We start from the raw sequence: 57,671 nt of genomic DNA, 5'->3' as shown, positions 1-57,671 counted from the left end.
GCTGGACCGAGCGCTCGGCCGCGGATCTCGGCGTGATGCTCGTCGAGCTGCTCGCATACGCGGCCGACAACCTGTCGTACCGGCAGGACGCGATCGCGAACGAAGCGTATCTCGCCACGGCGCGGCGGCGCGTGTCGGTGCGCCGCCACGCGCGGCTCGTCGACTATCTGCTGCACGAGGGCTGCAATGCGCGCGCGTTCGTGCACGTCGGCGTCGTCGGCCGCGGCGTGCCGCTGCCGGCCGGCACGCCATTGCTCACGCGCGTGCCCGCGCTCGCGACCGAAGTCGCGCCCGACAGCCGCGCGCTCGCCGACGCGCTCGACGCCGGCGCGCTCGTGTTCGAGACCGCGCGCGACGCGACGCTCGACGACAGGCTGAACACGCTGCCGCTCTACACCTGGGGCGACGCCGCGTGCTGCATGACGCGCGGCGCGACGCGCGCGACGCTGCGCGGCCATCCGCCGCTGAAGGCGGGCGATTTCCTGATGTTCGAGGAAGTCGTGAGCCCGACCACGTTCGCCGCCGACGATGCGGACCGCACGCACCGCTGGATCGTGCGGCTCACGCAGGCGACGCAAACGACCGATCCGTCCGGGCGCCTGTTCGACGAGCCGCCCGTCGACGCGCCGCTCGACATCACCGAACTCGCGTGGGACGCGGCCGATGCGCTGCCGTTCCCGCTGTGCATCTCGGTGCATGAGCGGCCGGGGCTCGACGTGAGCGTCGCGCGCGGCAACGTCGTGCTCGCCGATCACGGCCGCACGATCGCCGGCGAGGCGATCGGCGCGGTGCCGGCCGACACTGCGCTCACGCTCGCGCCCGCCGCGCCCGCCGGCTGCTGCGATCGCGCGGCGCCGCAGCCCGTGCCGCCGCGCTTTCGCCCGGCGCTCGCGCAAGCGCCGCTCACGCACGGCTTCGATCTCGCCGCGATGCTCGACGTGACGATCGCGCCAAACGCCGCATGGTGGCCGGCAAGCGCGCTGCTGTCCGCGCGGCCGCGCGACGCGACGCCGCGCATCGCGCTCGTCGACGGCGCGTCGCAGCCGTGGACCGCCCAGCGCGACCTGCTCGACAGCGCGGCCACGGCGGCCGATTTCGTCGTCGAGATCGAGGACGACGCGCGCGCGCGCGTGCGCTTCGGCGACGGCGCGAACGGCAAGCGGCCCGATCCGGGCACGTCGTTGCGCGCGACGTACCGCGTCGGCAACGGCACGGCGGGCAACGTCGGCGCGGAAGCGATCGCGCACGTCGTCACGCACGCGAGCGGCGTGTTCGCCGCGCTGCGCAATCCGCTGCCGGCGGCGGGCGGCGTCGAGCCGGAGAGCATCGAGGCCGCGCGCCGCGACGCGCCGCAGGCGTTCCGCACGCAGCAGCGCGCGGTCACGCCGGCCGACTACGCGGCCGCCGCCGAGCTGCGCGCCGACGTGCCGCGCGCCGCCGCGACGCTGCGCTGGACCGGAAGCTGGCACACGGTGTTCGTCACCGCGGACCGCTCGGGCGGCAGCGACGTCGACGCGGCGTTCAGGACGCAGTTGCGCCGCCATCTGGAACGCTTCCGGATGGCCGGCTATGACCTCGACGTGAACGCGCCGATCTACGTGCCGCTCGACGTCGCGCTGCACGTCTGCGTGAATCCCGGCTATTTCCGCGCCGACGTGCTGCACGCGGTGCAGCGCGCGCTGTCGAGCGGCGTGCTCGCCGACGGCACGCTCGGCGTGTTCCATCCGGACAACTTCACGTTCGCGCAGGACGTGTACCTGAGCCGCATCGTCGCCGCCGCGCAGGCCGTCGAGGGCGTTGACGCGGTGCGGGCGGACACCTTCCAGCGCCTGATCCACCCCGATCCGACCACGCTCGACCAGGGCGTCGTCGCGATCGGCGCGCTGGAGATCGCGCAACTCGCCAACGATCCGAACTTCCCCGAGCGCGGGCGGCTCGCGATCTCTGCCGGAGGCGGCAAATGAACCCGCTCCCCCTACCCGAGCCGAAGCCGCGGGCGAGCCCGCAACCGCCCGGCAGCGAATGCTGCGGCTGTTGCGCGGGCACGGCGGCCGACACCCCGCAGGGGCTCGCGAACCGCGACGGATTGTCGGCGATCGCGTACCGGATCGGCGACCACGCGCAGTTCCGCGACAGCCTGCACGCGGCGCTGTCGCAGGCGGCGCTGCCGGCGCTGCATGCGCTGCGCACGCGCGACGACGACGACTTCACGATCGGCCTGATCGACGCGTTCGCCTGCGCGGCCGACGTGCTCACGTTCTACCAGGAGCGCATCGCGAACGAATCGTATCTGCGCACCGCGACCGAGCGCGTATCGCTGCAGGAGATGAGCAAGCTGATCGGCTACCGGCTGCGCCCCGGCGTGGCTGCCGAGACGTGGCTCGCGTTCGCGCTCGACACACCGCCCGCGCCGCCGCCGACGCTCGCGCCGGAGCCGGGCAGCTTCGTGACCGGCGTGCCGTCGCGCGTGACGCTCGACGCGGGCCTGAAGGTGCAGAGCGTGCCCGGCCCGAACGAGACGCCGCAGACGTTCGAGACGCTCGAGGCGGTCGACGCGCGCCCCGAATGGAACGCGATGCGGCCGTGGATGGCGCGGCCGAGACGGCCGAGGCGCGGCGACACGATCGCGTATCTGGCCGGCGTGCGCAACGACCTGAGGCCGGGCGACGCGGTGCTGTTCGTCGGCGACGAATTCGACCGCGATCCGGCGAGCCGCCATTGGGACTTCCGGATTCTCGACGACGTCGCGCTCGATGCGGACCACGACCGCACGCGGATCGGCTGGACGCACGGCCTGGGCGAGATGCCGGCCCACGCGCGGTTGTATGCGCTGCGCAAGCGCGCGGCGGTGTTCGGGCACAACGCGCCGATGTGGCGCAGCATGAGCGGCGACTTCCGCACCGGCTACCTGGGCGGCCGCAAGGATCGCGGCGACTGGCCGAACTTCGTGCTGTCGCCGGCGGGCGACGGGAGCGTCGATCTCGACGCCGTCGCCGCGCAGGCCGTGCCGGGCAGGACCGGCCGCTATGCGGTGCTCGCGCTCGGCGACTACCACCGCGCCGCGCCGTCGACGGGCGCGGCCGCCGGCTCCGGCGGGTGGCGCGTCACGGCCGGCGCCGCGCGCGACATCCTGCGCGCGGGCGGTGGCGGCCTCGCCGGCGCGGGTGCGATCGACCCCGCCGCCGCCGCCGCGACGGGCGCGCGCTTCTCGCGCACGGGCGCGCGGGCGCGCGGCTTCGTCGAACTGTTCGCGATCGACGCCGCCGACGACGTGTCGCGCGCCGAGTTCGCGCTGTCGGGCAAGGTCACGCGGCTCGCGCTGCGCGGCGCGAACTACGCGCGCTTCAAATGGCACGTGCGCGACACGGCCGTGTTCGTGCAGTCCGAGCCGCTCGATCCGGCCGACCATCCTGTGACGGGCGACGTCGGCGGCGCGCGCGTGCCGGTTGCCGCGAGCGCCGACGGCCTGCTGCCCGGCCGCCGGCTCGTCGTGCTCGGCACGCGCGTGCGCGACGGCGCGAAAGTCGTCGTGCACGCGACGCTCGTCGCCGCGCACCGGATCGACGGCGCGCGCTGCATCCTGGAAATCGCGCCGCCGCTCGCCGATGCGCTCGCGCGCGACAGCGTCGTCGTGCACGGCAACGTCGCGCTCGCGTCGCACGGCGAGACGGTCGCGCAGGTGCTGGGCGCGGGCGACGCGTCGCAGGCGTTCCAGCGGTTCGAGCTGAAGCAGGCCCCGCTCACCTATCGCGCGGCGGCCAACGAGATCGGCGCGGCGGCCGCGCTCGCCGTGCGGATCGGCGATGTCGCGTGGCACGAGCGCGCGACGCTGTTCGGCGCGGGCGCGGCCGAGCGCGCCTATGCGCTGAACACCGACGAGCAGGGCCGCACGTTCGTCGCGTTCGGCGACGGCCTGCGCGGCGCGCGGCTGCCGAGCGGCGTGAACAACGTGCGGGCGAGCTACCGCAAGGGCCTCGGCGCGGCGGGCAACGTCCGCGCCGACACGCTCACGCAACTGATGAGCCGCCCGCTCGGCGTGAGGAGCGTCGGCAATCCGCGCGCGGCCGAAGGCGGCACCGATCCCGAGAGCGCGGACGCCGCGCGGCGCAACATGCCGCTCGCGACGCGCACGCTCGGCCGCGCGGTGTCGCTCGTCGACTACGAGGATTACGCGCGCGCGTTCAGCGGCGTCGCGAAGGCGCAGGCGCGCGTGCTGCCGCTGCCGCACGGCGCGACGATCGCGATCACGATCGCGGGCCCCGACGGCGCGGCGCTGTCGCCGTCGAGCACCGTCTGGCGCCACCTGCTCGCGGCGCTCGTGGCGAGCGGCGATCCGCACGTGAGCGTGCGGCTGCTCGGCGCGGCGCTCGTCACGTTCAGGCTCGGCCTCGCGATCAAGCGCGATCCGGATTACGACGCGCCGCAAGTGCTCGCCGCCGTCGAAGCGGCGTTGCGCGCGGCGTGCTCGTTCGATGCGCGCGAGCTCGCGCAGCCGGTGCAGCTCTCCGGGCTGATCGCCGTCGCGCAACGCGTGCCCGGCGTCGTCGCGGTCGACGTCACGCGGCTCTATCGCGGCGCGGCGCCCGCGAAGCAGACGCGGCTGCTCGCCGCGACGGCGCGCGTGCAGGACGGCATCGCGCTGCCCGCCGAACTGCTGACGCTCGACCCCGCCCCGTTCGACCAACTGGAGGTGATGCCGTGAGTCTCACCGCCGAGCGCCTGTATGCGCTGCTGCCCGCCGTCTACCGGCTGCGCGACGAAACCCGCGGCAAGCCGCTGTACGCGCTGCTCGCCGCGTTCGCGCACGAATTCGCCGCGCTGGAGGAGAACCTCGACCAGCTCTACGACGACCAGTTCATCGAGACCTGCGCCGACTGGGTCGCGCCGTACATCGGCGACATCGTCGGCTATCGGCCGCTGCACGGCGTCGCGCCGCGCATCGCGTCGCCGCGCGCCGAGGTCGCGAACACGATCCGGATGCGCCGCCGCAAGGGCACGGCGCTCGCGCTCGAAACGCTCGCGCGCGACGTCACCGCTTGGCCCGCGCACGCGCTCGAATGCTTCGAGCGGCTCGCGACGTCGCAGTACATGAAGCACGTGCGGCTCGACGCGCCCGCGACGCCGCCCGTGCGCGACCCCGGCCGGATGCTGCGGCGGGACACCGCGTTCGACGCGGTCGCGCATCTCGCCGAGATGCGCCGCCCCGAGAGCGGCGCGGGCCGCTACAACATTCCGAACGTCGCGCTCTTCCTGTGGCGGCTGGAACCGCTGCCGCTCACCGCGGTGCCGCTGACGCCGCATCCGGGCGACGCGTCGAAGCGCAAGTTCCGCGTGAATCCGCTCGGCGCCGATCTGCGCCTGTTCCGTCAGGCGCGCACGGAAGCGGACACCGATCGTCTCGCCGGGCCGCTCGACGTGCCCGACGCGCTGCGCGTGCGCGCGCTCGCGCTCGCCGAGCGCGCGGGCCGGCTCGACGATTACGGCGCCGGCCGCAGCCTGCTGCTGTCGAAGCCGGACGGCACGCCGGTGCCGGTCGCCGCGATCCGCATCGCCGACCTGCGCGACATCGTCGACAGCGGCGGCAACGTGACCGGCTGGAACCACGAGGCATCGCTCGCCGCGGGCACGATCGGCATCGATCCGGAGCGCGGCCGCGTGCTGCTCGGCAGCGCGGGCGACGGGCCGCTCGCCGCGACGTTCCGCTACGCGCAGGCGCGCGAGATCGGCGGCGGCGAATACGCGCGCGCGCCCGACGGCGGCGATCTCGCGGCCCAGCGCACGGCCAGCGGCGGCGCGGCGCTGCAGCCGCGGCTCGACGCGATCTCGGCGGGCGGCAGGCTGCTCGTCGAAGACAGCCTCACTTACGCGCAAACGCCCGCGTTCAAGGTCGATCCGGCGCTCGCCGCGGGCGCGCCGGGCCATCAGGTCGTCGTCGCCGCGAAGAGCGGCGCGCGGCCGCTCTTGGCTGCGAGCGGCGACATCGCGCTCGCGATCGGCGCGCGCGGGCGGCTCGTGCTCGACGGGCTCGTGATCAGCGGCGGCGCGCTGCATCTCGCGGCCGCGCCCGACGACGAGCCGCGCGAGCTCGTGCTGCGCGACTGCACGCTCGTGCCGGGCCTCGCGCTCGCGCCCGACGGCCGCGCCGCGTCGCCGGGCGCGCCGAGCCTCGTCGTCGAGCATCCGTTCGCGACGGTGACGCTCGAGCGCTGCATCGTCGGCGCGCTGCGGATCGTGGCCGGCGCGCAGGCGACGATCACCGACAGCATCGTCGACGCGGGCGCCGCGACGCACGCCGCGTACGCGGCCGACGCCGCCGGCCAGCCGGGCGGCGAGCTGCGGATCACCGACAGCACCGTGCTCGGCACGCTGCACGCGCGGCTGCTGTCGCTCGCGTCGAACTGCCTGTTCGCGGGCCGCGTCGACGCCGAGCGCCGGCAGGAAGGCTGCGTGCGCTTCAGCTACGTGCCGCGCGGCTCGATCGCGCCGCGCCGCTACCGCTGCGTGCCCGACGACGCGCATCCGGACGCGCTGCCGCATTTCGCGTCGCTGCGCTACGGCGAGCCCGCCTACATGCAGTTGCGCCGCGCGACCGATCGCGCGATCCGCGAAGGCGCGGACGACGGCGGTGAAATGGGCGCGCTGCATGCGCTGTTCCAGCCGCAGCGCGAGACGAATCTGCGGCTCCGGCTCGACGAATACCTGCGTTTCGGGCTGCATGCAGGCCTCTTTTATGTGACTTGATGCGGAGAACACCATGGGAGCCGACTTCTCCAGAGTGCGTCAGAACCCGCTCTTCGACTACGCCGGCGTCGAGCTGAAGCAAGGCGGCGTGCTGCTCGACGCGGACGCGAACGAGCTCGTCGCGATCGTCGACCGCCGGCTGCGCGCGCTCGCGTCCGACACGCTCGGCCGCGCGAGCGTGTCGTCGACGACGCCGGACGCGTTCAGGATCACCGTGCTCGCCGGCGCGCTGCAGATCGGCCGGGGCCGGCTCTACGTCGACGGGCTGCTCGCCGAGAACCACGGCGCGGCGAGCGCCGATCCGGCGAAGCGCGCGTACGACGACCTGATGGCCGAGCCGGCGTTCGCCGATCCGCTCGCGTACGGCGCGCAGCCGTACCTGCCCGGCCCGCCCGCGCTGCCGGCGGCGGGCCGGCATCTCGTCTATCTCGACGTATGGAACCGCGAGCTCACGCATCTCGAGCAGCCGGACCTCGTCGAGCCCGCGGTCGGCGTCGAGAGCAGCTCGCGCGTGCAGACGGTGTGGCAGGTGCGCGTGCTCGCCGACGACGCGGGCGCGGCCACGACCTGCGGCACCGCCGACGCCGACGTGCCCGGCTGGGCCGCGACGATCGCGCCGTCGACGGGCGTGCTGAGCACGGACACCTTCGACGTCGCGCCGAGCGACGATCCGTGCGAGCTGCCGCCGACGGGCGGCTACCGCGGGCTCGAGAACCAGCTCTATCGCGTCGAGATCCACGCCCCCGGCCTGCCCGGCGCGGGCGCGACGTTCAAGTGGTCGCGCGAGAACGCGAGCGTCGGCAGCCGCGTCGCGAGCGTCGTGTCGGGCACCGAGCTGGAGCTCGCGACGCTCGGCCGCGACGACGTGCTGCGCGTGAACACCGGCGACTGGGTCGAGATCGTTGACGACGTGCGCGAGTTCTCGCAAGCGGCCGGCGAATTGCGGCGCGTCACGGTGGACGACGCGTCGCAGCGGATCACGTTCGCGCCCGCGCTGCCCGCCGCGATGCTGCCCGCGAACTTCCCGGACAGCGCGTTCCCCGCCGCACGCAACCTGCGCGTGCGCCGCTGGGACCAGAAAGGCCTCGTGTTCCGCACCGATCCGAGCGGCAAGCCGGTGCAGGTGCAGGACCTCGACGCGGCCGGCTCGACGGGCGCGATCAAGGTGCCGGCGGCCGGCACGTCGCTGCTGCTCGAAAACGGCGTCACCGTCGCGTTCGACTCCACCGGCGCGGCGGGCCTCAAGGCGGGCGACTACTGGGTGTTCGCCGCGCGCACGGCCGACGCGTCGGTCGAACGCCTCGATCGCGCGACGCCGCGCGGCGTCCATCATCATTTCGCGCGGCTCGGCATCTGGGATGCCGGCGCGGGCACCGTCACCGACTGCCGCCATCCGTGGCCGCCGCAAGGCGGCGGACAGGGCTGCGGCTGCACGCAGTGCGTGAGCCCGGAATCGCACGCGAGCGGCCAGTTGACGATCCAGGCCGCCGTCGACAAGGTGCGCGACACGGGCGGCACCGTCTGCCTGCACGCGGGCCAGTACGCGCTGAAGGAGCCCGTGCGGATCAGCGGCGCGCGCTCGATCCGCATCGCGGGACAGGGGCCGGCGACGACGATCGCCGCGCCCGGCACCGCGTTCGTCATCGAGCGCAGCGCAGCGATCGCGCTCAGCGCGCTCACGGTGTTCTCGCTCGGCCGCGCGTCGGCGATCAGCGTGCGCACGGCGTTCGGCCTCGCGCTGCGCGAGCTCGCGGTGGCCGTGTTCGGCAACAGCGACTTCCACGGCGCGGCCGTCGCGCTGAGCGGCGCGGTGCTCGACGCGAGCATCGAGAACAGCCTGCTGCTCGCGACCGACGGCGTGCGCGCGCTCGACGACGCCGACGAGCAGGCTCCGAAAATGCTGCTCGCGGCCGCGCTGCGCATCTGCGATAACGTGTTCCTGTGCAGCGGCGCGGCGGTCCGGCTCGACGGCGCCGTCGCGCATGCGTATGACACCTGCGTCGCGGGCAACCACGTGATCGGCACGCGCGACGCCGGGCTCTCCACGCTCGGCTCCGCGCTTCCGGGCGCGAGCGTGCGGATGACCGGCAACCACGTCGACGCGCGCGGCCCCGGCATCCGCTGCGCGCTCGGCGGCGCGTGGATCGCCGACAACCGGCTGCACGCGACGCCCGACGCGAACCGCGCGCTCGCGGGCGCGGGCATCGCGCTGACGGCGGGCGCCGACGAGAGCGGGCTCGATGCCGCGCACGTGCTCGCCAACCAGATCGACGGCTTCCCGGACGCGGGCGTATCCGTCGACGCGCCGGTGCGAAACCTGCTCGTCAAGCTCAACGTCGTCGAGCAATGCGGCAACGGCATCGTGATGACGGGCGCCGCCAGCGCCGCCGCGGTGTCGATCGAGAACAACCAGTTGCGCGACATCGGCGGGCGCGCCGATGCGACCGCCGCCGCCGGCGCCGCGGCCGCCACGGTTGCTGCGGGCGCCGCGACGACGATCGGCATCGGCGTCACGCGCGCCGCAGCCGCGACGGTGGCCGGCAACACGCTGCGCAGGATCGGGCTCGACGCGACGGCCGCGCCGCTGATCGCCGGCATCGTCACGTACTCGGTGCAGCGGCCGCGCATCGGCGGCAACGAAATCGTCGAAGTCGGGCCGCTCGAGAACTTCGGCGGCACGGCGGCGGGCATCTCGATTCGCGCGCCGTACAGCCAGGCCGAGGTGCACCACAACCACGTCGAGCGCGACGCGCAGTTCAACGACACACGCAGCGACACCGCGTGGTTCGCGCTCAGCATCGACGAACCGCAGCTCGACGGCAACGACGCGCTGTCGCGCCTCGCGCGCTTCACCGCGCTGCGCGTGGACGCGCGGCGCACGCTGGTGCTCTCGGGCGACCAGGCGTTCGTGAGCGCGGTGAACGCGGGCACGGCCGTCGATCCGGCCACGGGCGCGGCCGTGGCGGCGCCGGGCGCGAGCGCGTCGGTGCTCGGCAACGTGTTCGTCGCGCGCGGGCGCACGCCCGCCGTCGACGTGACCGCGAGCGGCGACGTGCTGTTCGGCGAGAACCGCTGCGAGCTGCGCGCGAGCGCCGGCAGCGCGGTGCGGCTGAGCGCGCCGGCGGCGATCGTCAACGCGAACCGCGTAAGCGGCGGACAGGAGTCGATCAGCGTGCCGAACCCGAAGGCGCTCGTCACCGCGATCGGCAACATCACGACGCGGAACATCGCCGCGCCGCTGCGGCCCGAGATGGGGCCGCTCAATCTCATCGGCTGACGGCCACGGGAGCCCGACATCATGCGCGTCATCGTCATCCAGCAGGACACTGACCTGAAGGCCGTCGCCGCGCAGCTCGGCGGCGCGCAGACCGCGAGCGCGTCGGCGCTCGAGCGCCTGAAGGCGCTCAATCCGCACGTGGACGTCGGCAGCATTCGGCCCGGCACCGCGCTGCTCGTGCCGGATGCGCCCGGCTTGGCCGGCGCGGCGGGGGCAGCCGGCGCGGTGGGCGGCGCGGCCGGCCCGAGCGCGGATGCGCAGCCGATTTCCGGCAACACGTTCGAGACGTTCGCGGCCGGAATCGACGCGGGGTTTCGGGCCGTCGCGCAGCGCGTGCGCGGCGCGTCCGACACGCTCGCGGCCGATCAGGCCGCGATCGCCGACGCGCTCGGCACGAACGTCGCGAAACGAATGCTCGACGGCGATCCGCTGCTGAAGAAACAGGTCGATGAAACGAACGCAGCGGCCGCCGCGCGGCAGAAGACGCTTCAGGAGGCGCTCGCGCAGGTGGAAGCGATGCAGAAGCTGGCGAGCGACGAGATTGCGGCGTTGGGGAAGATCGTGCGGTAGCGGGGGGCTTGAAGCAGATCGGGTGCGCTAAAAGGGTTGGCGACTTCTCTTACGAGACCGGGTCGATCGGATTTCCGGTGCCCCTCTGAGCCTGTCAGATTTAACGAGATGGTCACGCTGCTCCCCCCTCCAAATCCACATACCCTTCCATCTCCCCCGCCACGAAAAGCCGCTTCCCGAGCCGCGGATACTCACAGACATCATGCTCCAACCGCTGCCCCGCGGCGATGAACACGAGCGGCACATCCCCCGAGTTCTTCAACACATGCGCCGGCCCGCGCCGCGCAAACCCCAGAAAATCCCCCGGCCCGACCGGATAAGTCCGCTCCCCGAGCGTCGCCTCCCCATACCCGGACAGGATGTACAAGCATTCCTCTTCATAAAGATGCCGATGGCACTCGGACGACTCATGCCCCGGCATCAGCGTGATGATAAGAAACCCGAACTGCGTGATTCCGGTCTTGTCGCTGAGCGGCTTCTTCAGGCGGACCGCATTCCCGTTCAGCACGTGAACCGAGCGCACCTCTTCCATCGCCTCGATATCGGCTGCCTTCAGCAATTCCGGAGGGATGTTCGACATGATTGATCTCGCTCCAATGGGAATAAATATGATTTGAGTTTAAACAATCCAAAAACCATCTAAATCAGCCGCCGCCGCGCCAACTCGTCGGCCAATGCGTCCGCGCCCACGAACTTGCACCCCAGCAGCCCCGCTCTCACCGCGCCCTCGACGTTCGCATCGGCGTCATCGATGAAGAGCGTCTCGTCCGCCGCCGCGCCGAGCCACCCGACGCAGCCGAGATAAGCCTGCGCATCCGGCTTCGCCGCGCCGAACGTCGCCGACGGATAAACGTCCGCGCCGAACACGCGCGCAACAGGCGGATTCAGATAATCGATGTAATCGGTGACAAGCCTGCAGTTGTTCGTCAGCACCGCGATCCGGCTGTGCTGCGCAACGCGCTCGGCCAGCGCGACGACGTCCAGGTTCGGCGTGATCGACGCCCTGCGCGCGATCAGCCAGTCGTCGCGGCTCACCGGCGCGCCGAGCAGTTCGGCCAGCTCGCTCAGGTATTGGTCGACGCCGATGAGCCCCGCGTCGGCGCGCGCTTCGAGGCCCGATTCCCAGATCGCGTGGCGCACCGCGCCGGGCGGCCGCCCCGTCAGGTCGGCGAGGCGCGCGGTGCGGGCGGCGCGGTCGTAAGTCGACAGCACGCCCTCCATGTCGAACAGCACCAGCTTGATCGGCGGCGTCATGCAGTCGGCCTCGCGTGAAGCGCCCGGCAAGCGCCGGACCGCCAGCGGGCGGCCCGTTCCGGGCGGCGGAAAACTTCTATTCTGGCTGCCCTCAAGCCGTTTCGCCAAAGCCCGCCCTCAAGGGTTATCCCGGATGCTCACCTCGAATCCAAGTTGTATGATGACCACATCACATGACAAAACTTCCGCCATGTTCGAAAAAATCCCGACCCGGGCGATGAGCGACACGGTCGCCCAGCAGCTTCTGAAGCAGATCGAGATCGGCAGCTTCGCCGCCACCGGCAAGCTGCCGACCGAAGCGGTGCTCGCGCAGGAGTTCGGCGTGAGCCGCACGGTGATCCGCGAGGCGATCTCGCGCCTGAAGAACGAGGGCGTCGTCGAGCCGCGCCAGGGCAGCGGCGTCTACATCGCGCGGCACGCGGCGATCCGGCCGCTGCGGATCGATTACGCGGAGGCGGTCGAGGCGAGCTCGCTGCCGCATCTGCTCGCGGTGCGCCGCGCGATCGAGGCCGAAGTGGCCGCCGAAGCCGCGCTCTGCCATACCGACGAGGACATGGAGGACATCGACGCCGCGCTCGCGAAAATCGACGGCGCGGTGGCCGAAGGCCGCGACGGCGTCGCGGAGGACGTCGCGTTCCACCGGACGATCGCGAGCGTCACCGGCAATCCGTATTTCCTGAAGACGCTGAGCTTCCTGAACCAGTACCTCGAAGCGGGCGTGAAGGTCACGCGCGGCAACGAGGCGACCCGCGAGGACTTCTCGCGGCAGGTGCGCGAGGAGCACGCGGCGATCGCCGACGCGATCCGCGCGCGCGACCCGTCCGCGGCCCGCAACGCGGCCCGCGCGCACATGTACAACGCGGCGCGCCGTCTCGAGCAAGCCGGCATTTGCTGATCCGCGATCCGCGCGCGCCCGCACGGCGCGCGCGGATCGCCTCCCGAACGAATCGACGAGAAGGTTTGACCATGTCACGAAAGGTTGGAGTCATCGGGCTGGGCGCGATGGGCCTGGGTGTCGCGCGCTCGCTGCTGCGCGCGGGCTTTCGCGTGCACGCATGCGACGTGCGCGAGAACGTGCTCGCCGCATTCGCCGCCGAAGGCGGCGTGCGCTGCGCGACGCCCGCCGGGCTCGGCGCGCAGTGCGACGTCGTGATCACGCTCGTCGTCAACGCGGAGCAGACCGATGCGGTGCTGTTCGGCGAGCAAGGCGCCGCGGCCGCGATGCCGCGCGGCGGCGTCGTGATCTCGAGCGCGACGGTCGCGCCGGAGTTCGCGGCCCGGCTCGGCGCGCGGCTCGCGGCGGCCGGCCTGCTGATGCTCGATGCGCCCGTGTCGGGCGGCGCCGCGCGCGCGGCGTCGGGCGAGATGACGATGATGACGTCGGGCCCCGCCGCCGCATACGCGGCGTGCGACGACGTGCTCGCCGCGATCGCGGGCAAGGTCTACCGGCTCGGCGACGCGCACGGCGCGGGCTCGAAGGTGAAGATCATCAATCAGTTGCTGGCCGGCGTGCACATCGCGGCCGCCGCCGAGGCGATGGCGCTCGGCCTGCGCGAAGGCGTCGATCCCGACGCGCTGTACGACGTGATCACGCACAGCGCCGGCAATTCGTGGATGTTCGAGAACCGCGTGCCGCACATCCTGAACGGCGACTACACGCCGCTGTCGGCCGTCGACATCTTCGTGAAGGATCTCGGCCTCGTGCTCGACACCGCGCGCCGCAGCAAATTCCCGCTGCCGCTGTCGGCGGCCGCGCACCAGATGTTCATGAGCGCGTCGAGCGCGGGCCACGGCGGCGAGGACGACTCGGCCGTCATCCGGACCTTCCCCGGCATCACGCTGCCGGCGCGCCGCTGATTCACCGGAGTTGCCCGCCATGAGCCCCGATCAAGCCTTTCGCCCCCTGCTCGGCTGCATCGCCGACGATTTCACCGGCGCGACCGATCTCGCGAACATGCTCGTCAAGAGCGGCATGCGCACCGTGCAGATGATCGGCGTGCCGGCCGCCGGCGCGCCCGTCGAGGCCGATGCGATCGTCGTCGCGCTGAAGTCTCGCACGATCCCCGCCGCCGACGCGGTCGCGCAATCGCTCGCCGCACTCGCCTGGCTGCGCGCGCAGGGCTGCCGCCAGTTCTTCTTCAAATACTGCTCGACGTTCGATTCGACCGACGCGGGCAACATCGGCCCCGTCGCCGATGCGCTGCTCGACGCGCTCGGCGGCGAGCGCGCGTTCACGATCGCGTGCCCCGCGTTCCCCGAGAACGGCCGCACCGTCTATCGCGGCCACCTGTTCGTCGGCGACGCGCTGCTCAACGAATCCGGGATGGAGCGCCATCCGCTCACGCCGATGAAGGACGCGAACCTCGTGCGCGTGCTGCAGCGGCAGACGGCGTCGAAGGTCGGGCTGATTCGCCATGACGCGATCGCGCTCGGCACGTCCGCCGTGCGCGAGACGATCGACACGCTGCGTCGCGACGGTGTCCGGATCGCGATCGCGGACGCGCTGACCGATCACGACCTGTACGTGCTTGGCGAGGCGTGCGCGGACCTGCCCCTCATCACGGGCGGCTCGGGCGTCGCGCTCGGCCTGCCGTCGAACTTCCGGCTCGGCGAGCTGTTGCCCGAGCGCAGCGACGCGGCCGTGCTGCCGAAGATCGACGGCGCTGCGGCAGTGCTCGCCGGCAGCGCGTCGAAGGCGACCAACGCGCAGGTCGACGCGTGGCGCGTCGAGCGCCCCGCGTTCCGGATCGATCCGCTCGCGGCCGCGCGCGGCGAGCCCGTCGTCGAGCAGGCGCTCGCGTTCGCACGCGCGCATCTGCCGCAGCCGGTGCTGATCTACGCAACCGCCGCGCCCGACGAAGTGAAGCAGGTGCAGCAGGCGCTCGGCGCCGAAGCCGCCGGCCACCTGGTCGAGGCGACGCTCGCCGCGATCGCGCGCGGGCTGCGCGAGATGGGCGTGCGCAAGTTCGTCGTTGCGGGCGGCGAAACGTCCGGCGCCGTCGTGCAGGCGCTCGACGTGAAGGCGCTGCGGATCGGCGAGCAGATCGATCCCGGCGTGCCCGCCACCGCGACGCCCGAAGGAAGTCCCTGTGGGGCGACCGAAGGAAGTCCCTGTGGGACGACCGGCGCGCAACCGCTCGGCCTCGCGCTCAAATCCGGCAACTTCGGCGCGACCGACTTCTTCGAGAAGGCGCTGCGCGCGCTGGAGGGCGCCGCATGAGCCCCGCCGAAGCGAAGCTGCGCGACGAGATCTGCGAGATCGGCGCGAGCCTTTACGCGCGCGGCCATGCGGTCGGCAGCGCGGGCAACATCAGCGCGAGGCTCGACGACGGCTGGCTGATCACGCCGACCGACGCGTGCCTCGGCCGCCTCGACCCGGCCGGCATCGCGAAGGTCGATCGCGCGGGCAACGCCGTGTCGGGCGGCAAGCCGTCGAAGACGCTCGCGCTGCATCGCGGCATCTACGCGCACAACGCGCAAGCGCGCGGCGTCGTCCATACGCATTCGACGCACCTCGTCGCGCTCACGCTCGCGGGCGTCTGGCGCGACGCCGACGTGCTGCCGCCGATCACGCCGTACTACGTGATGAAGGTCGGCCACATTCCGCTCATTCGTTATCGCCGGCCGGGCGACCCCGCAGTGGCCGCCGAAGTCGCGGCGCTCGCCGATCGCGTGCGCGGCGTGCTGCTCGAGCGGCTCGGCCCAGTCGTCTGGGGCCCGTCGGTCGCGCACGCGTCGTACACGCTCGAGGAGCTCGAGGAGACCGCGCGCCTCTGGCTGATGACGAATCCGAAACCCGAGCCGCTCGGCGAGCCCGCGCTGGCCGAATTGCGCGACGCGTTCGGCGCGCGCTGGTAACGCAGTCCTGCCCGCCGTGTGCGCGGGCCATTCACCAGCACACGACACAGCGCACGGCCGCGCCACAGGCGGCCGGCGTCGACAACCAAGGAGACAGCGGAAATGATTCCCAGCCAAGCAGCCGCGGCCCGGCCGCTCGAGGCGGCCGGACAGGCCGAGCTCGACCTCACGTACAAGAAAGTGTTCTGGCGCATCGTGCCGTTCCTGATGCTCTGCTATGTGGTCGCGTACCTGGACCGCGTGAACGTCGGCTTCGCGAAGCTGCAGATGTCGCAGGATCTCGCCTTCAGCGAGACCGTGTTCGGCCTCGGCGCGGGGATCTTCTTTCTCGGCTACTTCCTGTTCGAGCTGCCGAGCAACATGCTGATGCACCGGCTCGGCGCGCGCATCTGGATCGCGCGGATCATGATCACATGGGGGCTGCTGTCCGCGGTCTTCGCGTTCGTGAAGACGCCGACGCAGTTCTACGTGCTGCGCTTCCTGCTCGGCCTCGCGGAAGCGGGCTTCTATCCGGGCGTGATCCTGTACCTCACGTACTGGTTCCCGACGCATCGCCGCGCGAAGATCATCGCGGTGTTCATGTCGGCGATTCCGGTGTCGGGCATCTTCGGCAATCCGCTGTCCGGCTGGATCATGCAGCGGTTCCACGGCGGCTCGGGCTTTCACGGCTGGCAGTGGATGTTCGTGATCGAGGCGGCGCCCGCAATCGCGATCGGCATCGCGACGATCCTCTATCTCGACAACAACATCCGCGGCGCGAAGTGGCTCACGGAGCGCGAGAAAAAGCTGCTGACCGACGAGATCGAAGCGCAGCCGCACGAGCGCGACAAGCACGCGCACTCGCTCGCCGCCGTGCTGCGCGATCCGCGGATGTGGTGGATGTCGCTGATCTATTTCACGTTCGTCACCGGCCAGTACGGGCTCACGTTCTGGATGCCGACGCTCGTCAAATCGACGGGCATCACCGATGCGCTGCAGATCGGCCTGCTGAGCGCGATTCCGTTCGCCTTCGCGATCATTGCGATGAACCTGTTCGGCCACAGCGCGGACCGTCGCCGCGAGCGCCGCTGGCACCTGATCGTGCCCGCGGCGATGGGCGCCGTCGGCTTCTCGGTGGCCGCCGCGTACTCGCACAACACCGCCGTGTCGATCCTGTTCCTGTCGATCGCCGCGGGCGGCGTGCTGACCTGCGCGCCGCTCTTCTGGTCGCTGCCCACCGCATTCCTCGCGGGCACGGGCGCGGCCGCCGGCATCGCGATCATCAACTCGATCGGCAACCTCGCCGGCTTCGCGAGCCCCTACCTGATCGGCTATCTGAAGGACGCGACGAGCAGCACGTCGACCGGCATGTACGTGCTCGCCGCGATGCTCGTGATCGGTGCGATCGCCGTGTGGCTCACACCGGCGAAGCTCGTCAACCGATAATCGATTGTCGGCGGGGCGGCTCGCCGCCCCTCTCTCAACCTCCGGACCTGGAACCGACGCCATGCCACGCTTCGCCGCCAACCTCACGATGATGTACAACGAGCACGCGTTCCTCGACCGCTTCGCCGCCGCGGCACGCGACGGCTTCAAGGCGGTCGAGTACCTGTTCCCGTATGACTTCCCTGCCGCCGAGCTGAAGTCGCGCCTCGACGCGAACGGCCTCGTGCAGGCGCTCTTCAACGCGCCGCCCGGCGACTGGGCGGCGGGCGAGCGCGGCATCGCGTCGCTGCCGGGCCGCGAGGACGAGTTCAGGCGCGCGATCGACACCGCGCTCGGCTACGCGCGCGTAATCGGCAACGACAAGATCCACGTGATGGCGGGCCTGATCGCGCCGACGCAGGATCGCGCGCGGCACCGCGACGTGTATCTGCGCAACCTCGCGCACGCGGCCCAGGCGGCGAGTGCGCAGAACGTGACGATCGTCATCGAGCCGATCAACCCGCGCGACATGCCGGGGTTCTTCCTCACCCGCCAGGACGACGCGCAGGCGATCTGCCGCGAAGTCGGCGCGCCGAACCTGTTGGTGCAGTTCGACTGCTATCACTGCCAGATCGTCGAAGGCGATCTGGCGACGAAGCTCGAGCGCGACATCGCGGGCATCGGCCACATCCAGATCGCCGGCGTGCCGCAGCGGCACGAGCCTGATATCGGCGAAATCCACTATCCGTATCTGTTCGGGCTGATCGACTCACTCGGCTACGACGGCTGGATCGGCTGCGAGTACCGGCCAAAGGCTGGCACGTCCGAGGGTCTCGGCTGGCTCGCGCCGTATCTGTAATCCCGCATTCTCACGAGGCACATTGCGATGAAGGTTCTCATCACTGGCGGCGCAGGCTTTCTCGGCCAGCGTCTCGCGAAACGGCTGCTCGCGCGCGGCGAGCTGGCCGGCCCGAACGGCGCGCCGGCGCGCATCGGCGAGATCGTGCTGCTCGACGTCGTCAAGGCCCATGACTTCGGCGATCCGCGCGTGACGACGATCGTCGGCGACATCGCCGAGCGCGCCGTGCTCGATGCCGCGATCGACGCGCGCACGCACGCGATCTTCCATCTCGCGGCGATCGTCAGCGGCCAGGCGGAAGCCGATTTCGACCTCGGGATGCGGATCAACCTCGACGCGTCGCGCCTGCTGCTCGACGTGTGCCGCGCGCGCGGCCACCAGCCGCGCGTCGTGTTCACGAGCTCCGTCGCGGTGTACGGCGGCGCGCTGCCCGACGTCGTACAGGACGACACCGCGCTCGATCCGCAATCGTCGTACGGCGCGCAGAAGGCGATCGCCGAGCGGCTGCTGTCGGACTACGCGCGCCGCGGCTTCGTCGACGGCCGCGTGCTGCGGCTGCCGACGATCAGCGTGCGGCCGGGCCGGCCGAACGCGGCGGCTTCGTCGTTCGCGAGCGGCATCATCCGCGAGCCGCTGAACGGCGAGGAAGCCGTGTGCCCGGTGCCGGGCGACACGCGGCTGTGGCTGCTGTCGCCGCGCCGCGCGATCGACGCGCTCGTCGCCGGCTGCGAGCTCGACGGCGCGACGCTCGGCAACCGGCGCGTGATCAACCTGCCGGGAATCTCCGTGACGGTCGACGAGATGATCGACGCGCTGCGCGAAGTCGCGGGCGCCGACGCGGTCGCGCGGATACGCCGCGAGCCGGACGAGCGGATCGCGCGGATCGTCGGAAGCTGGCCTGGCCGGTGGGACACGTCGCGCGCGCAATCGCTCGGCCTTGAAGGCGACGCGAGCTTCGCCGACGTGATCCGCGGCTACATTGAGGACGACCGGCGATAAGCCGCCACCCGACGACGGTCGACGGTAAGCCGCGCTGCCCGCCCGCGTTGCGGCGCGGACGGGCGCGCCGAACCGGTTCCACGCGGGCCCGCGGCGCCCCGTCCTGCGGCATCCGCGCGACACGCGCCGCCGACGGACGCGCATCCTGCCGCGTTTGCGACTATCGTTATAAGAATCCGGTCCTCGATTTCGCGCCCGCGTGCCGCCGGGCGCGCGAACGAGCGACCGAACGACCGGCCGCGCACGACGCATCGGCCACGAACGCTCGGATATGGCTGCCCTCTATGATTTCGGCGCGCGCAAGCTGCGCGCCCTCTACGATCGACGGCTGCGCTGCGACGCCGTGCTGGACACGGCCGCGCTGTTCCCGGACGCCGCGCGCTTCACGCGCGCATGGCGCGCGATCCGCGACGAGGCGCTCGCGGTGTCGCGCGACCTGAGCCGGATTCCGCGCTTCCACGAGATCATGCGCGAGCAGGCGGCGATCTCCGCAAACGACGCGCGCGACTGGCGGATGTTCATCATGCAGGCATACGGCGTGCGCTTCCCGCAAAACATCGAGCGCTGCCCGACGGTCGCGTCGATCCTCGCGGCGTCGCCCGACGTGCTGTCCGCATCGTTCTCGTTCCTCGCGCCCGGCAAGCACATCCCGCCGCATCGCGGGCCGTTTCGCGGCATCCTGCGCGGCTATCTGGTGCTGTCGATGCCGATGCGCGCGAACGGCACGCCCGCCGCCGTGCTGAAGATCGACGGCCGCGACTACCGGCTGCACGACGGCCAGTTCCTGCTCTGGGACGACACGTTCGAGCACGAAGTCTGGAACGAGAGCGACGACGTGCGGATCGTGCTGCTGCTCGACATCCGCCGCCGCGATCTGCCGCTCGCGCTCGCGCTGCTGTCGGGCGCGCTGATCCGGCTCGTGCGCGTCGCGATCCGGCTGCGCGGCGGCGCGATTCCGGTCTAGGGTCGTTCACGCTGGCAACGGGCTTGCGCCGGCCACCCGCACGAACGCGTCGATAACGCGCGCCGCCCCGCTTCGTCGCAACCCGCTTCGCTTTTCGCGCGCGCGCTTCGCATCGCACGGATGCATCGCGCCGCCTCGTTCGTAACATCATGGCATCGCCCGCTGCCGGCCACTTCCCTGCGCCTTGTCATGATCCAACTCTCCAGCGACATCGTCGTCACCCCGTTCGCGACAAACCTTTCGGCCTCGTTCGACAACGAGCGTCTGCCCTTCGCAGTCGACGCCGACATCCGGCAACAATTGCACGCACTGCTTCGCCAAGCGACGCACGGCGGCAGCGAGCCCGATTTGCGGCCATTGCAGCCGCAATGGCCGCAGCAGCCGCTGCAGTTCGCGACGACACAGCCGGACGATGCCGGCGATCCGCTGTCGTTCGTCGATGCACCGGACGACGCGCCGCCCGCGCGCTGCGTCGCGTCGCCGGATGCGTCGATGGCGCGCTTCGCGACGCAGATGCCCGATGCATCGACGCGCCGCCCGCCCGGCGACAACCGCACCGCGCAGCAGATCATCGACGACAATCCGCTCCTCAAGAATCTCGGCAACCAGAGCGGGATTCGCGACAAGCTGAACCAGTTCGTCGGCGGCAACATGTCCAACGATCCCGATCAGGCGTACAAGGCGGCGGCGCTGCTCACGTACGTGAAGAGCTCGAAGAACCGCGAAGGCGGCGAGCGGCCGGACGGCGTCGTCGGCGACGGCAAGATCGACGGCTTCACGAAGGACGGCGACGCGCGGCACGGCACCGAAGCGGGCCTGTTGCAGGACGTCGTGGGCGGCGGCGGCTGGCAGCATCTGCGCGAAACCGGGCACCAGCTCGACCAGACGAGCGACACGCACGTGCGGCTCGACGGCACCAACAAGGACAATCTCCAATGGGGCTTCGAGCAGGCCGGCAAGTACATCGTCGCCGTGTTCAAGGGCATCGGCAAGGCGGTCGTCGACATCGTCACGAAGGGCCGCTTCAATCCGGTGTCGGCCGTGCTGAGCGTCGTCAAGGAAGTCGGCACGTCGGTCGCGAAGCAGGCGGTCGAGGACAGCAACCTGTCGAGCGACGCGAAGCAGAAGGCGAACAAGGTATTCGGCGCGCTCGATTTCTTCTGATCCGGCGGCGGCCGCTCGACGCCTGCCCCGCGAAGCCGGCGGCCGAGTGCTCACCACCACGGAATCGCGACGAGCATCCCGCCGACCGCGCCGTTCACCGCCTGCGCCCAGCGGTATTTCATCGGCCGCTCGATGTCGCAGAACAGAATGCTCCGGTCGCGGCCGGTGCGGTTCTCGGCTCAGCGCAGACAGGTCTCGTCGAACCTCGCCGCCTTCACCGGCGGCAGCTTCGACAGGATCGCGAGCGAGCGCGGGCAATGCGCGAGCGCCTCGTCGCGAAACGCGCGCGGCGTTACTGAATCCCGAGGTAGTGCCTGACGGCGGGCAGCCCCGGCTTGCCGTCGAACGTCGTCACCCCGGCGAGCCACTTGTCGAGCGACTGCGGATTCGCCTTCAGCCACGCGGCCGCCGCCTTGTTCGGATCTTCCTTGTTCATGATCGGCAGCATCACATGGTTCTCGATCGACGTCGAGAACTGCAGGTTCGACACGAACTTCGCGACGTTCGGGCAGCGCGCCGCGTAATCGGGCGGCGTCGCGGTCAGCACCTTCGCCTCGCCGTAGTTCGGGCCGAACACGTCGTCGCCGCCGCTCAGATAGTCGATCTTCATCTGCACGTTCATCGGATGCGGCTCCCAGCCGAGGAACACGATCCACTGCTTGTCGCGGATCGCGCGGTTCACCTCGACGAGCATCCCCGCCTCGCTCGATTCGACGAGCTTGAACTTGCCGAGGCCGAACTGGTTGCCATCGATCATCTTCTTGATGAGCGCGTTGCCGTCGTTGCCGGGCTCGATCCCGTAGATCCTGCCGTTCAGCTTGTCCGCGTACTTCTGGATGTCGGCGAACGACTTCAGGCCGCCCTGATACACGTAATCGGGCACGGCGAGCGTGTACTTCGCGCCCGTCAGGTTCGGCGTGGCGAGCACCTTGATCGTGCCCGCCTTCGTGAACGGCGCGATCATCGGGTCCATCGTCGGCGACCAGTAGCCGAGAAACACGTCGATCTGCTTGCTCTTGATCCCCGCAAACGTGATCGGCACCGAAGCGATCGTCTTCGTCGGCGCGTAGCCGAGCCCGGCGAGCATCGTCGACGCGAGCCCCGTCGTCGCGGCGATGTCGGTCCAGCCGACGTCCGCAAAGCGCACCGCCTTGCAGGTCGGCGGATCACCCGCCCGGGCGCTCGCGAACGGCGCGGCCGCGATGGCGAGCCCACAGGCCGCCGCGATCAGATTTCGCTTCATCGTGCTTCTCCTCATCACAAAGATGTCGTCAACATGGGATCGGTTCGTGGCTCACGCGCGCCGCGACCCCGACGGCCACGCGCTTGTTTCGATACGGTTTCGATGCGGCCCCGATGCGCTCAGCGCGCCGACACGCGCCGCTCGTGGCTCGGCGCATGACCGAACTGCGCGCGGTACGCCTTGCTGAAATGGCATGGCGAGTGAAAGCCGCAGATCGTCGTCACGCGCGCGATCGATGCGTCGGTCGTGCGCAGCAGGTCGCGCGCGCGCTTCAGGCGCAGCGTCAGGTAATAGTGCGTCGGCGACACGTTCAGATAGATCCTGAACATCCGCTGCAGATGCCGCTGCGAGAGCCGCACGAGCCGCGCGAGCTCTTCGAGCGACAGCGGCTCCTCGATGTTCGCCTCCATCAGCCGCACGACCTCGATCAGCTCCGCGCGCGAGAAGCCGACGCGTGCGTCGACCGGAATCGGCTGCGGATCGGTCGCGCTGCGGATGCGCTCGAGAATGAACTGCTCGGAGACTTGCGCGGCGAGCGGCTGCCCGAGCCGCGCGCCGACGAGGTTCAGCATCAGGTCGAGCGGCGCGGTGCCGCCCGTGCAGGTGAGCCGGTCGCGATCGACGACAAACAGCTCGTCGGCGAAGCGCACCTGCGGAAACTCCGCGTGCAGCGCGGACAGGTTCTCCCAGTGCACCGCGCACCGGTAGCCGTCGAGCAGCCCGCACGCCATCAGCACGTACGCGCCCGTGCAGATGCCGCCGAGCGGCACCGCGCGCGCGGCGAGCGCGCCGAGCGCGCCGCGCACCGCCTCGTCCATCGCCTCACGAATCCGGATGCCGCCGCAGACGATCACCACGTCGGGCGGATCGTCGACGTCGAGCGGCTGCGTCGGCCGCACCGCGATCCCGTTGCTCGCATGCACGGGCGCGCCGTCGAGCGAGAGGATCGACCAGCGGTAATGGTCCGCGCGCGCGACGTAGTTCGCCATGCGCAGCACCTCGACCGCGCTCGTGAACGCGATCATCGAGAAGTTCGGCAACGTCAGGAACCCGAAATGCGCAGCCGAGGAAACCGGCTCGGCGCAGGCGGCGGGTGCGGCAGCGGCGGCGGACGTCACATCGCTCTCCAGCGAACGGGTTGCACGAAGCCGCTCCGGCGGCGGGCGGGCCCGCCGGAGACGACCGGATCGGCGAAACGAAGAAACCGGGGAAACGAACGAAAGCGGAAAACGTCAGGCCTGCGCGACCGACGATCGCGAGCGCGGGCCGAACAGTTGCCGGAAGCCCGAGAAGAGCGGCGCCTTCGCCGTGCCCGGCGCGCGGCCGAAGCTCTCGGTGATGCGGTCGAGGATGATCGCGAGCAGCACGACCGACAGGCCGCTCTCGAAGCCCAAGCCGATGTCGAGGCGCTGGATGCTCGCGAGCACGTCGTTGCCGAGGCCGCCCGCGCCGACCATCGACGCGATGATCACCATCGACAGCGCCATCATGATCGTCTGGTTCACGCCCTGCATGATCGACGGCAGCGCATTCGGGAACTGCACCTTGTACAGCAGTTGCCACGGCGTGCAGCCAAACGCCTGCCCCGCCTCGACGATCTCGCGGTTCACGTGGCGGATGCCGAGGCTCGTCAGGCGCACAGCGGGCGGCATCGCGAAGATCACCGTCGACAGAATCCCCGGCACGCGGCCGAGGCCGAACAGCATCGCGGCCGGAATCAGGTAGACGAACGCGGGCATCGTCTGCATCAGATCGAGGATCGGCCGCACGATCGCCGCGACCCACTTGCTCTTCGCGGCCCAGATGCCGAGCGGAATGCCGAGCACGAGGCTCACGATCGTCGACGACAGCGTGAGGCCGAGCGTGACGACCGTCTGATCCCAGAAGCCCGTGGCGAAGATCAGGAACAGCGACGCCGCCGTGAAGATCGCGAAGCGCCAGCCGACGCGCCAGAGGCCGACGCCGACGAAGCACGCCATCATCAGCCCCATCGGCACGGCTTGCAGCCCGTGCTCGACGAGCGCGGCGAGCCCCTCGATCGCGCGGCCGATCGCGTCGAACGTCTTCGCATCGTGGTCGAGCAGATAGTGAACCGACTGGTCGACCCAGCTACCGAGGGGAATGAGTTCAGACATGGGAACCTCGCGAACGCGTAATGGCTTTCAGAAGCACGGCCCGGTCGACCGAGCCGCAGTAACAGCCGTCGTCGTCGACGACGGGCAGCGCGTGCGGATGCGCGACGCATCGCTCGACGACGTGATCGAGCGATGCGTCGCGCGGAATGCTCTCGACCTGGCGCACGTTCGGCGTCGCGCCGTTCAGCGCGTCGCGCGTGACGAAGCCGCGGATCTTGCGCGCCTCGTCGAGCACGAACGCGTATTCGGCGCTGCCGTTCAGCGACGCGGCGACATGCGTCGCATCGAGCTTCGACACGGTCGGCACGGCGCCCGTGAGCATCAGGTCGCCCGCCGTCAGGTAGCGGCTCGTGTCGATGCCTTCGAAGAACGCGCGCACGTAGTCGTCGGCGGGGTTCGCGATGATCTCCTGCGGCGTGCCGACCTGCACGAGCCGGCCGCCTGCCATGATCGCGATCCGGCTGCCGATGCGCAGCGCCTCCTCGAGATCGTGCGACACGAACATGATCGTGCGGCGCTGCTCCTTCTGCAGTTGCAGCAGCACGTTCTGCATTTCCTTGCGCTTCAACGGATCGAGCGCGGAGAACGCCTCGTCCATGATCATCAGCGACGGGTTCACCGCGAGCGCGCGCGCGAGGCCGACGCGCTGCTGCATGCCGCCCGACAGCTCGGCGGGCAGCTTGTGCGCGAACTGCGCGAGGCCCACCTGCTCGAGCACGCCCATCGCGCGGCGCTCGCGGTCCTTGCGGCCCATGCCGGCCACTTCGAGGCCGAACGCGGCGTTCGACAGCACCGTGCGCTGCGGCATCAGCGCGAACGACTGGAACACCATGCTCATGTCGGTGCGGCGCAGCGCGGTCAGCTCCGCGCGGCGCACCCCCGCGACGTCGCGCCCGTCGATCAGCACCTTGCCGGCGCTCGGCTCGACGAGCCGGTTGACGAGCCGGATCAACGTCGACTTGCCGGAGCCGGACAGGCCCATCAGCACGAAAATCTCGCCTTCCCGCACGTCGAACGACACGTTGTGCACGCCGACCACCTGGCCCGTGCGCGCGAACACTTCATCCTTCGTCGCGCCTGCGGCGAGCATGTCCAGCGCTTGCCGCGGATTGCTTCCAAACACCTTGCACAGACCATCGACTACGACCTTCGGGGCATCCATTGCAACGTCTCCTCGTTGAGCGGGGAAATACGCCGTCACAGCGTGCCTACATGGTTGCCAGAAAAAACCCCGTGCAGCCGACGAATTGCGACAAACGCTTGCGCAAATACGACACGTCGGTACAAGTGCTGCGAACGACCGTTTCGGACCACCGACGAAAGGCGCCGGAGAGCGGCATGACGCGCCGCAGCGCGCGTCACGCGGCCGCGCCGGGCGGGCCGCCCGGCGACGCGCGCCCGTGCTACGCGCGGGAGGCTCCACGCGGCGTTTGCGCGGCGCCGCATCGCGCGCCGGATTTCCGCAGACTTATTCGCTGCGATGCGCGCTTTGCGCGCTTGAATCGGCGACGCGGCCGGGATATAGGCTCGATTCAATCTCTCCACAGCAACCGATAAGCATGGTCGATATCAGAACGCTCGACTTCAATCTGCTCAAAGCGTTCGACGCGCTGCTCGACGAGCGCGACGTGACGCGCGCGGGCTTGCCGTCGACGGGCGGCGCGATGTCAGACGCATCGATTCGAACGTTCGCTTCGCTGCCGATTCGATCCCGCGATGGCTCGTCGCTCGCCCGCGCCATCGCGCGACGCCCGCCTGCGCCGCGCACGAACGAAAAAAAGCCCCGCCGACATTCCAACCGGCGGGGCCAACCCATGTCAGAGAAGTTTCATGGAGGAGACGGAGCCGATCATATCGGCCGGCCGGGCGCATCCCAACCAAGCATTTCTGCTATCCAATTGCGTCGCGCGCGAAGCCGCGCAAGCGGCCGCCGGGTATATCGATAGAACGAAAAGTCGTTTCCCGCGCACCGATTGGCTCGCTAACATGCAACTCTCGGCCTGCCCCAGCCAGGCGCCGCACCCTCATGGAGCGCACTTTGACCGCATTTGACCAACACCGCCGGCCGTTCATCGTCGGCATCGGCGGCACGACCCGCGCGGCTTCGTCGACCGAGCGCGCGCTCGGCTTCGCGCTGCGCGGCGCGCAAGCCGCGGGTGCCCGCACCCGCCTGTTCGACGGCCCGTTCCTGCACACGCTGCCGCACTACGCGCCGGAGCGCCGCGCGCTCACCGACGCGCAACGCGAGCTGATCGACGCCGTGCGCGCGGCCGACGCGATCGTCATCGCCACGCCCGGCTACCACGGCGGCGTGTCCGGCCTCGTGAAGAACGCGCTCGACACGCTCGAGGAACTGCGCGCCGACGAGCGCCCGTATCTCGACGGACGCGCGGTCGGCTGCATCGTCACCGCGTACGGCTGGCAGGCGGCGGGCACCGTGCTGACGTCGCTGCGCGCGATCGTCCACGCGCTGCGCGGCTGGCCGACGCCGTTCGGCGCCGCGGTCAACACGCTCGAAACGCGCTTCGAAACGGTCGATCGCTGCTCGGATTCGAAGGTCGCCGCGCAGCTCGAGACCGTCGGCACGCAGGCCGCCGAATTCGCGCTCGCGTTCGCGTCGCACCGCGCGGCAACCCGTGTCGCGAGCGACAACGCGCTCGCGACGGTGCTGGAAGCCGCGACGCACTGAACGCACGCGCATCGCGCGCTCGCTGCGTGCGGCGGCGCGCGTGCGCTTCGACGGGCGGCCTGCTCCTCCCGCGCGTTGCCCCGCGCTGATGACCATTCGTTCGCGCCGGGTGATTTGCTTAAGCATAAAGATTGGTTCACGCGCACGCGTCGATTGCTTACGCTGCAACCTCGTCCCCCCTTCGCGAAAGCCATGAATCGTTCGATCCGCTACAAGGGCTATGAGGTCGCGCCCGCGGCGGCGCGCTTGCCGAACGGCCTGTTCGCCGCGAACCTCACGATCGAGAAAGCCGGCCCCGCGCCCGCGCGCGCCTACTCGTTCGACGCCATCGATTTCTTCTTCGACGAAGAGCACGCACTTGCCTACGCGTTCCGCTGGGGACGCCTGTGGGTCGATTCCCACTGTTGAGCCTGTCGCCGGCGCCGGCCGGCACGCGCGGCTGCCGCGGGCAGCGCCTGCGGCAGCGGCCGCCAAAATACGTGATTCATCGAGCTATGCAAGAATCGTCAGCTCCTGACATCACGATACCAATCAGCCATGTCTGACACGCTGCGACGAGAACAAGCGGCGGATCACGCTATGCGCAACTGGGTCCATGAGAGTCGCGGCCCAGTGCGAATCGGTTCCGACGCGCACAAGCAGATGTTCTGCAAGATGCTGCTCGACACCCACAACCCGTACAAGCCGGCCGTCATCGATTGGCCCGCCCTCGCCCCCGAAGCACTTCAGCGCCTGACGTCGCTGCCGATCTGGGACATCGCCGTGCAGACCGAGGGCCGCGCATCGATTCGCGTCGCGACGTTCGCGTCGACGGTGCGCGATCCGTTGCTGCGCGCCGCGCTCGACCTGAACGCCGCCGAGGAAGCGCGGCACAAGGTCGTGCTCTCGAAGCTCGTCGAGGCGTACGGCATCCGGCTCGCGCGCGAGCCCGCGTATCCGGCGCCGAAGGACGCCGAATGGGCATGGATGGTCACGGGTTTCAGCGAATCCATCGACAGCTTCTTCGCATTCGGCCTGTTCCGCTCCGCGCAGCGCTCCGGCTATTTTCCGGAAGAACTCGTCGAGACGTTCGAGCCCGTGATCCAGGAGGAAGGCCGCCACATCCTGTTCTTCGCGAACTGGTTCGGATGGTACTGGCGCAACATGCGATGGTGGCGCAGGCCGTGGCTGTTCGCGCGCGTCGCCGCGGTATGGGCGTTCCTGATCTGGGAGCGGATCGGCATCGCGCGCGGCATCGACGCCGACGGCGTCGCGCGCGACGCGAATTTTCCGGCCAATACGGCGGCAACTGTCGGCGACGCGCTGAATCCGCGCGAGCTGATCGAGCTGTGTCTCGCCGAGAACAACCGCCGGATGGCCGGCTACGACAAGCGGCTGCTGCGGCCGGCGATCGTGCCGCGGCTCGCGCGGTTCGCGCTGCGCTTTATCAGGAAGCCGTAATCGCGCGCGGTTGCGCGCATCGTCACGCATCGGGTGGGGCTGCTGCTCGCGAACGGACAAGCGGCCTTCGACGCCGCGATGGCGAAGATCGGACCTTGGGTTACGACGGCCCGACACATCGTTTAAAAAGAGGCGTACCCCATATCTAAATCGGTAAAAAATACCCTTACTTCGCGTCCATACGACTGGGCACGCTTACGCCCCGCCGGACGGGGCAGCGCTCGCTTCCGTGCGTCACCGCGCGGATTCGATCGCATTGGTTGCGTATCGCGCTCGGCCGCCTGAAACGACAGCAATACGAAAGCATTGTGACAAAGCGTTTCTGCCTGGAAAGGATTACCGACAATAAAGCGGCGACATGTAAATGAGCGAAAGACGTTTGGAAGATGCGTCCCATTTCCCGAGCACTTCCCACTCGGGATGAGCAAATGATCGTGTCTCATGGAACGAACCGCGGACGCCCGCCTGGTGCGGCGGCGCACGAACCGCCCGGTCGACAAAGAAACAAATTCCATCGCATTTCCACGCCAAACACCTTCATCAAAACAAAATGATTTATCCACTTGAATTGCATAAATTAACCCATTAACAAAACTCCACAAGAAAACATTACAATATTAAATTAAACAATATTACGAATAGAAAGGAATGGATTCGGCGCAAACGTTTTACATGAGACTGCAGTCTCCTTTCTGAAGCGCAAGCTACGCCCCGTAGTCCACCACTCCGCCACTGCCCTTTCCGCACGGGCCATCCACGGACCGATCGGCATCACCCCGGTTCATTCGTATTATCTATTAAATTAACAAAAATTGACCAATCACAACACTCCAGCCTCAAACTTTTTTTAACCATTTGCAAAGCCTGATTTTGCAATTCTTTGAAGTCTTGAAAACATCAATCAAATAGACTCCGCATACCAAATTAATCAGCGCGAGCACGGACTCTCAGGTCAGACAAATAACGCTCCCGTGTTGCGCTGCCCTCGGAGGCCGTTTTCGTATGAATCGCTCGTACCGCTCTATCTGGAATGAAGCGCTTGGCGCGTGGGTCGCCGCTTCGGAACTCGACTCGGCTCGCGGCAAGCCGAACAAATCGGTCGTGGCCGCCGCTGTCGCCGTCGCCGCCGCGCTGCTCGTCGGCGTCCCGTCACTCGCGAGCGCCGATACCATGATCCCCGGCAGCGTCAACGCGCTCGGCCAGTTCACGGTGCAGTCCTGCACGTCGGGCAGCGGCAATGCAACCGTCGGCCGCACGACGACGGGCAATACGAACGCCTACCCCGTCGACGGGTCGGGCACCTACTCGACCGTCTCCGGCTGTAACTCGAGCGGCAACAATCAGCTCGCGGCGACGGTCTACGGCGCGTTCGCGCAAGTCACCAACACCGGCGGCACCGCGATGGGCTTTCTCAGCTCGGCTGCGCTGTGGGGCACGGCGGCCGGCCTCGAAACGACCGCGAGCGGCACCGCCGCGACCGCGCTCGGCTTCGGCAGCACCGCCAGCGCGCTGAACTCCGTCGCCATTGGCGGCGCGGGCGGCAACGGCACGACGCCGCTTTCGTACGCGAACTCGACGATCGCATCCGGCGCGGGCGCGATCGCAATCGGCAGCAACGCGACGAAGGGGGCGCAGGCGAGCGCGCAGGACTCGATCGCGCTCGGCGGCCAATCGAGCGCGGCGGCGCAGTCGGGCGTCGCGATCGGCCGCGCGGCGACGGTCGGCACGAGCAGCACGAACGGCATCGCGCTCGGCGACAGCGCAACGGTTGCGGCGAGCAGCACGAACGCGCTCGCGATCGGCTACCAGGCCAGCGCCGCCGCCTCGAACACGACGGCCATCGGCGCATCGAGCACCGCCGCATACGCGAACAGCGTCGCGATCGGTCAAGGCAGCAAGACGGGCGCGAGCGCGCCCACCGGCACCGGCTACCTGACGGGCACGGCGGCGCCGCTGTCCGAAGTGTCGGTCGGCAGCGCGACTGCGCTGCGCCGCATCACGAACGTCGCCGACGGCTCGGCGCCGCAGGACGCGGTGACGGTCGCGCAGCTCAGCACCGGCATGAGCACGACGGCAAGCAGCATCGCTAGCCTGTCGACGTCGGCGTCGACGGGCATCAGTTCGCTGTCCACGGGGCTCAGCAGCATGAATAGCTCGCTGACCTCGCTGTCGACCTCCGCCTCGTCGGGCATCAGCACCGCGCAGAGCGGCGTCAACTCGCTGTCCACGGGGCTGTCGACCACCAACAGCGCGGTCGCCTCGCTTTCGACATCCGCTTCCACGGGGCTGAGCTCGGCGAACAGCTCGGTCGCTTCGCTGTCGACCTCCACGTCGACGGGTATCGGCTCGTTGTCGACTGGTCTCTCGACGACCAACAGCAACGTCGCGTCGCTGTCCAGCGGCCTCAGCAGCACGAATAGCTCGCTGACCTCCCTGTCGACCTCCGCCTCGTCGGGCATCAGCACCGCGCAGAGCGGCGTCAACTCGCTGTCCACGGGGCTGTCGACCACCAACAGCACCGTCGCCTCGCTTTCGACATCCGCTTCCACGGGGCTGAGCTCGGCGAACAGCTCGGTCGCTTCGCTGTCGACCTCCACGTCGACGGGTATCGGCTCGCTGTCGACTGGGCTCTCGACGACCAACAGCAACGTCGCGTCGCTGTCCAGCGGCCTCAGCAGCACGAATAGCTCGCTGACCTCGCTGTCGACCTCCGCCTCGTCGGGCATCAGCACCGCGCAGAGCGGCGTCAGCTCGCTGTCCACGGGGCTGTCGACCACCAACAGCGCGGTCGCCTCGCTTTCGACATCCGCTTCCACGGGGCTGAGCTCGGCGAACAGCTCGGTCGCTTCGCTGTCGACCTCCGCCTCGTCGGGCATCAGCACCGCGCAAAGTGGCGTCAACTCGCTGTCCACGGGACTGTCGACCACCAACAGCGCGGTCGCCTCGCTTTCGACATCCGCTTCCACGGGGCTGAGCTCGGCGAACAGCTCGGTCGCTTCGCTGTCGACCTCCACGTCGACGGGTATCGGCTCGCTGTCGACTGGGCTCTCGACGACCAACAGCAACGTCGCGTCGCTGTCCAGCGGCCTCAGCAGCACGAATAGCTCGCTGACCTCGCTGTCGACCTCCGCCTCGTCGGGCATCAGCACCGCGCAGAGCGGCGTCAGCTCGCTGTCCACGGGGCTGTCGACCACCAACAGCGCGGTCGCCTCGCTTTCGACATCCGCTTCCACGGGGCTGAGCTCGGCGAACAGCTCGGTCGCTTCGCTGTCGACCTCCACGTCGACGGGTATCGGCTCGCTGTCCACCGGCCTCTCGACGACCAACAGCAACGTCGCGTCGCTGTCCAGCGGCCTCAGCAGCACGAATAGCTCGCTGACCTCGCTGTCGACCTCCGCCTCGTCGGGCATCAGCACCGCGCAGAGCGGCGTCAACTCGCTGTCCACGGGGCTGTCGACCACCAACAGCGTGGTCGCCTCGCTTTCGACATCCGCTTCCACGGGCCTGAGCTCGGCGAACAGCTCGGTCGCTTCGTTGTCGACCTCCACGTCGACGGGTATCGGCTCGTTGTCGACTGGTCTCTCGACGACCAATAGCAACGTCACGTCGCTATCCAGCGGCCTCAGCAGCACGAATAGCTCGCTGACCTCCCTGTCGACCTCCGCCTCGACCGGCATCGGCTCGTTGTCGACTGGCCTGTCGACCGTTGCGACGACGACCAACAATCTCGGCAACAGCACCGCTGCGGCGCTCGGCGGCGGCGCGACGTACGATCCGGCCACCGGCGCGATCTCCGCGCCCTCGTACACCACGTACAACGCGAACGGCACGACCACCGCCAACACCAGCGTCGGCTCCGCCATCGACAGCATCAACGCCAACGGCATCAAGTACTTCCACGCGAACTCGACGGGCCCGGATAGCGTCGCGACGGGCACGAACGCCATCGCGATCGGCATGGGCGCGACGGCCGCCACGGCGAACTCGGTTGCGCTCGGCGCGAACTCGGTGACGGCCGCGGCCAACCCGACCAGCAGCGCGACGGTCGGCTCGACCACACTCGGCACGTTCGCGGGCAGCGCGCCCGTGGGCGTCGTGAGTGTCGGCGCACAGGGTGCGGAACGCCAGATCACCAACGTCGCCGCGGGCCAGGTCACCGCCGCCAGCACCGATGCGATCAACGGCAGCCAGCTCTACGCAGTTGCGTCGAAGCTCGACTCGGCCTCGAGCTCGATTTCGTCGCTCTCGACGGGGCTCTCGACGACCAACAGCACCGTCTCGTCGCTGTCCACGTCTACCTCGACCGGCCTCAGCTCGGCGAATAGCTCGATCGCTTCGCTGTCGACCTCCACCTCGACCGGCATCGGATCGCTGTCCACCGGCCTCTCGACGACCAACAGCACCGTCGCATCGCTGTCCACGTCTACCTCGACCGGCCTCAGCTCGGCGAATAGCTCGATCGCTTCGCTGTCGACCTCCACCTCGACCGGCATCGGCTCACTCTCGACGGGCCTCTCGACGACCAACAGCACCGTCTCGTCGCTGTCCACGTCGACCTCGACCGGCCTCAGCTCGGCGAATAGCTCGATCGCTTCGCTGTCGACCTCCACCTCGACCGGCATCGGCTCACTCTCGACGGGGCTCTCGACGACAAACAGCACCGTCTCGTCGCTGTCCACGTCGACCTCGACCGGCCTCAGCTCGGCGAATAGCTCGATCGCTTCGCTGTCGACTTCCACCTCGACCGGCATCGGCTCACTCTCGACGGGGCTCTCGACGACTAACAGCACCGTCTCGTCGTTGTCCACGTCCACCTCGACCGGCCTCAGCTCGGCGAATAGCTCGATCGCTTCGCTGTCGACCTCCACCTCGACCGGCATCGGATCGCTGTCCACCGGCCTCTCGACGACCAACAGCACCGTCTCGTCGCTGTCCACGTCTACCTCGACCGGCCTCAGCTCGGCCACCAGCTCGATCGCTTCGCTGTCGACCTCCACGTCGACCGGCATCGGCTCGCTCTCGACGGGGCTCTCGACGACCAACAGCACCGTCTCGTCGCTGTCCACGTCGACCTCGACCGGCCTCAGCTCGGCGAATAGCTCGATCGCTTCGCTGTCGACCTCCACGTCGACCGGCATCGGCTCGCTGTCCACCGGCCTCTCGACGACCAACAGCACCGTCTCGTCGCTGTCCACGTCCACCTCGACCGGCCTCAGCTCGGCGAATAGCTCGATCGCTTCGCTGTCGACTTCCACCTCGACCGGCATCGGCTCGCTCTCGACGGGCCTCTCGACGACAAACAGCACCGTCGCATCGCTGTCCACGTCCACCTCGACCAGCATCGGCTCGCTCTCGACTGGCCTGTCGTCGACCAACAGCAACCTCGCATCGCTGTCCACGTCCACCTCGACCGGCATCGGCTCGCTGTCCACCAGCATCAGCTCGATCACGACGAACACGACGAACCTCGGCAACAGCACCGCCGCGGCGCTCGGCGGCGGCGCAACGTACGATCCGGCCACCGGCGCGATCTCCGCGCCCTCGTACACCACGTACAACGCGAACGGCACGACCACCGCCAACACCAGCGTCGGCTCCGCCATCGACAGCATCAACGCCAACGGCATCAAGTACTTCCACGCGAACTCGACCGATCCGGACAGCGTCGCAACCGGCGCGAACAGCGTCGCGATCGGCCCGAACGCGGTCGCGAACGTCGACTACTCGGTCGCGATCGGCAGCGGCGCGACGACGTCGGCAGCCGTGCCCGTCACGTCGGCAACCGTCAGCGGCCTCACGTTCGGCGGCTTCGCGGGCAGCGCGCCCATCGGCGTGTTCAGCGTCGGCGCGCCGGGCGCGGAACGCCAGGTCACGAACGTCGCCGCCGGCCGCATCTCCGCCACCAGCACCGACGCCGTCAACGGCAGCCAGCTCTACGCGACCAACAGCAACGTCGCGTCGCTGTCGACCGGCCTGAACGCGACGAACAGCAATCTCGCATCGCTGTCCACGTCCACCTCGACCGCCGTCGGCTCGCTGTCCACCGGCCTGTCGACCACCAACAGCAACCTCGCGTCGCTGTCCACGTCCACCTCGACCGGCATCGGCTCGCTGTCCACCGGCCTGTCGACCACCAACAGCAACCTCGCGTCGCTGTCCACGTCGACCTCGACCGGCATCGGCTCGCTGTCCACCGGCCTGTCGACCACCAACAGCAACGTCGCGTCGCTGTCGACGAGCGTGACCAACATCAACACGCAGCTCACGTCGCTGTCGACGTCGATCACGAACAACGTGATCCAGTCGCTGCCCGCGAGCACCGGCGTCGCCGCCGACATGAGCTCGCCGAAGGCGGTCACGCCGTCCGTCACGGCCGGCTCGAACTCGGTCGCGATCGGCGCGGGCTCGAACGACGGCGGCCGCTCGAACGTCGTGTCGGTCGGCAGCGACACGCAGCAGCGCCAGATCACGAACGTCGCGGCGGGCACCGAAGGCACCGACGCGGTCAACGTCAATCAGCTCAATGCCGTGTCGACTTCGATGTCGCAATCGCTGTCGAACCAGCAGACGCAGATCAACAATCTCGGCTCGCAACTGAACCAGACACAGCAACAACTGCAGCAGACCGACACGATGGCCCGTCAGGGGATCGCGGCGGTCGCGGCGATGGCGTCGATTCCGCACATGGATCGCGACTCGAACTTCGCGATGGGCGTCGGCACCTCGTCGTTCCTCGGCCAGAAGGCGATTGCGGTCGGCATGCAGGCGCGCATCACCGAGAACCTGAAGGCGTCGCTGAACGGCGGCTTCGCCGGCAACCAGAAGGTGATCGGCGCGGGCATGCTCTATCAGTGGAAGTAACGACGACGGGCCGGCGCGGGCCGCCCGAAACGACGGACGCGCCCGATTCGCGTCCGTCGTTTCCACACCAGCTTGGAGAAACACGATGAAGCACATCGCAGGAATGGGATTGACGACGCTCGCCGCGCTCGCCGCGCTCGCCGGATGCAGCGCGTCGAGCGGGCCGACGTACACGGTGACGCAAACGAGCCTGCCCGGCCATCCGAACGCCTATCGCGTCGCCTGCGGCGGCGTTTTCGGGAAGTACGACACGTGCACGAAGATTGCCGCGCGTGTGTGCGGCGATCGCGCCGTCGAGACGCTCGAGCGCGCCGCCGACTATCGCGGCGACGGCCGGCGCAGCGAGCCGTCGAGCCTCACGTTCGACTGCGCGGCGGCGCAGAACGCCGCGCAGTCGGATCAGTAAGCCGCCAGGTCCCGCGCCGCATGCCGGCGCGCGTCCGAGCGCGAGTCGCCCGGCCCCGCCTCGGTTCGCCCTCGGTCCACTGTCGATCCGGCTCCCCCTGCTTCCTACCGACTTTGCCCCGGCCGCTTCGATCCGACTCCGCTTGCGCTTCGATCCGGCACAAAACTGCGATATCGTTCGAATCTCGAAACGCCCGGCCGCGACCGTCTCCCGCGTCGACGGCCGGCGGCTCCTCACCGATCTTCCGAACGCACGACATGCCAGCCAATCCCGATCGTTTCGCCGACATCCAGACGCAACTGAAGCGAGGCGAACTGATCGCCGCCGCCGATGCGATCGACGCATGGTGCGCGGCCGAGCCCGCGTCCGCCGGCGCGCTCGCCTGTCGCGCGCACTGGCTGCGCCTGCTCGGCCGCCTCGACGAAGCGGCCGCCGCGCTCGGGCCGGCGCTCGCCGCGACGCCGCCGTGCGCGAGCGCATGGGTCGAGCGCGCGCGTCTCGATCGGCTCGCCGGGCAGGCCGAGCGCGCGCATGCCGCATTCGACGCCGCGCATCGCGCCGATCCGGCCGCGACGGGCTGGCTCGCCGAATGGATCGAGCTGCTGCACCAGACCCATCGCCACGCGCTCGCCCGTCCGGTTGCGCAAGCGCTGTGCGAGCGCGCGCCGAACGACGCGCAGTCGTGGTTCCTGCTCGGCCTCACGCACCACTACGCGGGCGAATACGCGGCGGCGGCCGACGCGTACCGGCGCGCAGGCGCGCTCGATCCCGCGTACCCGATGTTGCGCAACAATCTCGCCGCCCTTCGCTATCAGACGGGGATGCATCGGGAGGCGCTCACGCAAGCCGAAGCGGCGATCCGCGCGGAGCCGGACAGCCAGATGGCGTGGTGCAACGGCTCGAATGCCTGGCTCGCGCTGCGCGAGCCGGCGCGCGCGCTGATCGCGGCCGAGCGCGCATGCGCGCTCGGGCAGAGCTACGCGATCGCGCAACTCGCGCGCGCGAACGCGCTGAAAGAGCTGCAGCGCTGGCCGGACGCGCTCGCCGCTGCGGCGCACGCGCATCGCAGCGCGCCGGACGATCCGGTCATGCAATGGTCGCTCGCGATGCTGCAATTGCTGCACGGCGACTACGAGAACGGTTGGGCGAACCACGAGGCGCGGTGGAACGGCTCGCGCGAGCTGGGCGATCGCCCGCGCCCATCGCCGCAGCGGCAGTGGCGCGGCGAGCCGCTCGCCGGCAAGACATTGATGCTGTGGGGCGAACAGGGCTTCGGCGACGCGCTGCAGTTCGCGCGCTTCGCGCCGATCGTCGCCGACCAGGCGACGCGCGCCGGCGCGCAAGTCGTCTTCGCGTGCTTCGCGGGCCTCGAGCCGCTCTTCGCGCGCAGCTTCGCCGGCACGCCGATGCGGATCGTGCGGCACGACGCGCCGCAACTGCCCGCGTTCGACCATCACCTGCCCGTCGGCAGCGCGCCGCTGATGCTCGGCGTGCGGCCGGACACGATCCCGTCCGCGGGCGGCTATCTGCGCGCGGACCCGGCGCGCGCCGCGCAATGGGCGGCGCGGCAGCCCGCCAACGGCCGGCTACGCGTCGGTCTCGTCTGGAGCGGCAGCCGCACGCACCAGCGCAACCCGCTGCGCGCGATCGACCCGGCGGCCTGCGCGCGCGCATGGCGTGACGTGGCGGGCGTCGCGTTCCACAGCCTGCAGATCGACGGCGCAAGCGACGTCGCGACGATGCGCGCGGCGGGCCTTGCCGTGATCGACCACACGGCCGAGCTGCAAAGCTTCGACGACACGGCCGCGTATCTGTCGAGCCTCGACCTCGTCATCACCGTCTGCACGTCGGTCGCGCACCTCGCGGGCGCGCTCGGCCGGCCGACGCGGCTGCTGCTCGACGTCAATCCGCACTGGGTCTGGATGATCGATCGCGAAGACAGCCTGTGGTACGACTCGATCCGGCTCCGCCGGCAGGCCCGGTATCGCGACTGGACGCCGGTGCTCGACAGCGTGCGCGGCGAGCTGGCCGCGCTCGCGGCCGCGCGCGGATAACGGCGGCTGCGTAGCATGTCGACGTTCAATCGCGCGATCGGGCCGCTGGCCGCAGACTTGTCGATGGCGGGCGCGCGCATCGCGCCGCGCTCGACGGGCGTCGCGGCCCGCAGCGAAACCGACGGCGCGCTCGACGCGAACGAGTCGAATGCGCGGCCGGCTTCTATGTCACAATCGCTGCCGGGCCGGCCGCCCCGGATCGACGTTCCGCGCGCGCAGCCGAGCGAAATTCTGCAAGCGCCGCGGCAGACCGATTCGATGGCGCGTCAGGGCATCGCGGCCGCCGCCGCGCCGACGATGCTGCCGCAGGTCGAGCCGGGCAAGACGATCAACGTCGCCGCCGCCCGCTTCGCGGGTCAGTCGGGGATCGCGCGCGGCGCGAGCGCGCACGTGACGAACTGCGGCATTCTCAAACTGGGCATCGGCGTGTCGGGGCAGAACAAGACCTTCGGTGCAGGATACGGATATAGCTGGTGATCGATTCCATCCACTCTTCGTCAGCCGGGCCGCGCGACGCGCCCGGCAAGCGCCTCGCCGTCGGCATCTCGCTCTTCGCCCGCGACGGCCAGGCAATCTGGGAAAACGGCATTCATCAGAACATTGCGTTCCTCGCGATGATGCTCAAGCAGTCGGACCGGATCGGCCCGGTCTACTTCCTGAACGGCGGCGACGCGAAGGCGTTGCCCGCCGGCCTCGATCTCGGCGGCCTCGACGTGCCGCTCGTGCAGCCGCGCGACGTGTCGCACGCGCTCGACGTCGTGATCGAGATGGGCGCGCAACTGCCCGTCGACTGGCTCAAGTACATGAAGGCGCTCGGCAAGAAGCTCGTCGTCTGCTTCGTCGGCCACACGTACAGCGGGCTTTGCGAGACGCCGATGTTCAACCGGCCGTCGGGCCACATCTTCAACGGCGGGCCGTTCGACGAAGTGTGGATCCTGCCGAAATCGGAGAAGATCGACGCGCCGCTGCTGCGCACGCTCACGCGTGCGCCGGTGCACGTCGTGCCGCACATCTGGTCGCCGTACTTCATCGGGCGCCGCGCGCGCCAGCTCGAAGCCGAGGGCCTGCGCTTCGGCTATGCGCCGGGCCGCGCGAAATGGCGGCTGTCGATCCTCGAGCCGAACATCTCGGTTGTGAAGACGAGCCACTACCCGATGCTCGCCGCCGACGAGTTCCACCGCGCGCAGCCCGACGCGGTCGAGCACCTGTTCGTCGTGAACTCGCTGCACATGAAGGAGCACGCGACCTTCGTCCACTTCGCGAACAGTCTCGATCTCGTGCGCGAGCACAAGGCGACCTTCGAGCCGCGCATCGATCTGCCGTCGTTCCTCGCGCAGCACGGCGACGCGGTGATCTCGCACCAGTGGGAAAACCCGCAGAACTATCTGTACTACGACGTGCTGTACGGCGGCTACCCGCTCGTGCACAACTCGCCGCTGCTCGGCGACGCCGGCTACTACTACCCGGAATTCGATTCCGCCGCGGGCGGCCGCGCGCTGCTGCACGCGTGGCGTCATCACGACGCGCATCTCGACGACTATCGCCGCCACGCCGACGCGCTGCTGCACAGCGTGTCGATCGACAATCGCAGCAACCTCGACGCGTACGTCGCGCGTCTGTTCGCCTGAGCCTTTCCCGGAGAAAAACGCATGTCCGAAACCACCGCCCATGACGTGCCGAACGGCGGCAAGCGCGTCGTCGTCGGCGTGTCGCTGTTCGTGCGCGGCGCCGGCCAGTCGCTGTGGGAGAACGGCATCTTCCAGAACTGCCTGCTGCTCGTGCTGCTGCTGCGCCAGTCGCCGCTCGTCGCCGAAGCGGTGATGGTCAACGGCGGCACGAGCGACGCCGATCCGCAACTGATGCTCGGCGAATGGAACGTGCCGCTCATCTCGATGGACGAGGCGATGACGCGCTGCGACGTGCTGATCGAAATGAGCGCGCAGTTCAACGCCGGCTGGATCGCCGAGTATCGGCGGCGCGGCGGCAAGGTCGTGACGATGCGCGTCGGCAACGACTACGTGATCGACATCGAGCGCGCGATCTTCGACAAGCCGTCCGGCTTCCTGTTCTCCGGCGCGCGCTACGATGGCGTGTGGACGATTCCCGAGTTCGAGCACTCGTGCGGGCACTATCTCGAATCGGGGCTGCGCAGCCCGGTGACGATCGTCCCGCACATCTGGCATCCGCTCCTGTTCGACAAGGCGCGCGCGACGCTCGGCCCGGGCCTCGAATTCGGCTACAAGCCGGGCAAGCCACGCTGGCGCGTGGCGATGTTCGAGCCGAACATCTGCATGGTGAAGACGAGCATCGTGCCGATGCTCGTCGCCGAAGAAGCGTATCGGGCGCAGCCGAGCTTCGTCGAATTCGTGCGCGTGTGCAACACGCTGCACATGAAGGAGCACACGACGTTCGTCTACTTCGCGCGCAGCCTCGACATCGTCGACCACGGGCTCACGACGTTCGAGGGACGCTTCGCGGTCTACGAGTTCATGGCGGCCTATGGCGACGCGGTCGTGTCGCACACGTGGGAAAACGCGCAGAACTACCTGTACTACGAGCTGCTGTACGGCGGCTATCCGCTCGTTCACAACTCGCCGTACCTCGGCCGCGCCGGCTATTTCTATCCGGATTTCGACTGCCAGGAAGGCGGCCGCCAGTTGCTGAAGGCGTTCCGCGAGCACGACGCGAACCTCGACGCGTATCGCGAGCAGTCGCGGCAGGTTCTGGATTCGGTCAGCATCTACCGCCCGGAGAACGTCGCCGCCTATACGGAGGCGATCGCCGCGCTGTACCGGTAAGCCCTGCCGCACCCGCCGCATTGCCCGGTTTCAACCAGGAGGTCACTTTGAAGAAAATCGTCGCTCGATGCGCGGCCGCAGGCGCGCTGCTGGCCGCGGGCGCGCTCGCTCACGCGCAAACGAGCCCGTCCCCCGATGGGGTGCTGCAAAGCGCCGAGAACGTGCTGAAGCAGATCGACGAAGGCCGCTTCGACGACGTGTGGAAAGATTGCGCCGCTTTCGTCAGGAGCAAGTCCACCGCGCAGCGCTTCGCCGACGACACGCGCCGGCTGCGCGCGCCGCTCGGCGCGGTCGCGCGGCGAGGCTGGTCGGACATCATGCTGATTCAGTTCGCGAACACGAAGGACGTGCCGGACGGGCTGTACGCGAACGTCGATTTCACGACGACGCTGCAAGGCGGCAAGGTCGTGTTCGAGAAGCTGAGCTTGCGGCGGGAAAGCGACGGCCAGTGGCGCCTCGTCTCGTATGCGCCGCGGCAGCAGCAAGGCGTGGCGCCGGCCCTCGCGGGGCAATAGATGGAATAGGCGGCGCGAGGCGCGTCAGCGCCCGTTGTTGACGAGATTCGCGAGCAGCGTGTCGTATTCGGCGACGAGCGTCGGATTCTTCGACGTATAGCGGCGCAGCAGGCTGCGCTGCCGCGCCGCGTAGCCTTCCCAGTCGTCGTCGTGCTCGCGCAGCACGCGCATCAGCGCTTCCGTGCCCGTCTGCACGTCGTTGTCCGGATAGTAGTAGCCGATGTCCGGCACGAGATGCGCGTTGTGGACGAGCGGATAGCCCTGCCAGCAGACGTCGAAATAGAAGTAGTTGAGCGGGTTCTCCCACTGGTGCGACACGACGACGTCCGTATGCTCGGCGAGGAAGGTCGGCGTATCGAAGCGGCCGACGAAGCTCGCCTTGCTCGCGCGGACGACCTCCAGATAATTCATCAGCATCACGAATTCCGGGCTGTCGCGCGCGAGCCGATCGGCGTTCGTCACGTGCGTGAACGCGATCGCGTCCGGGTCGCGCCGATACGCTTCGTCGATGATCAGCATCGGATACACGCAGAACTTGACGACGTCGTGGTTCGGCTCCATCACCGTGAGCCGCTTCGCGCGCTTGCCGCTCGGCCGGTACTCGCCGCGCTCGTGCATGAGGCGCGTGCGCTCGGCGAGGAACATCGGGTCCCAGACGAACGGCACGACGCGCCCTGGGGCGCGCCGCAGCGATTGCAGGAACGGCAGCGACGACGGCGCGATCTGCGGAATCGCCCAGATCTCGTCGTAGCCGCGGTTGATGAAGAGCGTTTCCCACATCCGGCGGCCGAACAGGATCGACTGCGTCGCGTGGATGTACTCGAAGCCGCAGCAGTAGCTGACGAGCTTCACGCCGCGCGCCTTCAGGTAAGCGGTCTGCTCGCCGTCGATCTGGCCGCCGAGCTCGATCAGCACGTCGAGCGAATCCTTCATGTCGGTGAACGAGCGGGTGTCGAAGATCCGGCGGTCCCACGGCAGCGCGTCGGTGATCGGCACGCCGGTCGTGTTGACGATCGTCACCCGATAGCCGCGCGACGATTTCATCAGCAGCTTCGCGAGAAACAGCGCGTTCTGCTTGATGCCGTTGATCCAAAGGCTCTCGTTCGGCTCGCGCAGACCGATCGTGATACCGATGCGCAGGCCGTTCAAATCGACAGGGGATGTCATTGCATGCCGGAGGGAAGGGAATTACGCAGTGTAGCGCACGCGCGGCGCCGCCGCCCGCACCAGGATTCGAGTCTAGCGGACATCCCGTGACCGGACTGTCAGATATCGTTAACGTGCGCCGCGCCGCTCAAGCCTGTCCCATCACGAGCAATTGCGCGCCGTCCGCCACCTGATCGCCGACCGCGTACAGCACCTCGGCGACGACGCCCGCCGCCGGCGCGCCGATCGTGTGCTCCATCTTCATCGCCTCCATCACGATGAGCGGATCGCCCTGCTCCACCTTCTGCCCCGGCTCGACGAGCACCGCGATCACCTTGCCCGGCATCGGCGCGGTGAGCCGGCCCTCGCCTTCCGTCGAATCGGCCGCGTGCGCGAGCAGGTTGCGCCACTCGAACGCGCGCGCGACGCCCTGGCAGAACACGTGGAACGTATCGCCGTCCACATGCACGCGCCCGCTCGCGCGCACGCCGCCCAACGTCACGTCGAAGTCGAGCGGCCCCGCGCCGCGCGACCACGCGAACGGCTTCGCGATGCCGCCGACTTCGAGCGACTGCACGCCGCCGCGCTCCAGGTAGCGGACCTCGAGCATCGCGTCGTCGTCGAGCGCGCGCCATCCGATCGTGCGCCGGTAGCCGGCGTTCAGCCGCCAGTTCGGCAGCGCGGCCCACGGCGACGCCGCGCCGCCCGCGCCCGCCGCCGCCCGCTCGCGCGCGAGCAGCGCCGCGCACGCGAGGCCGAGCGCCGCCGCGGGCGCCGGCTGCGGCGCGAACAGCGCGTCGCGGTGGCGCTCGATCAGCCCGGTGTCGAGATCCGCGTCGGCGAACGGCCGGCTCGCGACGATCCGCTGCAGGAACTCCGCATTCGTGTGCAAGCCGACCACTTCGCATTCGCGCAGCGCGCGACCGAGCATCGCGAGCGCCTGCGCGCGCGTGTCGCCGTGGACGATCAGCTTCGCGATCATCGGGTCGTAGAACGGCGTGATCGCGTCGCCTTCGCGCACGCCGCTGTCGATTCGCACGGCCGCACCGACGTCGAACTCGACGCCCGCCGGGAAGCGCAGATGCTTCAGGCGCCCCGTCGACGGCAGGAAGCCGCGCGCCGGGTTCTCCGCATACAGGCGCGCCTCGATCGCGTGCCCGCGCACGTGCAGTTCCGGCTGCCGCAGCGGCAGCGGCTCGCCCGCCGCGACGCGCAGTTGCCATTCGACGAGATCGAGCCCCGTCACCATCTCCGTGACCGGATGCTCGACCTGCAGGCGCGTGTTCATCTCCATGAAGTAGAACGCGTCGTCCGTCATGATGAATTCGACGGTGCCCGCGCCGACATAGCCGACCGCGCGCGCGGCCGCGACGGCCGCCTCGCCCATCGCCTGCCTGAGCTCGTGCGCGAGGCCCGGCGCGGGCGCTTCCTCGAGCACCTTCTGGTGGCGGCGCTGCACCGAGCAGTCGCGGTCGAACAGATAGACCGCGTTGCCGTGCGTGTCGCCGAACACCTGCACTTCGACGTGGCGCGGCCGCTGCAGGTATTTCTCGATCAGCACGCGATCGTTGCCGAAGCTCGCCGCGGCCTCGCGCTGGCACGACGCGAGCGCCGCCGCGAAATCGGCCGCGCGCTCGACGACGCGCATCCCCTTGCCGCCGCCGCCCGCGCTCGCCTTCAGCAGCACCGGATAACCGATGCGGTCCGCTTCGCGTTGCAGCAGCGCGGGAGCCTGATCGTCGCCGTGATAGCCGGGCACGAGCGGCACCGCGGCCGCATGCATCAGCGCCTTCGCGGCCGCCTTCGAGCCCATCGCGGCAATCGCCTCGACAGGCGGGCCGACGAACACGATCCCCGCGTCCTCGCACGCGCGCGCGAAATCTTCGTTCTCGGACAGGAAGCCGTAGCCGGGGTGAATCGCCTGCGCACCCGTCGCGCGCGCGGCGTCGATGATGCGCTCGATCCGCAGGTAGCTGTCGGCGGCCGCCGCGCCGCCGATGTGCACGGCCTCGTCGCATGCGGCGACGTGCTTCGCGTGCGCGTCGGCATCCGAATAGACCGCGACGCTCGCGATGCCGAGGCGCCGGCAGGTCGCGGCGACCCGGCAGGCGATTTCGCCGCGATTGGCGATCAGGATCTTGTCGAACATGATGAGTCGGGAAACGGGAAATCGGTAACGGATTCAATTCGGCGCGCGGGTCTCGCGGCGCGCTGCGTCACGGCCATCGCCGCACGCCGTGGCGACGCGCGGCGGCCGACGGCCGACGACGGGATCACGCGCGCCACGACGGCGTGCGCTTCTCGAGGAACGACGCGACGCCTTCGCGCGCCTCCGCGCCCGCGCGCGTCTTCGCGATCCAGCCGGCGGTCTGCTCGATCAGCGCGGCGTCGAGCGCGCGGCCCGCGACGTCGCGCACGAGCGTCTTGCACGCGCGCACCGCCTGCGGGCCGTTCGCGCACAGCGCTTCGGCGAGCTTCGCGACGCTCGCATCGAGCGCGCCGGCCGGCACGCGCTCGTGCACGAAGCCGAGCTGCGCGGCCTTCGCGCAGTCGAACGCCTCGGCCGTCGCGAAATAGCGGCGCGCGGCGCGCTCGCCCATCGCGCGCACGACATAAGGCGCGATCGTCGCCGGGATCAGCCCGAGACGCGCCTCGGACAAGCAGAACTTCACGTCCTCGGCGGCGATCGCGATGTCGCACGCGGCGACGAGCCCGACGCCGCCCGCGTAAGCGTCGCCGTGCACGCGCGCGATCACGGGCTTCGCGCAGCGGTAGACCGCATCGAGCATCCGCGCGAGCCGGCGCGCGTCGGCGCGGTTCTCGTCGTCGGAGAAGCCCGCCATCTTCTTCATCCAGTTCAGGTCCGCGCCCGCGCAGAACGCGGGGCCGCGCGCGGCGAGCACGACCGCGCGCAGCGACGCATGCGCGTCGATCCGGTCGAACGCGGTGGTCAGCTCGGCGATCATCGTCTCGTTGAACGCATTGCGCACGTCGGGGCGCGCGAGCGTGACGGTCGCGACACGGCCGTCGTCGGTCACTTCGATCGTTTCGTAGCGCATCATCGGCTCCTTTGCATGCGTCACATCCGGAACACGCCGAAGCGCGTGTCCTCGATCGGCGCGTTCATGGCGGCGGCAAGGCCGAGGCCCAGCACGTCGCGCGTCTGCGCGGGGTCGATCACGCCGTCGTCCCACAGGCGCGCGCTCGCGTAGTACGGATGGCCCTGGCGCTCGTACTGGTCGCGAATCGGCTGCTTGAACGCCTCCTCGTCCTGCGCCGACCATTCGCCGCCCTTCGCCTCGATCCCGTCGCGGCGCACGGTCGCGAGCACCGACGCCGCCTGCTCGCCGCCCATCACCGAAATCCGCGCGTTCGGCCACATCCACAAAAAGCGCGGGCCGAACGCGCGGCCGCACATTCCGTAGTTGCCCGCGCCGAACGAGCCGCCGATGATCACCGTGAACTTCGGCACCTTCGCGGTCGACACGGCCGTCACCATCTTCGCGCCGTGGCGCGCGATGCCCTCGTTCTCGTACTTGCGGCCGACCATGAAGCCCGTGATGTTCTGCAGGAACACGAGCGGAGTCTTGCGCTGGCAGCACAGCTCGATGAAGTGCGCGCCCTTCGTCGCCGATTCGGAGAACAGAATGCCGTTGTTCGCGACGATCCCGACCGGGTGCCCCCAGACGTGCGCGAAGCCCGTGACGAGCGTCGTGCCGTAGCGCGCCTTGAATTCGTCGAACGCCGAATCGTCGACGATCCGCGCGATCACCTCGCGCACGTCGAACGGCTTCCTCGTATCGACGGGAATCACGCCGTACAGGCTCTTCGCGTCGTAGCGCGGCGGCAGCGGCTCGCGCATCGCAAGCGACGCGCCGTGGCGCGCGCCCAGGTTGCCGACGATCGTGCGCGCGATCGCGAGCGCGTGCGCGTCGTTCTGCGCGAGATGATCGGCGACGCCGGACAGGCGCGTGTGCACGTCGCCGCCGCCGAGATCCTCGGCGCTCACTTCCTCGCCCGTCGCGGCCTTCACGAGCGGCGGCCCGCCGAGAAAGATCGTGCCCTGGTTCCTGACGATGATCGACTCGTCGCTCATCGCGGGCACATACGCGCCGCCCGCGGTGCACGAGCCCATCACCACCGCGATCTGCGCGATGCCCGCCGCCGACAGGTTCGCCTGATTGAAGAAGATCCGGCCGAAGTGGTCGCGGTCGGGAAACACGTCGTCCTGATTCGGCAGGTTCGCGCCGCCCGAATCGACGAGATACACGCACGGCAGCCGGTTTTCGGCCGCGATCTCCTGCGCGCGCACGTGCTTCTTCACGGTGACCGGGTAGTAGGTGCCGCCCTTGACCGTCGCGTCGTTGCAGACGATCACGCACTCGCGGCCGGCGATCCTGCCGATGCCGGTGACGATGCCCGCGCCCGGCGCGTCGTCGTTGTACATCCCGTATGCGGCGAGTTGCGACAGCTCGAGGAACGGCGTGCCCGGATCGAGCAGTTGCGCGATCCGCTCGCGCGGCAGCAGCTTGCCGCGCGACAGATGCTTGTCGCGCGCGGCCTGCCCGCCGCCGAGCGCGAGCCGGTCGATCTTCTCGCGCAGGTCGGCGACGAGCGCCTCTAGGGCCGCGGCGTTCGCGCGGAATTCGTCGGAACGCGGGTTCAGCTTGGATTCGATGATCGGCATCGCGTGGGCTCCGCGCGCAGGGTCAGGCCGTTTCCGCGAACAGCTCGCGGCCGATCAGCATCCGGCGGATCTCGCTCGTGCCGGCGCCGATCTCGTAGAGCTTCGCGTCGCGCCACAGGCGGCCGACCGGATATTCGTTGATGTAGCCGTTGCCGCCGAGGATCTGGATCGCCTCGCCCGCCATCCACGTCGCTTTTTCCGCGGTGTAGAGAATCACGCCCGCGCAATCCTTGCGCACCTGGCGAACGTGGGCGCCGCCGCCCGCATCGAGATGCCGGCCGACCGCATACAGATACGCGCGGCATGCCTGGAACGTCGTGTACATGTCGGCGATCTTGCCCTGGATCAGTTGGAATTCGCCGATCGGCTGGCCGAACTGCTTGCGGTCGTGAACGTACGGGACGACCGCGTCGAGACACGCGGCCATGATGCCCGTCGGGCCGCCCGCGAGCACCGCGCGCTCGTAGTCGAGACCGCTCATCAGCACCTTCACGCCGCCGTTCAGCTCGCCGAGGATGTTCTCTTCGGGCACCTCGACGTCCTCGAACACGAGCTCGCCCGTGTGCGAGCCGCGCATGCCGAGCTTGTCGAGCTTCTGCGCGACCGAGAAGCCCTTCATCCCCTTCTCGACGATGAACGCGGTGATGCCGCGCGCACCGGCTTCGGGTTCGGTCTTCGCATAGACGACGAGCGTGTCGCAGTCCGGACCGTTCGTGATCCACATCTTCGTGCCGTTCAGCGCGTAGCGGTCGCCGCGCCGGTCCGCGCGCAGCTTCATGCTGACGACGTCGGAGCCCGCGTTCGGCTCGCTCATCGCGAGCGCGCCGATGTGCTCGCCGGAGATCAGCTTCGGCAGATACTTGCGCTTCTGCGCCTCGGTGCCGTTGCGGTGGATCTGGTTCACGCACAGATTCGAATGCGCGCCATACGACAGCCCGACCGACGCCGACGCGCGCGAGATCTCCTCCATCGCGACCATGTGCGCGGTGTAGCCGAGACTCGCGCCGCCGTACTCCTCGGCGACTGTCATCCCGAGCACGCCCAGCTCGCCGAACTTGCGCCACAGGTCCATCGGGAACTGGTCGGTGCGATCGACCTCGGCCGCACGCGGCGCGATTTCCTTCGCGGCGAAATGCGCGATCGAATCGCGCAGCATCTCGATGTCTTCACCGAGCATGAAGTTCACGCCGGGCAGGTTGCTCATGTCTCCTCCGTCTCCAGGAAGTCCTCGGACGCATCGATTATTGAGTCTTGCTCAAATCGATACGTCCGCCGGTTCATTGCCATATGCTGCGGGAATTTTCGCTAGTTTCGCGCTTGATCCGCACGAGCGTCAATAGTTTTTTGAGCGCTACTCAGTTATGATCGAGCACACCGCAACGACGCCCGACAGCCGCAGGACACCCCCGCGGGACAACCCATATGACCGCCACTCAGAAAACCGACCGCGCGGACGCGCCGCGCGCGCCCGCCGGCCGCAAGTCGCAGCAGCGCGTGCAGGACATCTTGCGCGCGGGACGCGAAGTCTTCGCGGAGAAAGGTTACGAGCACGCGACCGCGGCGGAGATCGCGCAGCGCGTCGGCGTGTCGGAGGCGACGGTGTTCAGCTACTTTCGCGGCAAGCGGGAGCTGTGCGCGCGCGTGATCGCCGATTGGTACGACGAAATCATCGATGCGTTCGAGACGGGGATGTCGCGCGACGGATCGGTGCGGCAGCAATTCGCGTTCATCGTCCGCACGCATCTGCGGCTGATGCTCGTGAACGGCACGGGCCTCTGCGCGCTCGTGCTCTCCGAGGGACGCGCGAAGCAGCACGCGCTCGCCGACGAGCTGGCGGCCTTGCAGCGCCGCTACACGGCGCCGCTGATGGACGTGCTCGCGCGCGGACAGGCGACGGGACAGGTGCGCGCCGACATGCCGCTCAGCCTGCTGCGCTCGATGGTGTTCGGGCCGATCGAGCATGTGCTGTGGGACGCGATCCTCGGCCATCGGAAGCTCGACACCGAGACGACGGCCGAGCAGTTGATCGATCTGTTGTGGACGGGGCTGCAGCCGCCCGCGCCGGAAAACGCGGCGCTCGTGCGCTTTCGGAGCGACGTCGCGGACGCGATGCGGCGGCTCGACGAGGCGTGCGCGCGTGCGCCGCGCGAGCCGGCGGCGAGCCGCAAGGCGGGGAAGCCGGCGTAACGGCAACGCGTGCGCCGGGCGCTCTCTGCACGCCAGCGACAACTCAGCCGCCCCATCGAGCACGACGCACCCCATCTGCAAAGCATACCCGTAGTGCGCGCTCCGAAGCGCGAGGCTCGCGTTCTGCTCGACCATGAACACCGTCAAGCCCTGCCTGTTGAGCGCGTCGATCAGCTCGAACATCCTGTCGACATAGAGCGGCGACAGCCCCATCGTCGGCTCGTCCATGCAAATCAGCTTCGGCCGAGCCACATTCAATCTCTCGTCGATATTCCCGCCGATTGTTTCGCCCGTCGCACCGATCGCGACGCGCCAACGCAATCTCAAGCTACCCTATTTAATTTTCATTACCTATGATGAAAACAACGACGCATCCATTATCCGAACCGAACTTCGTCGTCGCGTTTTTTTGCGAGGGAACGCGTGAATGGACCACCCCGGGGCCGATCGAGAATACGAAAGACAACTGATTGCTTGTGGTCTTGAACAATACGAATGGGTCGTCCGCGCACGCCAAGCGGCCGCATCGTCGCTGTCCGACTGGGACGCGCGAGTCGAAGCCCTGCTCGACGGCGCAGGCGAAACGGCCTCGCATTTCGATCGCGCAGCCGCTCGATACGCGGCGCAAACGGGCGAGCCTGTCTCGCTCGAGAATGCGCGCGCATTCTACGCGGCAACGATGCTGCGGGCGGTCGAACACCATGCCGACACCGACGACTGGCATCTCTTTTGTCGATTGGACGAGATGCCGAACGTCGGCGATTACGTGACGGGCTATGCGTTTCAGGAAAGCATGACGGCGGTCCGCTCGGGCGAGCGCGAGGCGCGCGTGTTCCTGAATGTTTGCCCTCATCGGCAGACGCAGATCTTTCAGGCTGCCGGCTCATTCGATCCGCATCGCCACATTCGATGCCCGTATCACGGCTGGACCTTCGACGTCGACGGACGCTGCGCAAACGCGCCGGGGGCGCGACACGGCGAGTTCGGCACGGATTTTCGCCAGCAAGCCTTTTCTCTGTCGCGCGTTCCTGCAGTCGTCGACGACGGCGGCGGCATCCTCGTGCGCAAAGCGGTCTCGCGCGTCAGCCGCCGAATGGCGGCGCTGTACGAGCGCGTGTATTTCGCGTTTCCCGATGTCAAGCGGCCGTTCGTGCCGGACCGGTTCCGCGTGCTGCTGCGCATCGGCTTCCTCGCGGCGGAGATTCGCCGTGCGCGCGATCCGTCTATCCTGTCGGTGCTTCGCGCCGAGCTTCGTCAGCACCTGCTGACGTATCCGGACATCCCCGCGCACTACGCGTCGCTCGCGAAACGAAGCGGCGAGCCGACGATCGATAGCGCCGACATCGCCGACATCGCCGACATCGGGCCGCGGCTCGCGAGCGGACCGCTGCGCGAGACGATGGCCACCTGGGTATACGGCGACGCGGAGCTGCACGCGCTCGAAAGGGACGCGCTCGTCCTGCCCGCCTGGCATTTCGTCGGCCACGCGGCGGAGCTGGGCGACGGCGAACGCGCATTGACGCTCGACGTATCGGGCGAGCGCGCATACGTTTCTCGCGGCCGGGACGGCGCGATACGCGCCGAGCGCCTCATCGACATCGATCGCCGAACCGACGATCCGGCACGGCTGCGCGCGTGCGGCGCGCTCGCGCCGATCGACGTCGACCTCTGGCAAGGGCTGATATTCGTGCGGTTCGCGGCTGGCCGAGGCGGCGTCGCCGCTATCTGGGAGCATGCGCGAATGCTCGCCCCATACCGGATCGAGCGGATGGCGCCGCTCATCGGCAAGGGCTGGTACGACTTCGCCGTCGAAGCGGACGCGAAGATTCTGTGGGAAAACTTTCTCGAGATGTATCACTTCCCGGCGGCGCACCGGGCGATGATCCGCTTGTTCGAGCTGTCGAGCCAATCCGACCTGCTGACGCTGCGCGAACCGGAATCGGCGCGACTGTCGCCCGTCGAGGCGCGCTATCGCGATGCATTGAAGTGCGGCGCGACACACGGCGCCGACGAGGAAGCGCGGCAACGCGCGATGGCCGACGGCAACGCCGCCCTTTCGCGCCCGCTTCAACTGACGGTGTTCGGCTCGATTCCCGAAACGGCGCAAACGGCGACGATGCTCGGCATCACGGTCTTTCCCGATCACATCCAGGCGATGTCGTTCATTCCGGTCGGCCCGCGAGCGTGCAGCGTGAAGATCCGCAGCTACGGCCACGCGGCGGACGGCGCGCTGAACGTCGCCCGGCAATGCAATGTCGAGCAATTGCAGATCGAGCTCGTCGAGGAAGACATTCAACTCAATTATCGAAGCCAGGTTGCGGCATCGACGCGCAGTTATGATCGGCGCGGCGTATTCAACGACATGGAAGTGAGCGTCGCGGATTTCCAGCGATTGCTGCGGCGCGCCCTGCCCGTCACGCGCTGCGTTCGACGTCCGCCCGACGGCGCGATCGCGCGCGTGAATCAAGCGCTCAGGCTGCGCGAGCGCGACGAAAACGACGCGCCTCGGAGCGATGGCGCGGATGCGGCCCGCCGCGCCTGCGCGGCCTCCGCGACCTCTGCCGCGACGCCACCGTCCGCCCGGCGACGCGAAGCCGAAACGCTCGATGCGCTCGATGCGCTCGACACGCCCGCATTCGTCTATGACGAACGCGCGCTGCGCGATGCATTGTCTGCGATGCACGCGCTGCTCGGCGACAGCGGCTGCCGCCTGCTGTATCCGCTGAAGCCGTTCTCGCACGCGGGAGCGCTCGAATGCATCGCGCCGCATGTCGACGGCTTCGCCGCATCTTCGCCGTTCGAGGCCGCGTTTTCGCGCGCGGTCCTCGGCCGGGCGGGCTCGATCCATCTCACGACGCCGGCGTTGAGCGACCGCGACCTCGGCGCGATCGTCGACAACTGCGATTACGTCGCGCTGAACTCGCTGTCGCAATGGGGTCGCCTGCATGCCGCGTTCGCGGGCCGCCTGTCGTGCGGCTTGCGGATCAATCCGCAATATTCGGTCGTGGCCGACGCGCGCTACGATCCGTGCCGGCCTCATTCGAAGCTCGGCGTGCCGCTCGACGCGATGGAACGCGCCGTCGCCGACGATCCGCGCGCGCTGCAGGGCCTGCAGGGCATTCATTTCCACACGAACTGCGACTCCCCCGATTTTGGTCAGCTCGCCGAAACGATCGATCACATCGAAAAGCGGCTCTCGCGCGCGCTCGACGGTCTCGCCTGGGTCAATCTGGGCGGCGGCTACATCGCGGACAACGCGCGAAACGTCGACCGGTTCCACGCGTGCGCAAAACGCCTGCGCGAGCGCTTCGGCATCACGCTGTTCGTCGAGCCGGGTGCGGCGATCGCGCGTGCGGCCGGGACGATCGTCGCGTCCGTCGTCGATCTGTTCGACAGCGGCGGCACGTCCGTCGCCGTGCTCGATACGACCGTCAATCACTACCCCGAGGTATTCGAATATCAGTTTCGGCCGGACGTCGCCGGCCATCATCCCGCGCACGAGCATGCGTACCTGCTGGCGGGCGCGTCGTGCCTCGCAGGGGACCTGTTCGGCACCTGTCGCTTCGACGCGCCGCTGAAGGTGGGCTCCCGCGTGGCGTTCGTGAACGCCGGCGCCTATACGCTCGTGAAAGCGCATCGCTTCAACGGCATCAACATGCCAACCATCTATCGCAGGGACGAAACCGGCAGGCTCGCGGTGGTCCAGCGGTTTTCCTACGAAGACTTTCTTCGCCAGAACGGGGGACTCGACCATGCATATCCATGAAAAAGCGTTTTCCGTTTCCCGCCCGCTGGCGAGCCTGTCGCTCGACCGTCTTCGCGAGCTCACGCGGCAGCAGCTCGAACCCGACGAGACGCCGGTGCGCTTCGTCGTCACGCGCAGCGACGAACGCGGATTCGATTGCGAAATCGGCGTGCTGTCGAACGGCGAGATTCCCGATGCCATCCGGGCCGGCGGATTGTTCAAATGCGAGCGTCGAACGCGCATCGGCGGCGGCGAATTCAACGTCGCGCTGATCGTGCCGACCGGCATCGGCGCGGAAATCGGCGGCCACGACGGCGACGCCGGCCCCGTCGCGATGCTGCTGTCGTCGATCTGCGATCGCCTGATCACGCATCCGAACGTCGTCAACGCCGCGGACATTAACGAGCTGCCGGCGAACGGCCTCTATGTCGAAGGCAGCGTCATCTGCCGGCTCCTGCTCGGCCAGATCGGCCTTCAACCGGTGCGGGCAAACCGCGTGCTCGCGGTCGTCGGCTCGAACGAATGCCCGACCTTCGTCAACGCGGCGATCAACTCGGTCAATGCCGCGCGCGCCGCATACGGCCTCGATTGCCCTCGCGTATTGCACCTGGACCCCGGCATCCGCCTGACGAGCACCTATGCGTCGAGCGGCCGCGCGGCCGGCGTCGTCGAGAACCTGGACGCGCTCGTGGCGCTGCTCGCCGAGCATCGCGACACGTTCGACGCAGTCGCGATCGCCTCGCACATCCACGTCCCGGACGAATGCCGCACCGGCTACTACGAAGGCACGCCCGGCATGGTCAATCCGTGGGGCGGCGTCGAAGCCATGCTCACGCACACCATATCGACACTGTTCTCGGTGCCGTCAGCGCACTCGCCAATGTACGAAGACGCGCGATTCGCCGTGCGCGATTACGGCGTAGTCGATCCGCGCATCGCGCCGGAAGTCGTTTCCCTCACGTTCCTGCAGTGCATCCTCAAGGGCTTGAAGCGCTCGCCCCGCATCGTCGAGCTCGCGCGCGCGAGCGACGCCGCCGGGACGGTATCCGTGTCCGACGTGTCGTGCATCGTGATTCCCGAAGGCTGCGTCGGATTGCCGGTATTCGCCGCACTGGCGCAACGCATACCCGTCATCGCCGTGCGCGAGAATCGCAACGTCATGCGCAACGATCTTCGCAGCCTGCCGTGGGCGCCGGGACAATTGCGCATCGTCGACAACTACTGGGAAGCCGCGGGCGTCATCGCCTCGATGCGCGCGGGCCTGAATCCCGATTCGGTCAGACGGCCGCTCGAACCCGTCGACGTGCTTCGCGTGGGCACGGAGCGCGCGCGCGGCGCATCGCCGATCGCGGCCGCCGCGAACGTGGCCTGACATGAACGGCGTCGCGCGAACTGGTTTCCTGCCGATCGACAGACGCGACGCGCTGTCGTGCGAGGAGTTCGTCGAACGGTATGCGATGCCGGGAAAACCGGTCGTGCTCACGGGCCTCATGCGGGATTGGGAGGCCGCGCGCCTCTGGAATCTCGATTACTTCAAACGTCGCCACGGCAACGTGACGATCGTCGCCCGGCGTTCCGACGACTACGACCGCACCGTCACGCTGCCGCTCGCCGATTACATCGACAGCCTCGGCGATCCGGACGCGCATTTCTATCTGAAAGACTGGGTATTCGAAGACGACATTCCGGACTTGCGCGCGCAGTATCGGGTTCCGCGCCACTTCGCGAACTGGGCGACGCGCCTTCCGGGCAAGTGGCAACCGAAATGGCGCTGGCTGTACATCGGCCCGGCCTCGTCGGCGTCGCATCTGCACGTCGATTTCCTGCTGACGAGCGCGTGGAACGCGCTGTTCGTCGGCAGCAAGCGGTGGCTCGTCTATTCGCCGGATCAGGCGCAATGCATGTATCGAGGGGCAGTCGACGCGTTTCGCCCCGACCTCGATCGCTTTCCGCTATTCGCGAACGCACGGGCGCACATGCATGTGCAGCAGCCCGGCGAGATCGTGTACATGCCGGCCACCTGGTGGCACGCGGTCAGAAACGAAGAGCCGAGCCTCGCGCTGTCGGAGAATTTCATCAATGCCGCCAACGCGAGATATTTTCTGAAGCCGCGCGTGATCGCGCGATTCTGCCGTTATGCGGATCATCCGCTTTGGGTCAAGTGACGCGCGTGTCGTTCGGCATGCGGCTTGCGGATGCGCGCTGTCGATCCGAACCTACGCCGTCGGCGGGGCGCAGACGAGAATCCCGAGCCATCGCGCTCACCGAGACAAATCTCCACACGAATCCAATCGACATGACACGGCTCGCCATGAGACGATCCGCGGCTCGTTAGATTTTTGTCGCTACTTCGCCGCATGAATGTCCCGATGTCGCGCGCGGCGCTGGCCGCGATCCTGCTCGCGGCGTGCACGAGCGCGCAAGCGCAGCCGCTTGCCGGCTCGCCGGCGAGCGCGGCGGCGGCGTCCCGCGCGGTGCCGCCGCAACCACGCCAGAAGACGCCGCCCGCCACCGCCCGCGCCCATTCGCTGCCGTCCGGCAGCCTCGCCCCCCAAACGCTGCCGAAGCCCGCGCCATCCGGCGCGAAGCCGCAATACGCGGCCCCGCTGCAGCGCAACTTCGCGTTCGCGCAGGATCAGGGCCGGCAGGCAGCGTGCGACGAGCTCGCGTCGAAGATCGACAATCTGGCGCGCCACACGCAAGCCGCCGCTCGCTCGGCGCCGCCCGCGCTGCTCACGCCGAGCGCGATCAACAGCCCGACGCCGTGGAAAGTCCCCGCGCCGCCCGTCTACGAACCGCCGCCGTCGCGGCCGTTGCCGTCCGCGAACGGCCATGCGCCGTCGAACTTCGCGGCGCTGTCGTCCGGCTACGGGAGCCGTTCGTCGGCGCACCAGCCGTATCCGGCCACCGAGCGGGAAGCGAAGGAACAGCGCGAGCGCAGCGAGCAGCAGATCGAGCTCGAAACGCGCTACCAGCAGTTGCACTGCCGTCCGTAGACGCCGGCGAGTAACATGTCGTCGACCGCGGCGCGCGCGATGCGCGCCGCTCTTCTTTCGACGCCCTCGCCATGACCGCCCGACAACTGACGCCCGCCCTCGCCTCGCAATTCGCGAACCTCGCGCTCGGCCACCTGACGCGCGAATATCCGAACAAGCTCACGCATTCGCTCGCCGGCCCGCAAGACGTGCGCGGCCCCCGCGCGCTGCATCCGATCTTCTACGGCAGCTACGACTGGCATTCGTGCGTGCACGGCTACTGGCTCGTCACGCGGCTGCTCGATCGCTTTGCCGATCTGCCGCAGGCGCGGCGCATCGTCGAGACCGTCGACGCGCACTTCACCGCCGAGAACGTCGCGGGCGAAGCGGCGTACCTGAACCTGCCGCACAATCATGGCTTCGAGCGGCCATACGGCTGGGGATGGCTGCTCGCGCTGTCCGCGCAGCTCGCGTCGATGACGTCGGACGCGGGCCGCCGCTGGTCGGCGACGCTCGCGCCGCTGACCGACATCTTCGTCGAGCGCTTCACCGAATTCCTGCCGAAGGCGACCTATCCGCTGCGCGTCGGCACGCACTTCAACACCGCGTTCGCGCTGTCGCTCGCGCTCGATTTCGCACGGCAGACGGGGCGCGCGGCGCTCGAGGCGCTGATCGTCGACACCGCGCGGCGCTGGCATCTGCGCGACGCGAACTGTCAGGCGTGGGAGCCGAGCGGCGACGAGTTCCTGTCGCCCGCGCTGATGGAGGCGGAGCTGATGCGGCGCGTGCTGCCGGCGGCCGAGTTTCTCGCGTGGTTCGACGCGTTCCTGCCGTCGCTCGCCGCGCGCGAGCCGGCGACGCTCTTCACGCCCGCCACCGTCACCGACCGCACCGACGGCAAGATCGCGCACCTCGACGGCCTGAACCTGAGCCGCGCGTGGTGCCAGCGCTCGCTCGCGCGGGCGCTGCCGGACGGCGATCCGCGCCGGGCGGCGCTCGCCGGCGCGGCCGACGCGCATCTCGCGAGCGCGCTCGAGCACGTCGCGGGCGACTACATGGGCGAGCACTGGCTCGCGTCGTTTGCGGTGCTCGCGCTGGAGGCGTGAGCCGACCGACGGAAGCGGCGTCGGCTGCGTCCGACGTCGTTGCATCGCCCGATGCCTGTCGCGCGCATCGGGTCGCGCCGTTCGAGCACGCCCATCGCAAAGCCACGTGCGCGGAGCGGACCGCTGATGCGGCTCGCCTGAATACGGCATCGCGGCACGCCGCCCGCATGCCCGCCGCCGGCCAGCCCTTCGTCGCCAGGCGCTGGCGCACGCATCGAACGCGCGCGCCGTCCGCCCGGCGCGCCGTCAATGCGATATCGCTTCGAGCGCGATGCCTTTCGTGCGCGGCCCCATCATCCCGATCGACGCCATCACGATCGCCATCGCGCCCGCGATGAACACGAACACGCCGGGCGTGCCGAATCCCTTGAGCACGGCCGCGATCGCGAACGACGTGAAGATCGCCGAGAAGCGGCTCCACGAATAGACGAAGCCGACCGCGCGCGCGCGGATCGCCGTCGGGAACAGCTCGGCCTGATACGCATGGAAGCTGTACGACATGATGTTGTTCGCGAGCGTGAGGCACACGCCGAGCGCGACGAGCAGCCACGCGGCCGACGCCTGGCTGAACAGCAGCCCCGAGATCATCGCCGC

Annotated in this window: 43 protein-coding genes and 3 pseudogenes (2 of these 46 only partly in view); 31 read left to right on the top strand and 15 right to left on the bottom strand. The window is 69.1% G+C overall.

Annotated features, from left to right (window positions below; genetic code table 11):
* The 5 genes in view from WT16_RS28050 to WT16_RS28030 are tightly spaced (at most 21 nt apart) and all read left to right on the top strand, a layout consistent with a single transcriptional unit that may run on beyond the window.
* Positions 1 to 1,964, top strand: the 3' portion of a protein-coding gene (locus WT16_RS28050) for a putative baseplate assembly protein (protein ID WP_015603224.1). The gene continues 571 nt to the left of window position 1, outside the view; only the last 1,964 of its 2,535 coding nucleotides appear in the window; its start codon lies off the left edge, out of view; it ends in the stop codon at positions 1,962 to 1,964.
* Positions 1,961 to 4,702, top strand: a complete 2,742-nt coding sequence (locus tag WT16_RS28045; RefSeq protein ID WP_063534726.1) for a putative baseplate assembly protein — start codon at positions 1,961 to 1,963, stop codon at positions 4,700 to 4,702. Before WT16_RS28050 ends, WT16_RS28045 begins: the two co-directional genes overlap by 4 nt.
* A complete protein-coding gene (locus tag WT16_RS28040) occupies positions 4,699 to 6,741 on the top strand; it encodes a hypothetical protein (RefSeq protein WP_063534725.1) in 2,043 nt (680 codons plus the stop codon). Before WT16_RS28045 ends, WT16_RS28040 begins: the two co-directional genes overlap by 4 nt.
* A 13-nt stretch (positions 6,742 to 6,754) precedes the next feature.
* On the top strand, positions 6,755 to 10,018 hold the full coding sequence (locus WT16_RS28035; RefSeq protein ID WP_063534724.1) for a DUF6519 domain-containing protein: 3,264 nt from the start codon (positions 6,755 to 6,757) through the stop codon (positions 10,016 to 10,018).
* Between the two features lie 21 nt (positions 10,019 to 10,039).
* Positions 10,040 to 10,588: a hypothetical protein gene (locus tag WT16_RS28030; protein WP_063534723.1), complete on the top strand. Its 549-nt coding sequence runs from the start codon at positions 10,040 to 10,042 to the stop codon at positions 10,586 to 10,588.
* Positions 10,589 to 10,700: 112 nt separating this feature from the next.
* On the opposite strand, the gene WT16_RS28025 is transcribed toward WT16_RS28030, so the two are convergent.
* Both WT16_RS28025 and WT16_RS28020 read right to left on the bottom strand, forming a co-directional pair.
* The gene (locus WT16_RS28025) at positions 10,701 to 11,168 is read right to left on the bottom strand and encodes a cupin domain-containing protein (protein WP_006028793.1); all 468 of its coding nucleotides are present in this window, start codon (positions 11,166 to 11,168) and stop codon (positions 10,701 to 10,703) included.
* 59 nt (positions 11,169 to 11,227) lie between these two features.
* Positions 11,228 to 11,842 carry an HAD family phosphatase gene (locus WT16_RS28020; RefSeq protein ID WP_063534722.1) on the bottom strand — a complete coding sequence of 205 codons (615 nt, stop codon included), beginning with the start codon at positions 11,840 to 11,842 and terminating at the stop codon, positions 11,228 to 11,230.
* A 190-nt stretch (positions 11,843 to 12,032) separates the two neighbouring features.
* Between WT16_RS28020 and WT16_RS28015 the strand changes: the two genes are divergently transcribed.
* From WT16_RS28015 to WT16_RS27975, 9 genes are all read left to right on the top strand, one after another.
* The gene (locus WT16_RS28015) at positions 12,033 to 12,737 is read left to right on the top strand and encodes an FCD domain-containing protein (RefSeq protein ID WP_009915287.1); all 705 of its coding nucleotides are present in this window, start codon (positions 12,033 to 12,035) and stop codon (positions 12,735 to 12,737) included.
* 65 nt (positions 12,738 to 12,802) lie between these two features.
* Positions 12,803 to 13,699 carry an L-threonate dehydrogenase gene (ltnD, locus tag WT16_RS28010; protein WP_331457918.1) on the top strand — a complete coding sequence of 299 codons (897 nt, stop codon included), beginning with the start codon at positions 12,803 to 12,805 and terminating at the stop codon, positions 13,697 to 13,699.
* Between the two features lie 19 nt (positions 13,700 to 13,718).
* Entirely contained in the window at positions 13,719 to 15,062 is a 1,344-nt protein-coding gene (gene otnK, locus WT16_RS28005; protein ID WP_063534721.1) for a 3-oxo-tetronate kinase, read from the top strand.
* Positions 15,059 to 15,700, top strand: coding sequence for an aldolase (locus WT16_RS28000; RefSeq protein ID WP_006028798.1), 642 nt, complete (start codon positions 15,059 to 15,061; stop codon positions 15,698 to 15,700). The genes otnK and WT16_RS28000 overlap by 4 nt, the downstream gene beginning before the upstream one ends.
* A 102-nt stretch (positions 15,701 to 15,802) precedes the next feature.
* The gene (locus WT16_RS27995; RefSeq protein WP_009915291.1) at positions 15,803 to 17,125 is read left to right on the top strand and encodes an MFS transporter; all 1,323 of its coding nucleotides are present in this window, start codon (positions 15,803 to 15,805) and stop codon (positions 17,123 to 17,125) included.
* A gap of 61 nt (positions 17,126 to 17,186) precedes the next feature.
* The gene (otnI, locus tag WT16_RS27990; protein ID WP_015603788.1) at positions 17,187 to 17,963 is read left to right on the top strand and encodes a 2-oxo-tetronate isomerase; all 777 of its coding nucleotides are present in this window, start codon (positions 17,187 to 17,189) and stop codon (positions 17,961 to 17,963) included.
* Between the two features lie 27 nt (positions 17,964 to 17,990).
* A complete protein-coding gene (gene denD, locus WT16_RS27985; protein WP_063534720.1) occupies positions 17,991 to 18,962 on the top strand; it encodes a D-erythronate dehydrogenase in 972 nt (323 codons plus the stop codon).
* Between the two features lie 271 nt (positions 18,963 to 19,233).
* The gene (locus WT16_RS27980) at positions 19,234 to 19,926 is read left to right on the top strand and encodes an aspartyl/asparaginyl beta-hydroxylase domain-containing protein (RefSeq protein ID WP_063534719.1); all 693 of its coding nucleotides are present in this window, start codon (positions 19,234 to 19,236) and stop codon (positions 19,924 to 19,926) included.
* Between the two features lie 189 nt (positions 19,927 to 20,115).
* Positions 20,116 to 21,090 carry a hypothetical protein gene (locus tag WT16_RS27975; protein WP_063534718.1) on the top strand — a complete coding sequence of 325 codons (975 nt, stop codon included), beginning with the start codon at positions 20,116 to 20,118 and terminating at the stop codon, positions 21,088 to 21,090.
* A 71-nt stretch (positions 21,091 to 21,161) separates the two neighbouring features.
* Here WT16_RS27975 and WT16_RS33245 read toward each other — a convergent pair.
* The 5 genes and pseudogenes from WT16_RS33245 to WT16_RS27955 all read right to left on the bottom strand — a co-directional run.
* Positions 21,162 to 21,359 (bottom strand): annotated as a pseudogene (locus WT16_RS33245) (lipid A hydroxylase LpxO); the annotation flags it as partial.
* 23 nt (positions 21,360 to 21,382) lie between these two features.
* Positions 21,383 to 22,333, bottom strand: coding sequence for a choline ABC transporter substrate-binding protein (locus tag WT16_RS27970; RefSeq protein WP_009915293.1), 951 nt, complete (start codon positions 22,331 to 22,333; stop codon positions 21,383 to 21,385).
* A 119-nt stretch (positions 22,334 to 22,452) separates the two neighbouring features.
* On the bottom strand, positions 22,453 to 23,451 hold the full coding sequence (locus WT16_RS27965; RefSeq protein ID WP_015603856.1) for a GlxA family transcriptional regulator: 999 nt from the start codon (positions 23,449 to 23,451) through the stop codon (positions 22,453 to 22,455).
* Between the two features lie 114 nt (positions 23,452 to 23,565).
* Positions 23,566 to 24,468 carry a choline ABC transporter permease subunit gene (gene choW, locus WT16_RS27960; protein WP_006028807.1) on the bottom strand — a complete coding sequence of 301 codons (903 nt, stop codon included), beginning with the start codon at positions 24,466 to 24,468 and terminating at the stop codon, positions 23,566 to 23,568.
* Positions 24,461 to 25,921: pseudogene (locus tag WT16_RS27955) on the bottom strand (glycine betaine/L-proline ABC transporter ATP-binding protein); the annotation flags it as partial. The pseudogene WT16_RS27955 and the gene choW, both read right to left, overlap by 8 nt.
* Before the next feature lie 106 nt (positions 25,922 to 26,027).
* On the opposite strand from WT16_RS27955, the gene WT16_RS35305 reads away from it, so the two are divergent.
* From WT16_RS35305 to WT16_RS27880, 11 genes are all read left to right on the top strand, one after another.
* Complete coding sequence (locus tag WT16_RS35305; protein ID WP_231892121.1) at positions 26,028 to 26,414, top strand: hypothetical protein; 387 nt, start codon at positions 26,028 to 26,030, stop codon at positions 26,412 to 26,414.
* Positions 26,415 to 26,494: 80 nt separating this feature from the next.
* A complete protein-coding gene (locus WT16_RS27945) occupies positions 26,495 to 27,157 on the top strand; it encodes an NAD(P)H-dependent oxidoreductase (protein ID WP_063534716.1) in 663 nt (220 codons plus the stop codon).
* 192 nt (positions 27,158 to 27,349) lie between these two features.
* The gene (locus WT16_RS27940) at positions 27,350 to 27,565 is read left to right on the top strand and encodes a hypothetical protein (RefSeq protein WP_004198708.1); all 216 of its coding nucleotides are present in this window, start codon (positions 27,350 to 27,352) and stop codon (positions 27,563 to 27,565) included.
* Between the two features lie 129 nt (positions 27,566 to 27,694).
* Positions 27,695 to 28,597: a hypothetical protein gene (locus WT16_RS27935; protein WP_063534715.1), complete on the top strand. Its 903-nt coding sequence runs from the start codon at positions 27,695 to 27,697 to the stop codon at positions 28,595 to 28,597.
* Between the two features lie 1,002 nt (positions 28,598 to 29,599).
* The gene (locus WT16_RS34155) at positions 29,600 to 35,458 is read left to right on the top strand and encodes a YadA-like family protein (protein WP_156521521.1); all 5,859 of its coding nucleotides are present in this window, start codon (positions 29,600 to 29,602) and stop codon (positions 35,456 to 35,458) included.
* An 85-nt stretch (positions 35,459 to 35,543) separates the two neighbouring features.
* Positions 35,544 to 35,864: a hypothetical protein gene (locus tag WT16_RS27905; RefSeq protein WP_063534712.1), complete on the top strand. Its 321-nt coding sequence runs from the start codon at positions 35,544 to 35,546 to the stop codon at positions 35,862 to 35,864.
* A gap of 257 nt (positions 35,865 to 36,121) precedes the next feature.
* On the top strand, positions 36,122 to 37,918 hold the full coding sequence (locus WT16_RS27900; protein WP_063534711.1) for a hypothetical protein: 1,797 nt from the start codon (positions 36,122 to 36,124) through the stop codon (positions 37,916 to 37,918).
* A gap of 15 nt (positions 37,919 to 37,933) precedes the next feature.
* Entirely contained in the window at positions 37,934 to 38,395 is a 462-nt protein-coding gene (locus WT16_RS27895; protein ID WP_063534710.1) for a YadA C-terminal domain-containing protein, read from the top strand.
* On the top strand, positions 38,392 to 39,546 hold the full coding sequence (locus tag WT16_RS27890; RefSeq protein ID WP_006028817.1) for a DUF2827 domain-containing protein: 1,155 nt from the start codon (positions 38,392 to 38,394) through the stop codon (positions 39,544 to 39,546). The genes WT16_RS27895 and WT16_RS27890 overlap by 4 nt, the downstream gene beginning before the upstream one ends.
* A 21-nt stretch (positions 39,547 to 39,567) precedes the next feature.
* Positions 39,568 to 40,716, top strand: a complete 1,149-nt coding sequence (locus WT16_RS27885; protein ID WP_063534709.1) for a DUF2827 domain-containing protein — start codon at positions 39,568 to 39,570, stop codon at positions 40,714 to 40,716.
* Between the two features lie 47 nt (positions 40,717 to 40,763).
* A complete protein-coding gene (locus tag WT16_RS27880) occupies positions 40,764 to 41,231 on the top strand; it encodes a DUF4019 domain-containing protein (protein WP_015602772.1) in 468 nt (155 codons plus the stop codon).
* Positions 41,232 to 41,255: 24 nt separating this feature from the next.
* Here WT16_RS27880 and WT16_RS27875 read toward each other — a convergent pair whose 3' ends face one another.
* The 5 genes from WT16_RS27875 to WT16_RS27855 form a co-directional block, all read right to left on the bottom strand.
* A complete protein-coding gene (locus WT16_RS27875) occupies positions 41,256 to 42,398 on the bottom strand; it encodes a DUF2827 domain-containing protein (protein ID WP_009915317.1) in 1,143 nt (380 codons plus the stop codon).
* 127 nt (positions 42,399 to 42,525) lie between these two features.
* Positions 42,526 to 44,526 (bottom strand): acetyl/propionyl/methylcrotonyl-CoA carboxylase subunit alpha, encoded by a 2,001-nt coding sequence (locus WT16_RS27870; RefSeq protein ID WP_063534708.1) that lies wholly within the window; start codon positions 44,524 to 44,526, stop codon positions 42,526 to 42,528.
* 124 nt (positions 44,527 to 44,650) lie between these two features.
* Positions 44,651 to 45,436 carry an enoyl-CoA hydratase/isomerase family protein gene (locus WT16_RS27865; RefSeq protein WP_015602552.1) on the bottom strand — a complete coding sequence of 262 codons (786 nt, stop codon included), beginning with the start codon at positions 45,434 to 45,436 and terminating at the stop codon, positions 44,651 to 44,653.
* Between the two features lie 20 nt (positions 45,437 to 45,456).
* On the bottom strand, positions 45,457 to 47,064 hold the full coding sequence (locus WT16_RS27860) for a carboxyl transferase domain-containing protein (RefSeq protein WP_063534707.1): 1,608 nt from the start codon (positions 47,062 to 47,064) through the stop codon (positions 45,457 to 45,459).
* A 22-nt stretch (positions 47,065 to 47,086) separates the two neighbouring features.
* The gene (locus tag WT16_RS27855) at positions 47,087 to 48,268 is read right to left on the bottom strand and encodes an isovaleryl-CoA dehydrogenase (protein ID WP_063534706.1); all 1,182 of its coding nucleotides are present in this window, start codon (positions 48,266 to 48,268) and stop codon (positions 47,087 to 47,089) included.
* 218 nt (positions 48,269 to 48,486) lie between these two features.
* On the opposite strand from WT16_RS27855, the gene WT16_RS27850 reads away from it, so the two are divergent.
* Complete coding sequence (locus WT16_RS27850) at positions 48,487 to 49,251, top strand: TetR/AcrR family transcriptional regulator (RefSeq protein ID WP_006028825.1); 765 nt, start codon at positions 48,487 to 48,489, stop codon at positions 49,249 to 49,251.
* 42 nt (positions 49,252 to 49,293) lie between these two features.
* Here the strand turns inward: WT16_RS27850 and WT16_RS35300 are convergent.
* Together WT16_RS35300 and WT16_RS35295 are read right to left on the bottom strand one after the other, a co-directional pair.
* Positions 49,294 to 49,503 (bottom strand): annotated as a pseudogene (locus tag WT16_RS35300) (ABC transporter ATP-binding protein); the annotation flags it as partial.
* Positions 49,504 to 49,588: 85 nt separating this feature from the next.
* Positions 49,589 to 49,975, bottom strand: a complete 387-nt coding sequence (locus WT16_RS35295; protein WP_231892120.1) for a hypothetical protein — start codon at positions 49,973 to 49,975, stop codon at positions 49,589 to 49,591.
* Between the two features lie 21 nt (positions 49,976 to 49,996).
* On the opposite strand from WT16_RS35295, the gene WT16_RS27845 reads away from it, so the two are divergent.
* From WT16_RS27845 to WT16_RS27825, 5 genes are all read left to right on the top strand, one after another.
* Positions 49,997 to 53,017 (top strand): Rieske 2Fe-2S domain-containing protein, encoded by a 3,021-nt coding sequence (locus tag WT16_RS27845; protein WP_231892119.1) that lies wholly within the window; start codon positions 49,997 to 49,999, stop codon positions 53,015 to 53,017.
* Positions 53,004 to 54,368 (top strand): DUF3326 domain-containing protein, encoded by a 1,365-nt coding sequence (locus WT16_RS27840; protein WP_063534704.1) that lies wholly within the window; start codon positions 53,004 to 53,006, stop codon positions 54,366 to 54,368. The genes WT16_RS27845 and WT16_RS27840 overlap by 14 nt, the downstream gene beginning before the upstream one ends.
* A gap of 1 nt (position 54,369) precedes the next feature.
* Complete coding sequence (locus WT16_RS27835) at positions 54,370 to 55,161, top strand: cupin-like domain-containing protein (protein ID WP_006028828.1); 792 nt, start codon at positions 54,370 to 54,372, stop codon at positions 55,159 to 55,161.
* Between the two features lie 192 nt (positions 55,162 to 55,353).
* Positions 55,354 to 55,992 (top strand): hypothetical protein, encoded by a 639-nt coding sequence (locus WT16_RS27830; protein ID WP_063534703.1) that lies wholly within the window; start codon positions 55,354 to 55,356, stop codon positions 55,990 to 55,992.
* A gap of 71 nt (positions 55,993 to 56,063) precedes the next feature.
* Positions 56,064 to 57,077 carry a DUF2891 domain-containing protein gene (locus tag WT16_RS27825; protein ID WP_006028830.1) on the top strand — a complete coding sequence of 338 codons (1,014 nt, stop codon included), beginning with the start codon at positions 56,064 to 56,066 and terminating at the stop codon, positions 57,075 to 57,077.
* 246 nt (positions 57,078 to 57,323) lie between these two features.
* On the opposite strand, the gene WT16_RS27820 is transcribed toward WT16_RS27825, so the two are convergent.
* On the bottom strand, positions 57,324 to 57,671 hold the 3' portion of the coding sequence (locus tag WT16_RS27820) for an MFS transporter (protein WP_063534702.1). It continues 1,077 nt past the right edge of the window; the window shows 348 of its 1,425 coding nt (coding positions 1,078-1,425); the start codon falls outside the window, past its right edge — the gene reads right to left on this strand; it ends in the stop codon at positions 57,324 to 57,326.

It is taken from the genome of Burkholderia sp. MSMB1589WGS (assembly GCF_001636105.1).
GTDB lineage: Bacteria > Pseudomonadota > Gammaproteobacteria > Burkholderiales > Burkholderiaceae > Burkholderia > Burkholderia humptydooensis.
Note: the sequence above shows the minus strand (reverse complement) of the source record. Positions and strands in the feature narration are given on the sequence as shown.

Coding starts and splice junctions, on each gene's coding strand:
- WT16_RS27835 (WP_006028828.1), top strand. CDS start 54,370: ATGAACGGCGTCGCGCGAACTGGTTTCCTGCCGATCGACAGACGCGAC.
- WT16_RS27885 (WP_063534709.1), top strand. CDS start 39,568: ATGTCCGAAACCACCGCCCATGACGTGCCGAACGGCGGCAAGCGCGTC.
- WT16_RS27940 (WP_004198708.1), top strand. CDS start 27,350: ATGAATCGTTCGATCCGCTACAAGGGCTATGAGGTCGCGCCCGCGGCG.
- WT16_RS27830 (WP_063534703.1), top strand. CDS start 55,354: ATGAATGTCCCGATGTCGCGCGCGGCGCTGGCCGCGATCCTGCTCGCG.
- WT16_RS28000 (WP_006028798.1), top strand. CDS start 15,059: ATGAGCCCCGCCGAAGCGAAGCTGCGCGACGAGATCTGCGAGATCGGC.
- WT16_RS27870 (WP_063534708.1), bottom strand. CDS start 44,526: ATGTTCGACAAGATCCTGATCGCCAATCGCGGCGAAATCGCCTGCCGG.
- WT16_RS28015 (WP_009915287.1), top strand. CDS start 12,033: ATGTTCGAAAAAATCCCGACCCGGGCGATGAGCGACACGGTCGCCCAG.
- WT16_RS27855 (WP_063534706.1), bottom strand. CDS start 48,268: ATGAGCAACCTGCCCGGCGTGAACTTCATGCTCGGTGAAGACATCGAG.
- WT16_RS27935 (WP_063534715.1), top strand. CDS start 27,695: ATGTCTGACACGCTGCGACGAGAACAAGCGGCGGATCACGCTATGCGC.
- WT16_RS27975 (WP_063534718.1), top strand. CDS start 20,116: ATGATCCAACTCTCCAGCGACATCGTCGTCACCCCGTTCGCGACAAAC.
- WT16_RS27905 (WP_063534712.1), top strand. CDS start 35,544: ATGAAGCACATCGCAGGAATGGGATTGACGACGCTCGCCGCGCTCGCC.
- WT16_RS27945 (WP_063534716.1), top strand. CDS start 26,495: ATGGAGCGCACTTTGACCGCATTTGACCAACACCGCCGGCCGTTCATC.
- otnK (WP_063534721.1), top strand. CDS start 13,719: ATGAGCCCCGATCAAGCCTTTCGCCCCCTGCTCGGCTGCATCGCCGAC.
- WT16_RS27995 (WP_009915291.1), top strand. CDS start 15,803: ATGATTCCCAGCCAAGCAGCCGCGGCCCGGCCGCTCGAGGCGGCCGGA.
- choW (WP_006028807.1), bottom strand. CDS start 24,468: ATGTCTGAACTCATTCCCCTCGGTAGCTGGGTCGACCAGTCGGTTCAC.
- WT16_RS27825 (WP_006028830.1), top strand. CDS start 56,064: ATGACCGCCCGACAACTGACGCCCGCCCTCGCCTCGCAATTCGCGAAC.
- WT16_RS28030 (WP_063534723.1), top strand. CDS start 10,040: ATGCGCGTCATCGTCATCCAGCAGGACACTGACCTGAAGGCCGTCGCC.
- WT16_RS35305 (WP_231892121.1), top strand. CDS start 26,028: ATGGTCGATATCAGAACGCTCGACTTCAATCTGCTCAAAGCGTTCGAC.
- WT16_RS28045 (WP_063534726.1), top strand. CDS start 1,961: ATGAACCCGCTCCCCCTACCCGAGCCGAAGCCGCGGGCGAGCCCGCAA.
- WT16_RS34155 (WP_156521521.1), top strand. CDS start 29,600: ATGAATCGCTCGTACCGCTCTATCTGGAATGAAGCGCTTGGCGCGTGG.
- WT16_RS28035 (WP_063534724.1), top strand. CDS start 6,755: ATGGGAGCCGACTTCTCCAGAGTGCGTCAGAACCCGCTCTTCGACTAC.
- otnI (WP_015603788.1), top strand. CDS start 17,187: ATGCCACGCTTCGCCGCCAACCTCACGATGATGTACAACGAGCACGCG.
- WT16_RS27860 (WP_063534707.1), bottom strand. CDS start 47,064: ATGCCGATCATCGAATCCAAGCTGAACCCGCGTTCCGACGAATTCCGC.
- WT16_RS28020 (WP_063534722.1), bottom strand. CDS start 11,842: ATGACGCCGCCGATCAAGCTGGTGCTGTTCGACATGGAGGGCGTGCTG.
- denD (WP_063534720.1), top strand. CDS start 17,991: ATGAAGGTTCTCATCACTGGCGGCGCAGGCTTTCTCGGCCAGCGTCTC.
- WT16_RS27875 (WP_009915317.1), bottom strand. CDS start 42,398: ATGACATCCCCTGTCGATTTGAACGGCCTGCGCATCGGTATCACGATC.
- WT16_RS27865 (WP_015602552.1), bottom strand. CDS start 45,436: ATGCGCTACGAAACGATCGAAGTGACCGACGACGGCCGTGTCGCGACC.
- WT16_RS27980 (WP_063534719.1), top strand. CDS start 19,234: ATGGCTGCCCTCTATGATTTCGGCGCGCGCAAGCTGCGCGCCCTCTAC.
- WT16_RS27895 (WP_063534710.1), top strand. CDS start 37,934: ATGTCGACGTTCAATCGCGCGATCGGGCCGCTGGCCGCAGACTTGTCG.
- WT16_RS27900 (WP_063534711.1), top strand. CDS start 36,122: ATGCCAGCCAATCCCGATCGTTTCGCCGACATCCAGACGCAACTGAAG.
- WT16_RS27845 (WP_231892119.1), top strand. CDS start 49,997: ATGCCGAACGTCGGCGATTACGTGACGGGCTATGCGTTTCAGGAAAGC.
- WT16_RS27970 (WP_009915293.1), bottom strand. CDS start 22,333: ATGAAGCGAAATCTGATCGCGGCGGCCTGTGGGCTCGCCATCGCGGCC.
- WT16_RS27840 (WP_063534704.1), top strand. CDS start 53,004: ATGCATATCCATGAAAAAGCGTTTTCCGTTTCCCGCCCGCTGGCGAGC.
- WT16_RS35295 (WP_231892120.1), bottom strand. CDS start 49,975: ATGCCAGTCGTCGGTGTCGGCATGGTGTTCGACCGCCCGCAGCATCGT.
- WT16_RS27850 (WP_006028825.1), top strand. CDS start 48,487: ATGACCGCCACTCAGAAAACCGACCGCGCGGACGCGCCGCGCGCGCCC.
- WT16_RS28025 (WP_006028793.1), bottom strand. CDS start 11,168: ATGTCGAACATCCCTCCGGAATTGCTGAAGGCAGCCGATATCGAGGCG.